Here is a 57,671-nt window from a genome sequence, read left to right on the forward strand (position 1 = left end):
GACCCCGACGCCGCCGTGCTACCCGAGAACGTGATACCGCGCGTGCAAAACTTGCTCGACTCGATGGGCGAAGCCGGCGCCTGGTCGCCGATCTGGATCACGATCTACAAGGCCAATGCGCTGACGCTCGAACGCTATCGGCATGGCAGCGTGCTATTCGCGGGCGACGCCGCGCATCTGGTGCCGATCTTCGGCGTGCGCGGCGCGAACTCCGGCATCGACGACGCCGACAATCTCGGCTGGAAGCTCGGCTGCGTGATCAATGGGAGCGCGTCGCCAGCGCTGCTCGATAGCTATAGCGACGAACGTGTGTACGCGGCGCGCGAGAACCTGAGCTACGGCATGAAAAGTACCGAGTTCATGGCGCCGCCGACCTTCGCGTTCGACTTGCTGCGCACGGCCGTGCTCGGGCTCGCCGAGCGGCATGCGGCGGTGCGGCCGCTGATCAATCCGCGCCAGACGCATGCAATCGCGTATCGGCAATCGCCGCTGAACTTCGCAGGCGACGGAGCCGATGCGTTCGATCGCGGCCCCGCGCCGGGTACCGTGCTGCCCGAGGGCAGGCTGCTCAAACAATCGCAAGATGGCGCACGGCTCGGCACTCATCTAACCGATCTGCTCGGACCGTGCTTCACGGCGCTGCGCTTCGACGCAGACTTCGCGAACGATGGTGACGCGTGGCGGCAACTGCAAAGCACGCTAGCCAACCAAGGCGTTCCGTTCAACTTGATCGATATCGTCACGGCCGAAGCGCAATCGGCAAACAGCCCTCGAGCGATCGACCCAACCGGCCGCCTGCACGACATGCTCGACGCACAGCCCGGCACCGTCTATCTGATCCGCCCCGACGGCCACGTGCTCGCGCGCTGGCGCAACGGCAGCGCGGCGGCCGTTCTGCGCGCGCTCGATGCCACGCTGACACAGCAGAACTAACGCGCAAGGACCTTCGACATCATGACCGATTCCGATCTCGACCTCGTCTATACGACGCTGTGCAACACGCTGACCCACGAAGGCGAGGCGCAGGCGTCGCTGTATCTCGCGCGCCTCGCGCTCTTGTGCCTGACCGAACTCGACGACTCGCGGCGCGCGTTGTCGTTGATCGAAGCGGCGAAGCTGCCGGCTGCCGCCACGGCCTGGCGGGGGTAAAAGAAACCGCCTACCTGGAGGCGGTTCGCTAGAGGCGGTAACGGCAATACCGCAGCAGTGCGAGGGAATTACAGCCATCACAACAGAACGGGCGCTGGCAGACCGACCTCACTGCCACGGATACAAGCCCAACGTACTCGCATGCAGCCGCGCGAGTCCGAGCAACGCATCCGTATACGGCGTCGGCACGCGCGTCAGTTGCCCCAGTTCGCGCACCGCGCCGACCAGCGCATCGAGTTCGACCGCCTTGCCGGCCTGCACGTCCTGCAACATCGATGTCTTCATCGCGCCGAGTTTCAGCGTGACCGCGTGACGGTCGTCGGGCGCCTGGTCGATCGGGATGCCGAAGCGCGCGCCGATTTCCTTCGCCTCCATCATGATGTGCGTGACGAAACCGCGCACGAGTTCGTCGCCGAGGATCCGGTCGGTCGTTGCGCCGGTGATCGCGCTGACCGGGTTCATCGTCATGTTGCCCCACAGCTTGAACCACACGTCGCGCTGGATCTGCGCCGAAGCCGTTGCATGGAAGCCCGCCGCCTGCAACAGCGCGGCGAGCAGCTCGACACGCTCGCTCGGCTTGCCCGACGCCTCGCCGACGATCAGCCCGTTGCCCTGGTGATGCCGGATCACGCCGGGCGCGTCGATCAGGCAACTGGCATGCACGACGCAGCCGACCGTCTGCGCGGCCGGGATCGCGGCGCTGATCGCGCCGTCGGGATCGATCGTCTTCAGGCGCTGGCCGGCGAGTTCGCCGCCCAGGCCGTCGCAGAACCACCACGGCACGCCGTTCATCGCCGTCAGCACGATCGTCTCGGGGCCGAGCAGCGGTTTGATATGCGCGGCCACGGTCGCCATCGCCGGGCCCTTCACCGCGATCACGACGAGTTCCTGCACGCCGAGATCGGCCGGCTTGTCGCTCGCCTTCACCTGCTCGGCGTAGATCACGCCGCCTTCGATCAGCCGCAGACCATGCTGGCGCACCGCGTCGAGCGTCGCGCCGCGCGCGACCACACTGACCCGATGGCCCGCCTGCGCGAGCTTCACTCCCATCCAGCCGCCGATCGAGCCGGCGCCGTAGATCGCTACTTTCATCGCCTGAATCCTTGCCTGTTGCTGTGATTATTGCAGCGTCGATTGTCGCGCTCTTTTACGCGTGGCTTCAATCATTGCCGGAAACTCGCATCGATCCGGTCGACCCGCCGCACCAGCGCATCGAACACGTCCTGTCCGGCGCCGTGGCGCGGATCGAACTGCAGCGCGTCGCGCGAGCAGCGAATCGCGACCTCCTCCGGCACCGGCCGAGCGCGGCCCATCGAGAACGTCGCCACCTGGACTTCGCACGCGCGATTCAGCGTCCACAGAATCGCGAAGGTCTGCGGCAACGTCCGGCCCCACGATAGCAGACCGTGGTTGCGCAGGATCACCGCCTGCCTGTCGCCGATATGCGCGAGCAGCCGCGGCCCCTCTTCCGCATGAATCGTGATGCCTTCAAAGTCGTGATACGCGATCCGGTCGTGCAACTGCGCGCTATAGAAGTTGGTCTGCTGCAGGCCCTCTTCGAGGCAGGCGACCGCGACGCCCGCCGTCGTATGCGTATGCATCACACAGTGCGCGTCGGGCAAGCCCTCGTGAAGCGCCGCATGCACCACGAAGCCAGCCGGATTCACCGGATACGGCGAGCCATCGAGCACGCGCCCCTGCGCATCGATCTTCACCAGATTGCTCGCGGTCACTTCGCTGTAGTGCAGCCCGAACGGATTGATCAGGAACTGGCGCTCCGGGCCGCTGACGCTTTCGGGCACGCGCAGCGTGATGTGGTTGTAGATCATCTCGGTCCAACCGAGCAGATCGAAAATCCGGTAGCACGCGGCAAGTTGCACGCGCGCCTGCCATTCGTCCGGATGGATCGCGGCCGATCTGGGCGGGCTCGCCGGTTGCGCTTCGAGGGTCGTGGCCATCGTCGGTGTCTCCAAAATTGTCGTTGTGACGGCGCGCCCGTGCGCGCCGCCCATCATATTCACGCGTGCCGCAACAGCGGCCCGAGCGCCGGAGCGCTTCAGGCGCCCGACACCACCGCCGCGATCGACGACGCGACATAGTCCGCGTTGCGCGCGTTCAGCCCGGCGACGCACATGCGGCCCGAGCGCAGCACGTACACCGCGTATTCGTTGCGTAGACGCTCGACCTGGCTTTCGGACAGGCCCGTATACGTGAACATGCCGCGCTGCGCGATATAGCGCGCGCGCATCACTTCATCGACGCGTCCGTCGAGCCCGGCGTGAATCACCTTGCGCATCGCCAGAATGCGCTCGCGCATCGCGCCGAGCTCGGCTTCCCATGACGCGCGCAGCGTCGCATCGGCGAGCACGTTGGCGACGAGGCGCGCGCCGTGCGTCGGCGGATTGCTGTAGTTCGCGCGCACCGCCGACATCAGTTGGCCCGCCACGCGCGCCGCTTCGTCGGCGCTCTTGCAGACCACGCTCAACGCGCCGACGCGCTCGCCGTAAAGCGAGAAATTCTTCGAGAACGAGTTCGCGACGATCAGCGGCACGTTCGCGTCGGCGAGCAGGCGCACCGGCGCGGCGTCTTCTTCGAGGCCCGCGCCGAAACCCTGGTAGGCCATGTCGACGAACGCGATCAGCTTGCGGCGCTGCAAAACCGGCACCAGTTCCGCCCATTGCGGCGGACTCAGATCGACGCCTGTCGGGTTATGGCAGCACGCGTGCAGCAGCACGATGCTCTTTTCCGGCAGCGCGTCGATTGCGGCGAGCATGTCGGCAAAGCGCAGGCCGCCCGTTTGCGCGTCGTAGTACGGATAGGTGTTGACCGTGAGGCCCGCGCCTTCGAACACCACGCGATGGTTTTCCCAGCTCGGATCGCTGATCCACATTTGCGAGCCGGGGAAATAGCGCTTCAGGAAATCGGCGCCGACCTTCAGCGCGCCCGAGCCGCCGAGCGTTTGCAGCGTCGCGATCCGGCCTTCGGCGCGCGCCGCGCTGTGGGCGCCGAACACGAGCGCCTGCGCGGTGTCGCGATAGAGCGGCAGACCCGCCATCGGCAGATACGAGCGCGGGCCGATCGCGTCGAGCAGCGCGGTTTCGGCGCGGCGCACCGCGTCGATCACCGGCAGCTTGCCGGCGTCGTCGAAATAGATGCCGATGCTGAGGTTGACCTTGTTCGGCCGGGGGTCCAGCTGAAAGTCTTCGTTCAGGCTCAGAATCGGGTCGCCCGGATAGGCGGGAATATGGTCGAACATGACGGGTCCTTGAAGACGGCCTCTGCAGGCCTGTTGTAGCGGTCGTCCGCGCGCCGCGGGACGACAGGGCAAACCTTGAGTCTAAGCGGGTTTGCCGGGCCAAGTCGACCCGCACGAGTGTCGGTCGTCGACGCGCCGCGCACAATCATATCCGCAACCGCGCGGCCGGCATCGTGCGGGTCGGCGCGCCCGCTCGTCATCGCGTCGACGGCGCTGCCCGCGGCGATCGCCGAATACGCGCGCGACAAGCCGAAGGTGGTCGTGCGCGTCTGCGATAGCTCGTGATGAGGCGCATCGTCGATCCTGAAACGATTCGCGAGGTGTGCGTGGATCGGTCGACCGAGCGTGCGCTGTCGCCGTCGGCCGACGGCTTCGCGGATTTCGTGAAGCCGTGGTTGAAACGCTGGGATCGGGAGACGCAGGACGAGGCGCGGGGTAAGCGGGGTTGAAGCGAACTCGAAGCGCGATGCGACGCGCGCTGCGGCGCGAGTTTCGACAGATGTGCAGCTAGGGCTGCATACACAGCGCGAACAGTTGCCGCTGATTTGAAATCCCGAGCCGCGCGTACGCGCGCTTCTGGTACGTGACGACGCTCGCCCGCTTCACGCCCATCTGCCCGGCGATCTCGGCCGCGCTCGCGCCATCGAGCGTGCCACGCAACACGTCGAGCTCGCGCGGCGTCAGCGTCGGACATAAGCGCCGCACGCGCGCGAGCATCGCCGCACCGGTGCCCTGCTGATGTTGCCCGTTCAGCGCGTATTGGCCCTTCGCCGCATGCGCGAACAGCGGCGCGACGCTTTCGATCCGCTCCAGTTCGCCCGGCGCGAACACGCCGTACGCGCGGTCGCGATACAGGTTGATCGACAGCCACACGCTATCCGCCGGCTGCACGAGCAACGACAGCCGGTCGGATACGTTCGGCTGCGCGTAGCAGGCCGCGCGGTACGCTTCGTTTTCGATTTCGTCGCCGCGCTGCTGATGCAGCACCAGCGCATCGCGCGAAGCGGTGCGCCGGCGGTGGCTCGATTGACCGATGATCGCGCGATTGCCGTCGAGCGCATAGAAATGCGCGGCGTAGCGTTCGGCGACGTCGCGCAGAAAATGCCCGCCGCGATGGTCGGCCGCCGACACCGTACGGGGCCGCGCGTCGAACTCATACGCGAAGATCGTGCACTGCGAGACGGGCAGCGACAACGATTCGCCAACCGTCAGCAGAATGCTCGCGGCGAGCGCGTCGGCATCCGGGTGGGAGATCGCCATGACGAGGTCGGTGGCGCGCGCGGTGCTGATCTGACCGCTGCGCTGCGGTGATGCGAGGCGCCAGGAACGCATGATGGGGATTCGTGCTTGCGCTGCGTGAATTGGGTTGCGGCAAGCGTAGCACAGCGGGCACGCGGTGGCCCACCGGCGTGATCGCCGGCCTGGCGATGCTTTATCGCCGGGTAAACGACCCCCGCTGCAACGCCACCGTCCTCGGCAATTCGATCGTAAAGGTCGTGCCGGACTCGTCCGTGGATACGACGCTGACGTCGCCGCCATGCATGCGCGCGATCTGCTGCACGATATGCAAACCGAGCCCGAGGCCTTCGCGCGAGCGCGCGCCGTTGCCGTTCGACACGAACGCCTTGAACAGATGCGGAAACACCTCCGCCGGAATCGTGCCGCGATTGGACACCTTCAGGCGCACGCAATCCTCGGCGTCGCCATCGACCTCCACGCCGATATCGCCCTCCGGCGCCCCATGATGCAGCGCGTTGCTGACGAGATTCGACACCGCCTGCCACACGAGATCGGTATCCCACGCGCCGGCCGTATTGCCGGTGCAGGTGAACACGATCTGCTTGCCGCTCTTCTGCGATGCGAATTCGTCGATGACAGAGCGGCACAGCGTCGCGAGCTCGATCGAGCGCGGCTGCAACGGCAGACGTCCGCCTTGCAGGCGCGCGAGGTTCAGCAACTGATCGACCATCCGCGCCATGCGCAGGGCGCTGTTCTTCACGCGCGCGGCGACGGTTGCGGCCTGCTCGTCGGCGGCCGTGCGCATCAGGTATTCCGCCGACGCCAGCACCGCGCCGAGCGGCGTGCGCAGATCATGGCTGAGCACCGCCATCAGCATTTCGTTCGCTTCGAGCATCTGGCGCGTCGTCACCAGTTGCGCGGCGAGCTCGCGCTTCTGCTGCTCCAGCTGCACGAACACGTCGACCTTCGACTGCAGGATGCGCGGATCGAACGGCTTGTACAGGAAGTCGACCGCGCCTGCCTCATAGCCACGGAACGTGCGCGACGCGTCCTGCGCGGTCGCGCTCAGGAAGATGATCGGCACCTGCGACGTGCGCGGGCTGCCGCGCATCAGCGCGGCCAGCTCGAAGCCGTTCATGCCGGGCATATTGACGTCGAGAATCGCCAGCGCGACTTCGTGCTTGAGCAGCAGATCGAGCGCGGCGGTGCCGCAGTCGGCGACCAGCACCGCGACGTCGGGCCGCGCGAGCAACGCTTGCAGCGCGGTGATGTTGTGGACGATGTCGTCGACGATCAGGATGTTCACAGGTGAGTTCGTCATGGCACCGGATCAGAGGGAAGTCGGCAGCGCGGCAAGGCGCTTCGCCAGGGTTGCGGGATTGTAGATCGCGTCGGCCGCGCCGCGCTCGATCGCCGCGCGCGGCATCTCCGGTGCACCGGCGCTGCCGGGATCCTGCACCCACGCGGTGCCGCCGAGCGCGCGCACGCGTTCGAGCCCGTGCGCGCCGTCGTCGTTGGCGCCGGACAGCAGGATCGCAAGCAGCCGATCGCCGTACACCGCGGCGGCCGATTCGAACAGCACGTCGATCGACGGCCGCGAGAAGCGCACCGCCGCGGCGGTCGACAGCGCGACCGTGCGGTCCACTTCGACGAGCATGTGATAACCGGCCGGCGCGACGTACACGCGGCCCGGCAGAATCAGCTCCCCCGCATCGGGTTCGAGCACCGGCAGCGCGCAGCGATGCGCGATCGCCGGCACCAGATAGCTCGGCGAATCGGGCGGCAGATGCGCGACGATCATCACGGCTGCCGCGAAGCGCGCGGGCAGCGCGGCGAGCAGCACCTTGAGCACCTCGATGCCGCCCGCCGACCCGCCGATCACGACCAGTTGATAGCCGCGGCGCGCGTGCGTCCGCGCGGCGCTGGCGTCGGCGGCCTGGGTGGGCGGGGGTTCACTGGTCGAGCGTGGCATCGCGACCTCGCTAACGCTTCTGATAAATGCGTTCGGCCGCGCGAAACTCGTCGAACGCCGGGTAGTGACGTGAAAACCGCAGGGTTTCCTTGCTGCCCAGGCCGAGAAAGCCGCGCCGCACCAGTGCGTTCTCGAACAGCCCCAACGCACGATCCTGCAAGCCGCGATCGAAATAGATCAGCACGTTGCGGCACGACACCAGATGCGCTTCGAGGAACACTTCGTCGGTGGACAGGCTGTGATCGGCGAACACCACGCGCTCTTTGAGCGAGCCGGCAAAGCGCGCGCCGCCATATGCTGCATGATAGTAGTCCGACAGCGAACGCGTGCCGCCCGCCGCCAGATAGTTCTGCGTGAAGCCCTGGATGCGTTCGAGCGCGTAGATGCCCGCCTCCGCGCGCGCGAGCGCGTCGGGGTTGATGTCGGTCGCGTAGAACAGCGTGCGCTCGGTGAGACCCTCCTCGTCGAACAGGATCTTCAGCGACCACAGCTCTTCGCCGGTGCTGCATCCGGCGACCCACACCTTGATCGACGGGTAGGTGCGCAAACGCGGCAGCACGTGCTCGCGCAGCGCGAGGAAATACGACGGATCGCGAAACATGTCGCTGACCTGCACGGTCAGGTAGCGGAACAGCCGCGAAAACTCGTAGCCGTCGCGCATGATGCGGTCCTGCAATTGCGACAGCGTCTCCACGTTGAATTCATCGAGCGCCTGCGTGAGGCGGCGGCGCAGCGACGACATCGCGTAGTGGCGAAAGTCGTGCTGATACTTCAGATAGATCGCCTCGAGCAGCAGCCGCAGCTCGATGTCGAAATCGCTGATGCGGTGCGGTACCTCAGATGCGGACGGTTTCATCGCGTTGCTCGCTTGCGTGCCAACGCTCGCGCCGTCAGCGCTGCCGCAGCCACACGCGGCACAGCGCGACGAGCTTGTCGACGTCGATCGGTTTCGACACGTAGTCGTCGGCACCCGCTTCGAGGCAGCGCGCGCGATCGTTCGCCATCGCCTTCGCGGTCAGCGCGATGATCGGCAGATGCGCGAAGCGCGGATTGCGGCGAATCTCGCCCATCGCGGTCAGGCCGTCCATCTCGGGCATCATGATGTCCATCAGCACCAGATGCACTTCCGGCCCGTTCTCCAGTTGGTCGAGCGCCTCGCGGCCGTTGCGCGCGATCAGCAGTTTCGCGCCGAGCGGCTCCAGCACGTGCGACAGCGCGAAGATGTTGCGCACGTCGTCTTCGGCGAGCAGGATCGTGCGGCCCTCGAACGCATTGTCGCGTTGCCGCACGGTGCGCAGCATGCGCTGCTGCTCCGGCGCGAGCGACGACTCCACGCTATGCAGAAACAGCGTGACTTCATCGAGCAGACGCTCCGGCGATTTCGCGCCCTTGATGATGATCGACTTCGAGTAGCGGCGCAGCCGGTGCTCCTCTTCGTCGGACAGCATGCGGCCCGTGTAGACGATCACCGGCAGCGATGCATGCGCGCTGTTCGCGGCGAGGCGTTCGAGCAGATCGTAGCCGATGCCGTCCGGCAGCGCGAGATCGGTGACGACGCAGTCGAACGTCAGCGCCGACAGTTGCTCGAACGCCTCGGCGAGCGTCGCGACCGCGACGATCTCGGTGTTCTCGCTTTGCAGCAGCGCGCGGATGCTTTCGCGCATCGGCGCGTCGTCCTCGATCACCAGCACGCGCTTCAGGCGCTGTTGCAGCCGCGCTTCGAGGCGGCGGATCGCGGCCTCCATCGTCGAGCGCGCGGTCGGCTTCAGCGTGTAGCCGATCGCGCCGAGATGCAGCGCCTTGTCGGCGTGATCGGTGGCCGACACGATATGGATCGGAATGTGGCGAGTCAGCGGATCGTTCTTCAGCCATTCGAGCACCGTGAGGCCCGAGCGGTCCGGCAGACCGACGTCGAGCAGCACCGCGGCCGGCCGCATGTCGCGCACCAGCGCGAGGCCGCTCGCGGCATCGCTCGCGTGCACGAAGTCGAAGTCGAGTTCGTGCACGAGATCGCGCAGAATCGCGGCGAACGGCGGATCGTCTTCGACCGCGACGATCAGACGGCCCGCGCGGGTGCGATGGTCGCGATCGTCGGCTATCGACGCGGCGGCGGGCTCGGCGGCGCCGGGCAGCAAGGCTTCGCGCGACGCGGTGGGCGGTGCCCGGCTTGCCAGACCATTCGCTGGCGGGATCACCGCGGCGGGTGCGGTGTCGAGCGGCAGCCACAGCGAAAACACGCTGCCCTTGCCGACTTCGCTCGCCACCGTGATGCGCCCGCCCAGCAGCCGCGAGAACTCGCGCGAAATCGATAGCCCGAGGCCGCTGCCCCCATATTGACGGCTCGTCGAGCCATCGGCCTGCTGGAACGCCTCGAAGATCAGGTCGAGCTTGTCGGCCGGAATACCGATGCCCGAATCGCGCACGTCGAAGCGCAGCACGTTGTCCTCGACCCTGGCGACCTCGAGCGTGACCTCGCCGCGCTCGGTGAACTTCACCGCGTTCGACAGCAGGTTGCGCAGGATCTGCGTGAGCCGCTGGCCATCGGTGACGAACGTATCGGGCGCGCCCGGCAACTTGTCGAAGGCGAGACGCAAGTGCTTGGTCGCCGCGATCGGACGAACCATTTCTTCGAGCGATTGCAGCGTCGCCTCGATCGACACCGTTTCGTGCTCGACCGTCAATTGACCCGCCTCGACCTTCGACAGGTCGAGAATGTCGTTGATCAGCACGAGCAGATCGCTGTTCGACGCGTGGATCGTCTCCGCGTAGCGCACCTGCTCGTCGGTCAGATTGCCACTGCGATTCTGCTGCAGCAGCTTCGCGAGAATCAGCGAGCTGTTCAGCGGCGTGCGCAATTCGTGCGACATGTTCGCGAGGAACTGGGACTTGTAGCGGCTCGACTGTTCGAGGCGCTCCGCATTGGCCGCCAGATCGTTCTGCACGCGTAGCAGATCCGATTTTTGCCGCTCCAGCCGCAGCGCGTATTCCTCGAGCCGCACGTTGGTCTGTTCGAGCTCGGCCTGCTGCGCTTCGAGGCGCCGTTGCGATTCCAACAGCGCGCGGCCGCGTTCCTCGAGCCCTTCGTTGGAGACCCGCAACTCCTCCTGCTGGACCTGCAACTCCTCGTTCAGTTGCTGCGTCTCGGCGAGCGCATCCTGCAGGCGTTCGCGATACAGCGCCGCCTCGAGAAAATTGCCCATGCTGTGGCGGATCAGCTCCATGAACTCTTCGTCGCGCGGCGTCACCTCGCGCAGGAAGCCCATTTCGACGACGCCGTTGACCTGGCCGTCGTTGTCGATCGGCAGGATCAGCAGATTGCGCGGCGCGCCGCTGCCCGTCGCCGACACGACCCGCACGTAATCGGCCGGCACGTCGCGCAGCACCAGCGTGCGGCGCGAGCGCGCGGCCTGGCCGACCAGCGTTTCACCCTCCTCGATACTCAGAGCGGCCGTCTGCTCGCTGTCACGGCTATAGCCGTACGCGGCGATGCGGCGCAGCGTGCCGCTCTGCCTGTCGCGCACGTACAGCGCGGCGACGAGCGCATCGAGATATTGGGCGAGAAACTCGAGCATCGCGCGGCCGACGAGCGGCGCGCTCGTCTGGCCGACGACCTTGTCCGCGAGCAGGCGCTGGCCCGAGCGCAACCAGACCTGCTGCTCGAGCAGCGCGGTCTGTTCGCCCTGGCGGCGCAGCACGTCGTCGTAGGTCTCGGACAGGTCCAGCAGTTCGCGACGGCCTCGCCATGCGAGCAGGCCGCTGACGACGAGGCTGAACAGCAGGAACACGCCGACCAGCGTCGCCGTCACGTTGCGCGTCGCTTCGACGCGCTGCTGGCGCAAGCGCAATTCGACGTCGAGAAAATCGCCGAATTCGCGGCGCATTTCGTCGAATTCGAGCTTGCCGCGCCCCGCTGCGATCGTGCTCTCATAGTCCTGGTTGCGGCGGCGCGCGTCGATGATCTGTTCGGCGAAGCGGCTCCAACGCTCCTGCAAGACCTCGATCTGCTTGAGCCGCTCGATTTGCGGCGGGTTGTCGGCGACCTGCTTTTTCAACGCTTCGAGCTGTGCCTTGAATTTCGGGCCGCCGTTTTCATACGGCGCGAGGAAACTCTCGTTACCGGTGATCAGAAAGCCGCGCATCGACGATTCGCGATCCACCGCGAGCCGCAGCAATTCGTTGGCGTCGCCGATCACGCGCCCGGAGTGCTCGGCCCAGTTCATCGTCGACACGAGATACGCGATCAAGCCGACGAACAGCACCATCGTGACGAGGCCGACGCCCAAAGGCAGCGCGATATTGCGGCGAAGGATGCGGCGGAAACGGAGTTGATCGACGGCCTGCGATGCGGTCATTTTTTCTGTAAGTGGCATGGCGAATCGGGTCGATGCGGAATATCTTTCGTGTCTGCGCACGGTGTCCAGTGCCGCGACGCGACCGCTGTCATCATACAAGGACGACCCGCACGCGCGCGACGCGGAATGCCCAAAAGAACCTGGCCGGCTAACACCGGCCAGGCTCCTGCATCGACGCGCCGCGTTTCAGCTACGCTCAGCACCGTTCAGCGGCTAACGCGGCAGCGCATCAGCGCAACCGGCTCGGCCCGCTCAGGCCGGCACCGATTCCGCCTGCGCCGCGCGCGACCACACGCGATGCTGTCCGGCGGCCTTGATGAACGCCTTCAACACGTCGGCGGACTGCGAGTCCTCGCCGGTCGCCACGCCGTCCGGCTGCGCGGGCAACTGCGCGGCCGCGAGCAGGTCGCGCCCCGCGCCGAGCGCCGCGATCGCCTTCAGATGCTTGAACGCTTCGAGCACGAAGTGCCGCGCATCGCCCGATTGCGACAGTGCCTTCGCCCCCTTCTCGCCGCCGACCACGATCACCGCGTCGAACATCACCGATGGCAGCCCGGCGATCGTCGCGTCGGGCGCGAGGCCATCGATCTCGGCGAGCGTCGGCGCGATCAGCATCGGCGTTGCGCCTTCATCCGTGAGCGCCTGCTGCAACTGTTTGATCGCCGCGCCATCGGAGCCGGGTGCGGCGAGCAGCGCGATCTTGCGGGTCTTGATGCCGGGCTTCACGCGATTGAGCAGACTCAACGCCGGCGAAGTCTTCGGCCCGACGAGTTTCGCCGTGCCCTTTTTCGGCGCCGGCAAGCCGAGTCCTTCGGCGACCTTCGCGGCGAGATCGGCGTCGAAGTTCGCCAGAATCTCGTTGACCTGACGCGCGCGAATCTCGGGCTTCGTCACCTTGCCGAGCTCGAACTGATAGGCCGCCGCGATATGGTCTTTTTCCGGCTGCGACATGCTGTTGTAGAACAACGCGGCCTGCGAGAAATGATCGGCGAACGAGTCGCTGCGCACGCGAATCTTCGTGCCCTCGACGTGTTCGTGATGGCTGTCGAAGCCGCCATCTTCAGCGGCCGGATCGGTTTCCTTCGGCCAGCCGTCGTTCAGCGAGTTCGGCTCGTACGACGCCTGGCCGACATGGATCGCCTGCCGATGCATCGCATCGCGCTGATTGTTGACGGATGGACAGACCGGCCGGTTGATCGGAATCTCGTGAAAGTTCGGGCCACCGAGGCGGCTGATCTGAGTGTCCGTATACGAGAACAAACGCCCCTGCAGCAACGGATCGTTGGTGAAATCGATGCCCGGCACGATATGCCCCGGATGGAACGCGGCCTGTTCGGTCTCGGCGAAGAAGTTGTCCGGATTGCGATTGAGCGTCATCTTGCCGATGATTTTCACCGGCACCAGCTCTTCCGGAATCAGCTTGGTCGGATCGAGCAGGTCGAAATCGAACTTGTGCTCGTCGGCTTCCTCGACGATCTGCACGCCCAGTTCGTACTCCGGATAATCGCCGCGCTCGATCGCTTCCCATAGGTCGCGGCGGTGAAAGTCCGGGTCCTTGCCCGCGAGCTTCTGCGCTTCGTCCCACAGCAGCGAATACGAGCCGAGCACGGGACGCCAGTGGAACTTGACGAAACGAGCTTTGCCCTGCGCATTGACGAAGCGGAACGTGTGAACGCCGAAGCCTTCCATCGTCCGAAAGCTGCGCGGAATCGCGCGGTCCGACATCGTCCACAGCACCATGTGCGCCGATTCGGGCACGAGCGAGACGAAGTCCCAGAACGTGTCGTGCGCGGACCCGCCGGTCGGCATTTCGTTCGGTGCTTCCGGTTTCACCGCGTGCACGAAGTCAGGAAACTTGATCGCGTCCTGGATGAAGAACACCGGCATGTTGTTGCCCACCAGATCGAAATTGCCTTCCTGCGTGTAGAACTTCGTCGCGAAGCCGCGCACGTCGCGCACGGTGTCGGCAGAGCCGCGCGGACCTTGCACGGTCGAGAAACGCACATAGACCGGCGTTTCGGCGGCCGGGTCCTGCAAAAACGCGGCCTTGGTGTACTCGCGCATCGATTCGTAGACCTTGAAGACACCATGCGCGGCCGAGCCACGCGCGTGCACGATCCGTTCGGGAATACGCTCGTGGTCGAAGTGCGTGATCTTTTCACGCATGATGAAATCTTCCAGCAGCGATGGACCGCGCGGTCCCGCACGCAACGTGTTCTGGTTGTCGGCGATCTTGACGCCCTGATTGGTCCTCAGGGCCTCGCCTTGCGGCTTCACGCGATTGCGTTCGAGATCGTTCGATTTCGCGTCGTTCGACTGCGCGGCCCCGTTTGCCTGGGCCGCGGCCTTCTGGGTATTCGCTTTACCTGCCATGGGGATCGACTCCTTGTGTTCGGGCGCGCGGCGCCGGAGGCGTCGCGGCGCGCGATCACAGAGTCAGCAAGGGCTATACCCACCAAGTCACGGCGCATTGGCTGCGCGGCGGCGGTGCGTCAGAACCGGTAGTTGATCGACACGTCGGCGACGCCGGTCGCGCGGCTGCGCGTGATCGGACTGTTGCCCGCGCTGCCGACGAGCTGCTCGAACGCGCCGTCGGCGGTCGCGAACCAGTGCTTGCTGAACAGCCAGATCGCGCTGACGCCGAAACCCACCGACTTGAAGCCCGCGCTCGCGTGGTACTGCGGATACTGCGAGTGCGCGGCCTGCTCCTGATTGACGCCGAACCAGCTGTTCATGTAATTGGAGTCCGCGAGCACCACGTTCGGGCCGGCGAACCAGAAGAACTGCCTGGTGCTGCCGGGCATCGGCATATAGGCGCCGAGATCGCCGATCCAGCCGTTCGATCCGCCGAAATAGCGGCGGATATCGGCGCGCAGGACGAGCGGAAAATCCTTCGACACGACGTACTCGCCCGAAAGCTTCAGACCGGGCGCCGGGTTGATGTTGCCGAGCCCGTTGAGTTCCTGCGGATCGTTCTGGCCGCGTCGCCCGAGGTCGTAGACCGCGGCGAGACTCATGCGCCAGTTCTCGCCCTGCGCGAAATTCACGCCGAAACCTTCGCCGCTCGACAGAAAGAACAGATCCTTGTAGCGCACGTCGATGCTCGGGCCGGCCACCAGGTGATAGCGGTCCGATCCTACGAAGCGCGGCTGGAACGATGTGGCCACGCCGAAGCGCAGTTGCCAGTCGGGAATGTTCGGCTGCCACATCTTCTGCAGCGGAACGCCCACCGAATATTGCCATTCGCCGAGCGGCGACGGCGTCTGCGCGAAGACCACACCCGGCACGCAGGCCATCGCGCCCAAGGTCGCGGCGACGAGCGAGCTCGCCGCGATGCCGGTTTGTTTATGGCGAGGCATGGCGCCCCGCTTCTTTCTACGGCTGTTGACCACCGGAAGCCTCCAATTTCGCTCGTCGCGATGAGGTTAGGTTTTCGCCCGGGGTCCAGCGCGGACCCAAAAACGCGGACGACCGCCGCGCTGTTACTTACGGCGTGTAATTTTTCCAATCGATGAAGCGGGCAGCGCGATGTGCACGAGGCGCGGCGAGCCCGCATGACCCACGCGCTAGCGTGGTGGCCACTGCGCATAGTCCTTGCGCGCCGCGGTGACGCGGACAATGGCCAACGGAACATTGCTGCGCAAGATATGCGCCAACTCTGTGGAAGATTGATGACGAGCGCGACCCAAGGCGTAAGCCGAAGACGGTCCGGCGCTGCGGCGGCGCCGCTGGCGCCGCCGTTCGGAGGGGTTATTGCCCTGCTTCGACGAGCACCGGCTTGTCGCGATACAGGTTGGGGAACAGGCGTTTCAGGTTGGCGATTTTCGGCATGTCATTGAACACGATGTAGGCCGAATCGGGATGCAAGGTCAGATAGTTCTGGTGATACGACTCGGCCGGATAGAAGCCCTTGTAGGGCTCCGTCTTCGTGACGATCGGCGCGGGGAACACGTGCGACTTGTCGAGCTGCGCAATGTAGCTTTGCGCGACACGCCGTTGCGCGTCGTTCAGCGGAAAGATCGCGGAGCGGTATTGCGTGCCGCTGTCGGGCCCCTGACGATTCAGCTCGGTCGGGTCCTGAACCACCGAGAAATACACCTGCAGCAACTGGCCGTAGGTGACCTTGCCAGGATCGAACGTGACCTGCACCGATTCGGCGTGCCCCGTCTCGCCGCCGCTGACGGTCTCGTACTGCGCGGTGTCGCGTGAGCCGCCCGAGTAGCCGGACACCGCGCGTGTGACACCGCGCACATGCTGGAACACCCCCTGGACGCCCCAGAAGCAGCCACCCGCGAACACCGCGGTTTCCTCGTGCGCGGTGCTGGCCGGGATCGGTTCGTCGAGCGCGGGCGGCGCGATCACGACGGCGCTCTCCGCCGCGAACGCGACGCGCTGCGCGAGCGGCAACGCGAGCGCGGCCGCGCCTAGCAGCAACGACAACACGGCCGCGCGTGTGCGTTTCGAGCTGCCGCCGAACGATGTAAGGAATTGCGGTCTGTTGCGAGTCATGATGGTCGCTCCGGAAAAGTGCCGGCGCCCGCCCGCGTTGGCACGGTGCTGCCACGGCCGCATGCGGGTGCGCCGAAGCTTGGTCGCGCGGGCGCGGCGTTTATGACAGCATGCGCGCTTTCGCGGCCGGCGGCGCGGCCGCGCGGCTCACAGCGGAAATTTCGTGGTCGACAGGATTTCCTTCAGCACCATGAATGAGCGGATCTGCCGTACGCCCGGCAGGTACAGCAACTGCTCGGCGTGGAGTCGATTGAAGCTGTCGCTGTCGCGCGTGCGGATCACCATGAAATAGTCGAACTCGCCGGTCACCACGTGGCACTCCATGCAGCCGGCCACTTTCTGCGCGGCCTTCTCGAACTCGGCGAACGACTCGGGCGTCGAGCGATCCAGTACCACGCCGATGATCACGAGCATGCCCGCGCCGGCCGCCTTTGGATCGAGCAGCGCGACCACGCCGCGAATCAGCCCCGATTCCTTCAAGCGTTCGACGCGCCGCAAACACGCCGGCGCGCTCAGCTTCACTTTCGCGGCGAGCGCCACGTTCGAAATAGACGCGTCGGTTTGCAACTGCCGCAGGATCGCGCGATCGATGCGATCGAGCGGATGGTGAATCGCGCCGATGCCCGAAGGTGGCGCTCCAGCACGAACTTTCGTTGCGCTCATTACCATATGTACGAAGTTTTATTAGGAGGTGGACATTCTTTGATTTCGAAAAATACGTCTAAGCGATTTTTTTCGCAAGCTCATTTCTGGCGCTTTTTCCTAACATGTACTCACGGAAATCACCCCACCACGGAGCCGCGATGAACCTGCAACGATTCCCCCGCTACCCGCTCACCTTCGGACCGACGCCAATTCAACCGCTCAAGCGTCTGAGCGAGCATCTCGGCGGCAAGGTCGAGCTTTATGCGAAGCGCGAGGACTGCAATAGCGGCCTCGCGTTCGGCGGCAACAAGACCCGCAAGCTCGAATATCTGATCCCCGACGCGCTCGCGCAGGGCTGCGACACGCTTGTGTCGATCGGCGGCATCCAGTCCAACCAGACGCGCCAGGTCGCGGCGGTTGCCGCGCATCTGGGCCTGAAGTGCGTGCTCGTGCAGGAGAACTGGGTCAACTACTCGGATGCGGTGTACGACCGCGTCGGCAACATCCAGATGTCGCGCATGATGGGTGCCGACGTGCGGCTCGTGCCGGACGGCTTCGACATCGGCTTTCGCAAGAGCTGGGAAGACGCGCTCGACAGCGTGCGCGCGGCCGGCGGCAAGCCGTACGCGATTCCGGCCGGCTGCTCGGACCATCCGCTCGGCGGCCTCGGCTTCGTCGGCTTTGCCGAAGAGGTGCGTCAGCAGGAAGCCGAACTGGGCTTCAAGTTCGACTACGTCGTCGTGTGCTCGGTGACGGGCAGCACGCAGGCTGGCATGGTCGTCGGTTTCGCCGCCGACGGCCGCGCCGATCGGGTTATCGGCATCGACGCATCGGCGAAACCGGCGCAGACACGCGAGCAGATCACACGCATCGCGAAGCGGACCGCCGAGAGCGTCGAACTGGGCCGCGACATCACCGCGAAGGACATCGTGCTCGACGAGCGCTACGGCGGCCCAGAATACGGTCTGCCGAACGACGGCACGCTCGAGGCGATCCGTCTGTGCGCGCGGCTCGAAGGCATGCTGACCGATCCGGTGTACGAGGGAAAGTCGATGCACGGCATGATCGACAAGGTGCGTAACGGCGAATTTCCGGCCGGCTCGCGCGTACTTTATGCGCACCTGGGCGGCGTGCCGGCGTTGAGCGCGTATAGCTTTATCTTCCGCAACGGGTGAGGGTTTAGGGGATTAGCCGACGGGCGTCCGCGGTTCGGTCGCGAGCTTCTTCCTCAGATGCCTGCGCAGAAACTCGACGAATGCCCGGATCGTGACCGAGCTTTGCCGATGCTGCGGATACACGGCATAGACGCCCGTCGCCGACGGCAGGAACGCTTCGAGCACGGGCACGAGTTGTCCGCTTGCGAGCGCATCGGCGACGATGAAATCCGGCAGCCGAACGATTCCAAGTCCCGCGACGGCCGCATCGCGAATCAGATCGCCGTTATTGGCGCGTAACGGCCCGCGCACCTCGACGCTCTTCACCACGCCCTCGACGCTGAAGTCCCAGCTCACCGCGCCGCCGTGGCCGTACAGCAGACATTCGTGGTTCGCGAGATCGCCAGGCACGGCCGGGCTGCCACGCCGGCGCAGATAACCGGGGCTGCAGCACGCCACCATCTTCACATCGATCAGCTTTTGCGCGATCAGCGACGAATCCGCCAGCGTGCCGATACGGATCGCCATGTCGAAGCCTTCGCCGACCACATCGACGGCGCGGTCGCTCAGTTCCATGTCGAAGCGCACGTCGCGATGCTCGCGCAGAAACGCCGCGACGAGCGGCGACAGATGCATCATGCCGAACGACATCGGCGCGCTCACGCGTAGCAGCCCGCGCGGCCCGGCGCGGCGCAGCGACATGGCCTGCTCGGCGTCCTCGACCTCGCCGAGGATGCGCTTCGCGCGCTCGTAGAACTCCTGACCCAGATCGGTCACCGCCAGCTTGCGCGTGTTGCGGATCAGCAGTTGCACACCGAGTGCTTCCTCGAGCGCCATCACACGGCGGCTCACGAACTGTTTCGACAGCGACAGCCGGTTGGCCGCGGCGGTGAAATTGTGGGCGTCGACGGTCGCGACGAAGATGCGCATGTCATCGAGTTGCATCGTATTGTCCACTCCAATGCGACAGTGTTTCCGGTTTGATCATGATTATAGCCATCCGGATTGACCTACACTGTCGTTCATGGATCGCAGCCAAACATCTGGCCCGGATCGCACGACAAAACTCAAGGAGAAAGAGCATGCTCGAAATCAGACACGCCAACCAACGTGGCCGCGCGGAACACGGCTGGCTCAGCTCGCGTCATACGTTTTCGTTCGCGAACTATCACGATCCGAAGCAGAACGGCTTCTCCGACCTGCTCGTGATCAACGACGACCGTGTGGCGCCGGCGCAGGGCTTCGGCAAGCATCCGCATCGCGACATGGAGATCTTTTCGTACGTGCTCGAAGGCGCGCTCGAACACAAGGACACGATGGGCACGGGCTCGGTGATCGTGCCGGGCGACGTCCAGTTGATGAGCGCGGGCACCGGTGTGGCGCACAGCGAATACAACCATTCGAAGAGCGAGCCGGTGCACTTTCTGCAGATCTGGATCGCGCCGGCCCAGCAAGGCACGAAGCCGCGCTATCAGCAACAGCACTTCGACGCGGCCGACAAGCGCGGTGTGCTGCGGCTCGTGCTGTCGCCGCACGGTGCGCACGGTTCACTGCAGTTGCAACAGGATGCGCGCGTGTATGCCGGTCTGTTCGACGGCGAGGAAACCGCGCGGCTCGAACTCGCGAAGGACCGCTATGCATATGTTCAGGTGGCGCGCGGCAGCGTCACGGTGAATGGCGTCGAGCTTGGCGAGGGTGACGGCGCGCGGGTGCGGGGTGAAGAAGCGCTGACGTTCACGCAGGGCCGCGATGCGGAAGTGCTCGTGTTCGACCTGCGTAATATCGAAACCTCGGCGTTGTGGGCATAAGCGCTCCGCTTGCGCCGCTATTGACTCAAACCTGAACGCGGCTCGCTGGACGACGATTTCCAGCGAGCTTCATCGCTCGACCCTATCGGGAAAAATCATGCGCTACACACTGTTTGAAAACCAGAAAGACTTCGTCGTTCTCGTCGCTCGAATCCTGCTGATGGTGCTGTTCGTGATGTTCGGCTGGTCGAAGCTGACCGGCTTTGCCGGCACCGTCGCTTATATGACGTCGATCGGCGCGCCCGTGCCGGCGTTGTCGGCTGTTATCGCGGTGGTGATGGAGCTTGTGGTGGGCGTCGCGCTGTTAGTGGGATTTTTCACGCGACCGCTGGCGCTGCTGCTTGCGGTGTATACGCTCGGCACCGCGATCATCGGCCATCACTACTGGAACATGACCGGCGCGATGCAGTACGACAATATGATTCATTTCTACAAGAACATCGGCATCATCGGCGGGTTGCTGCTGTTGTGCGTGACCGGCCCCGGCAAGTATTCGTTCGACCGGCGGTGATACCGATTCCCGTGCTTTAACGAAAAAGGCCCGCACGAATGCGGGCCTTTGCATGCGCAAACTGAAACGGCGGCCCGCGGGCCGCCGTTTGCCTCTCTGAGCTACCGAATCAAACCGCTGCTTCGGCTTCCGCTTCCGCTTCGCTGACCGCCGCGACTTCTTCGCTGTTGCGGATCAGGTGATCGAATGCGGACAGCGATGCCTTCGCGCCCTCGCCCACCGCGATCACGATCTGCTTGAATGGCACCGTGGTCACGTCGCCGGCGGCGAAGACGCCCGGCACCGACGTCGCGCCGCGCGCATCGACGACGATCTCGCCATGCTTCGACAGCTCGACCGTGCCCTTCAGCCATTCGGTGTTCGGCACGAGACCGATCTGCACGAACACGCCTTCGAGTTCGACCGTCTTCACTTCGCCCGAAGCGAGGTCCTTGTAGACCAGACCGTTGACCTTCTTGCCGTCGCCGGTGATTTCCGTGGTCTGCGCTTGCGTGAGGACCGTCACGTTCGGCAGGCTGCGCAGCTTGCGTTGCAGCACCTCGTCGGCACGCAGCGTCGCACCGAATTCGAGCAGCGTCACTTCGCGCACGAGACCCGCGAGGTCGATCGCCGCCTCGACGCCCGAGTTGCCGCCGCCGATCACCGCGACGCGCTTGCCCTTGAACAGCGGGCCATCGCAGTGCGGGCAGTACGCGACGCCATGATTGCGATACTCGCGCTCGCCCGGCACGTTGATTTCGCGCCAGCGCGCACCGGTCGCGAGGATGATCGTCTTCGCCTTCAGCACCGCGCCGTTGGCCAGACGTACTTCGATGATGCGCCCAGGAATCAGCGCTTCGGCGCGCTGCACGTCCATGATGTCGACGTCATAGGTCTTCACGTGCTGTTCGAGCGCGGTCGCGAACTTCGGTCCTTCGGTTTCGGTCACGGAGACGAAGTTCTCGATCGACAGCGTGTCGAGCACCTGGCCACCAAACCGCTCGGCCACGACACCGGTCGCAATGCCCTTGCGCGCCGAGTAGATCGCCGCCGCCGCGCCCGCCGGGCCGCCGCCGACGATCAGCGTGTCGAACACCGGCTTGTTCTCCAGTTGCTTCGCGGCGCGCGCACCGGCGTTGGTGTCGAGCTTCGCGAGGATTTCCTTCACGCCGCTGCGGCCCTGGCCGAAGGTTTCGCCGTTCAGGAACATCGTCGGTACCGCCATGATCTGGCGCGCGTCGACTTCGTTCTGGAACAGCGCGCCGTCGATCGCGACGTGACGGATGCGCGGATTGATCAACGCCATCACGTTCAGCGCCTGCACGACTTCCGGGCAGTTCTGGCACGACAGCGAGAAATACGTTTCGAATTGATAGTCGCCGTCGAGGCTGCGGATCTGTTCGATCACCGCATCGTCGAGTTTGACCGGATGGCCGCCGACCTGCAGCAGTGCGAGGACGAGCGACGTGAATTCATGCCCCATCGGAATGCCGGCGAAACGGATGCCGGTTTCCTTGCCCGCTTCGCCAATCGAGAACGACGGCTTGCGTTCGTCGTCGCCGCGACGCTCGATCACCGTGACGCGCTCCGACAAGGTCGCGATGTCGTTCAGCAGGGCCAGCAGCTCCTGGGACTTCGCGCTGTCATCGATCGACGCGACGAGCTCGATAGGCCTGCTAACTTTTTCGAGGTACGACTTCAGTTGAGTCTTGAGATTGACGTCGAGCATGGCGTTGCGATTCCGTGACGAGGGGTGTGGGTGTCCCGGCGCCGCACGCATCCGGATAGGACGTGTTGGGCCCGGGGACGCGCGAAGCGCCGTATCAGGCGATTCGCGCGGTGAAGCGCCGGGAAGATCCCGGCAGATGCAGACTGCGGGTGCAGCGTGAGCTGCGCGGACCTTAGATCTTGCCGATCAGGTCGAGCGACGGGGTCAGCGTTTGCGCGCCCGGCGTCCACTTGGCGGGGCACACTTCGCCCGGGTGCTTGGCGATGTACTGAGCAGCCTGAACCTTGCGCAGCAGTTCGCCAGCGTCACGGCCGATGCCGTTGTCGTGGATTTCGCACAGCTTGATCTCGCCTTCCGGGTTGATCACGAACGTGCCACGCAGCGCGAGGCCTTCTTCTTCGATCAGCACGTCGAAGTTGCGCGAGATAGCGAGCGTCGGGTCAGCCAGCATCGGGTACTTGATCTTGCGGATCGTATCCGACGTGTCGTGCCAGGCCTTGTGCGTGAAGTGCGTATCGGTCGACACGCTGTAGATTTCCACGCCCAGCTTCTTGAAATCTTCATAACGATCGGCCAGGTCACCGAGTTCGGTCGGGCACACGAACGTGAAGTCGGCCGGGTAGAACACGAAAACCGACCACTTGCCCTTCAGGCTTTCTTCAGTGACGGTCTGGAAATCGCCGTTGTGAAAAGCCTGTGCTTTGAACGGTTTGACTTGACTGTTGATGATCGGCATTTGCTAAATCCTCTCTTTGAGGGGGTTGGAAAGTGGAGCCAGTATGTCAGAGTGCGCTTAATAGGTAAAGCAGATTGTATTAATGGGTTCGATAGTTTCGCACTATTCGTTTCGTCAGTCGAAACTATCGGACGATTTGCCGGGCGTTTCAGCCCTTCAGAAGCCGCCACAGCGTGGTTCTGCCGATGCCGAGCGCTCGGCTCGCGGCGGCGCGATTGCCGCCCGATTGTTCGAGAGCGCGCAGCGCAGCCTCACGGCTGGGGGTAGCGCGGGGCGCCGTACTGCCGGGCGCAGGGCCCGGAGGCGCCTGGGTGATCTGCTCGACCTCGACCGCGCTGATCCGGAAGAACTCGGGAAACACGGCCTGCCGGTCTGGCAAGGCGTCGGCAGTCAAGTTCCCGGACATCTCGTTGGTTGGCTCACCGATATAAATCGCCGCACGGGCCAGGAGATTTTCCAGTTCACGGACGTTACCGGGCCACGCGTAATCCGCAAAAAGCGGGGCGAGAAACACGAGCACCCGCTCGAGCCCGGCCGCCGACAAGCCGTACTGCAGCGCGCTGCGCTGCAGCAGGTGCCGCGCCAGCGGCGCGATGTCGGCACGGCGTTCGCGCAGCGGCGGCAATTTTATCTGAAGCAGATTTAATCTGAAATACAGGTCCGCGCGAAACGCGCCCTCCTCGACGAGCGCGTGCAGATCACGGTGCGTCGCAGCGATCACCCTCACGTCGACCGGCGTCGCGCGGCCCGCGCCGAGCTTCATCACCTCGCGCTCCTGCAGCACGCGCAATAGCCGGCTTTGCAGCGCGGCCGGCATTTCGCCGATCTCATCGAGAAAAATAGTGCCGGTGTGCGCGATTTCAAACAACCCCGGCTTGCCGCCGCGCCGCGCACCCGTGAACGCCCCTTCCTCGTGTCCGAACAGTTCGCTTTCGATCAGCCCCTCGGGCACCGCCGCGCAGTTGAACGCGACGAACGGATTGCCGCGCCGCCGGCTCGCGTTGTGGATGCCCTGTGCGACCAGTTCCTTGCCGGTGCCGCTTTCGCCACTCAGGAGCACGGTCGCGTCGTGCGCGGCGCCGGCGCGCGCGAGCCGGCGCACGCGCTCGAGCGCCGCCGAAGCGCCGATCAGATCGTCGAGCCGGTGCCGCGCGACCAGATGCCTCGGCCGCTGGCTGGTGCGCAGGGAACGGTCGATCCGCTGCGCAACGAGCGCGTCCTGCGCCGTCACGACGAAACCGGCGCGCGCGCCCTGCTCGACGATCGGCACACAGCCGACGATCAGTGCGCGGCCGCCGATCTGTTCGATGCGTTCGTCGACCGGCTGGTCGGCGGCGCGCGTCTCGCGCAGCAGCGGCGCGAGCGCGCGCGCGACTCGTGTGGGGGTGTCCTCGTCGTCGTTTGGGACCGCCTGCGCGGCGCCTAGACCGAGCAGTTCGAGCATTGCCGGGTTGACGGCTTCGAGCTGGGCGGCTTCGTCGAACGCGGCGACGCCGTCGCGCAGATGCGCGACGATCGTGTTCAGGCGCACCCGCTTCGATTCCTTCTGGCGGCTCACCCGCGCCAGTTCGACCGAGCGCTCGAACGCTTCCTCGACCGCGGCAAGCGAATACAGGAACACGCTTTCCATGCCGGCCTGCTGCGCCAGATCGCAGGCCATGCCAGCGCCGACCACCACGCGGCAGCCCTGCGCGGCGAGTTCATCGACTGCGAGCCGCACTTCGTCGATCGACCGATACGCGCGCTGCCGCAGATCGACGTTCAAGAGCGGGCTCAGGTCGGCCAGCTCCTGCGCGATTGCTTCGTGCAGCACGAGCCCGATGCGCGCCTGCGGCCATGTGGCGGTCGCGCGCGTGATCGCGCTCAGCACGTCGAAGCCATTCACCTTGACCATTACCACCGGCACGCTGAGGTTCTCGCGCAGGTACGCGCCGTTCGAGCCGGCGGACAGTACGACGTCGACCGAACCTGCGTCCACGTAAGCCTGCAACGCGGCGACGGCCGCGCCGTAGCCCTCCCGCACCGTGAAGAACTTCGCCCGGCCCGCGTAGCGCGGCGCCACCGTCTCGCAAAGCGACTGCAGTCGGCTGATACTGACGAGTGCGACACCGGGCCGCCCGGCATCGACGGCGGGGCCAGGATTGGCGACAAATGGGGTGAACGTGGACACGCGGCTCTCCTTGATTGAAACGTTTCTCGAAACGTTTCATGAAACGTTCCACCGATTGTGCCATGAACGTCCAGGCAGGAGTTCATATCGCGCAAAGCCTTGTTCCAGCGGCACGACCGGCGAACTGCCGTTCAATGGCACGCTTCCTGCAGAATGTCGGTCGCGTTCCCTTACCGATTTCCCTTCTGGAGACCTGCATCATGACCACCACTTCCGCCACCCGCCGCGCCGCGTTCCGCGCCAAAGTCAATCAGCGTCAGGGCCTGCTCGTGCCCGGCGCGTTCAACGCGATGAGCGCGCGCGTGATCGAGGACGCCGGTTTCGAGGCGGTCTACATCACCGGCGCGGGCGTCACCAACATGTCGCTCGGGCTACCCGACCTGGGCTTCATCGGCCTTGCCGAAGTCGCAGAGCACACCGCGCGCATCCGCGACGCGGTCGCGCTGCCGCTGATCGTCGATGCCGACACCGGCTTCGGCAACGCGCTGAACGTGCGCCAGACCGTGCGCGTGCTCGAGCGCAGCGGCGCCGACGTGATCCAGTTCGAAGATCAGGTGATGCCCAAAAAATGCGGCCACTTCTCGGGCAAGGAAGTCGTCGCGGCGAGCGAGATGGTCGGCAAGATCCGCGCGGCTGTCGACGCGCGCGAAGACGCGAACCTGCAGATCATGGCGCGCACCGACGCGGCCGCGGTCCACGGCATCGAGGACGCGATCGAGCGCGGTCATCGCTTCATCGAGGCGGGCGCCGACATCCTGTTCATCGAGGCGACCGAATCGCTCGCCGACATCGAGCGTCTGCCGGGGCTGTTCAATGTGCCGCAGCTGATCAACATCGTGATCGGCGGCAAGACGCCGGTGCAGTCGCGCGACGCGCTCGCGAAGCTCGGCTACGGCATCGTGCTGTACGCGAATGCGGCGCTGCAGGGCGCGGTGCTCGGCATGCAGCGCGCGCTCGGCACGCTGCAAAGCAACGGCCGCCTCGACGAGGACGCGACGATCGTCGCGCCGTTCAGCGAGCGCCAGCGGCTCGTCAACAAGCCGCTGTATGACCGGCTGGACAAGGAGTACGCGGGGAAGGACTGACGCTCGGGCGGCGGCGCGGCGGTGCGACGCGCTGCATGCCTGCGCGATGTGGAACCCTTTATTGCGTTAGGATTCAGGGCTGGCAATCGGGCACGCTGATGTTCGCGGCGCCGGCCTCGTCCGCGGGACCGCTCTCCCGGCTGCCGGCAGAAGCACAAAAACGCAAACGAAAGGTAGTCGCAAGCACCATGAAGTCAAACTCTTCACGCGCCCCGCGCGGGCTCGTCAATTGTCTTTCAGCGCGCACGCGCGCAGCACGGGAGCTCGCCCGATGAGCGGCACCCGCACCGCGCACGTCGGCTGGCTGCCGTACATCGTCGCGGCTACCTTCTTCATGGAGTACCTCGACACCACGGTGATCGCCACCGCGCTGCCGCAGATGGCGCGTTCGTTCGGCGTCGGCCCGAACAGCCTGAGTCTCGGCATGACCGCCTACATGCTCGCGCTCGCGATCTTCATCCCGGCGAGCGGCTGGGTCGCCGACCGCTGCGGCGCGCGCACCGTGTTCGTCAGCGCGATCGGCGTGTTCACGGTCGCGTCGGTGCTGTGCGGACTGTCGCAGAACGTGCCCGAGTTCACGGCCGCGCGACTGCTGCAAGGCATCGGCGGCGCGATGATGGTGCCGGTCGGCCGTCTCATCGTGGTCCGCAGCACCGAGAAAGCTCGCATGATGCAGGCGATCTCGACGATCACATGGCCGGCCATCGCGGCGCCGGTGGTCGGCCCGCCGATCGGCGGCTTCATCACCACCTACGCATCGTGGCGCTGGATCTTCCTGCTGAACGTGCCGTTCGGCCTCGCGGCGATTGCCGTCGCGCTCGCCATCGTGCCGAACCTGCGCGGCACCGAACGCAAGCCGCTCGACGTCGTCGGCCTGCTGCTGAGCGGCGTCGCGCTGACCGCGATTCTGTACGGCGCAGAACTCGCGAGCCAGGCGGCCACCAATCCGTGGCTCGCGGTCTCGATCGTGGCGGGCGGTCTGCTGGTCGGCGCGCTCGCGTTCCAGCATGCGAAGCGTCATCCGTATCCGCTCGTCGACGTATCGACGCTGAAGGTGCCGACGTTTTCCGTGACGGTCATCACCGGTTCGTTCACGCGCATTGGCATTGGCGCGGTGCCCTATCTGATGCCGCTGCTGTTCCAGGTCGGTTTCGGGCTGTCGGCGTTCCGCTCGGGGCTGCTGCTGCTCGCGAGCGCGCTCGGCAATCTCGGCATGAAGGCGCTGACCACGCGCATCCTGCAGCGCTACGGCTTCCGGATGGTGTCGATCGTCGATGTGGCGGTGGCCGGCATTTTCATCATCGCGTGCGGACTGCTGACGCCGGACGTGCCGCTCGTGTTCGTGCTGATCGTCGTGTTCGTGTACGGCGTCGCGCGCTCGATGCAGTTCTCGACGCTCGCGACGCTCGCCTACGCCGACATCCCGCAGCCGCAGATGAGCGCGGCGAGTACGCTGTGGAGCGCGGCCGCGCAGATGACGATCGGTCTCGGCATCGCGTTCGGCGCGGTGTCGCTGCGCGTCGCGGCGCTGTTCAACGGCGAGACGACCGGCCACGTGTTCACGCTCGACGATTTCCGCCTCGCGTTCCTGTTCGCGGGCGTGCTGACGCTGCTGTCCGTGCTTGGATATATGGGGCTCGCCCGCAATGCCGGGCAGAGTATCGGTGGGGGTTCGCGCGGCGGTGAAACTCCGGCGAAGAGCTAGCGGACGCAGCAAGCGCTGCGCGATCAAAAGGAGACGTGCCGTGCAAGCAGGCGAACTGACGATTTCCAGCCGCATCGACGATCTCGACCTCGAGCTCGTCTACACATTCCTGTCGCAGGAAACGCCGTGGGCGCGAGGCATGCCACGCGCGACCTTCAAGCGCGCCGTCGCCGGGTCGCTCTGCTTCGGCGGGTTTGTCGACGGCAAGCAGATGGCGTTCGCGCGCCTCGTCACCGACGAGGCGACCTTCGCCTACCTATGCGACGTGTTCGTGCTGCCCGCGTATCGCGGCCAGGGCTATGCGTCGGCGTTGATGAAACATATCTTTGCGAGCCCTTCGCTCGTCACGCTGCGCAGAATCATGTTGGTCACGACCGACGCGCATCACGTCTATGCGCCGCATGGGTTCACGTCGCTCGAGAACCCCGAGCGGTATATGGAGCTGCATCGACCGGATGTTTACAAAGCGGCCGAATAGGCCCCGCCTCGGCACGCCTCCCACTGATGTGACCCAGCCTCAGCCGCACGCGCGCTCGCGCATCCATTTCGTCATGATCCACTTATCGCCGGCAAGCACCGGCGCGCCGCCGTGCAGAGTCGACGGATCGAGCTGGCGCTGGCCGTTCATGCAGCGGAAATACACCGCGCCGCCCGCGCGCACCTAGTCGCGCGTCAACTGCCCGCGATAGTGCAGCAGCCCTCGGCGCGCCTGCTGCCTGAGCATCCGCTGCACGAACGGCGACCAGCCGAACAGCGTGCCGCGCACGCCCATCGCCTGGCGCATCCACAGCCACAGATCGAAGCGGTCGCGATGCTCGACGATGAGCCCATCGCGGAACACGAAACGCGCCTCGATCCGGTTCACGACGTCGCGCCCCGTCTGGACGAAACGGTAGCGCGCCACCCACTGCGCGCGGCCGGTATGGTCGTCCGCCTCGATGTCGCTGAAGCTCAGCGTGAAGTCTTGCGCATGCTTGACGAGCATGCGCCACATGTCGCGCGCTTCGTCGCCGACCAGCTCGCCGAAAGCGGGGTCGCTGAAGACGACGTCGTCGGCATAACAGGCGACCATGGTCTCGGCGTCGCGTTGCCGGAAGGCGGTGTAGAAACGTTCGATCAGCTCGGTGTTGGGGTGGCTCATTGATGTCGTATGGTGTATTGCGGGAGCGCGTCATGCACGCGCAGCGTCGCGCCGCGCTCCGGAAAAACAGCCCGCGCGCGGTAGGCGGCGGGGATGGCGCACACGATATCGGAAAACGGCGCGAAAGGGGGCCGGCGCGAGCCGACGACGGCTTTTACCCTTCCGATACCGCTCCCTTGAAGCGCACCACCTCCGCCCGCCCGGCGCGCTTCCACACCACCGCCACCACCGACGCCGCGACGCGCGCCGCTACCCCCAGCGCCGCCGCAAAACCCGCGGCGAAGCTGCATTTCGCGCGTGCCGCGCAGCGCGCGTTGCTCGCCGGACGCGGCGAGGTGGGACGCATCGAGATCGGCTATGTGGCGTCGGCCGCGTACGCGGGCGTGTTGCAGAAGGTGGTCGGCGGCTTTCGTGGCACGCATGCGGGCGTCGAGGTATCGATCCGCGAAGTGCCGATGGACGCGGTCGCCGCGATGCTCGGCGACGGACTGCTCGACGCGGCCTACGTGCGTCCGCCGATGCCGCTCGCAACCGGCATTCAGGCCACGACCGTGCATCGCGACCGCTTCGTGCTCGCGCTGCCAGCCGATTCGCCACTCGCGGACTCGGCCAGCGTGCGGCCCTCGCAACTGTCGGCACGAGCGAGCGCCCGCCGTCAAGGCGTTCCTGCGCTTCGCGCGCGATGGTAAAGATTCACGCTGACGGCAGCGTCGCTACGTTGATCGGGGTCGGCGTCCTGTCGGATATTGCGGTAGGTCTGCCCTTCATGCAGCACTGGGCGCTGATGACCCACCCGCTCGTGACCATGCCGATGCGTCAGAAAGCTGGATCAACCTTCGTCCGCATAGGCGCGGCCTCGAATCGCGGCCAGCGACGTATCGACCAGCAAGCGGCCCGCATCGAACACCGTCTCGAGCGCTTCGTCCCACTCGCCCTCCACCGTGCTCCCGTCCCACGCGATCGGCAACGTGACCGTCCGGTACTCGCCGGTGCGGCGATGGCGCAGCAAGGTGAGCCGGCCTTTCATCGAGCGCTTGGCGTGATCCGTGACTGGATCCTTCGACACATCGTGCCACGTGTCGCCTAGCCGGATCGCCGAGCACTTCATCGCGAAGCGCTGCGTATCGCGGTTGATCTGCTGCAACAGCGCACCGCCCATGCCGAACACGATGTTGTCGGTGGCGAAGCCGGCCTCGTCCATCGCGGCGAGGATCGCGACGATCGAATCCGGGTTCACGCCGTCACCCTGAATCACGCGCACATGGTCGAGCACGCGCCGCCCCTTGCTGTTGGTCTGCGACCCGAACGAAGCCTCCAGCGAGCGCAGCGTGTGCAGGACGATCGTGCACGGATCGCCGGAGTCCGGGCGAATCACGAGCATGCCGCCGGAATCGAGCACGGCCTGCTTCAGCTCGCCGCCCCATGCGTTCAGCGCGGCGAACAGGTCGTAAGAGTCGGACACCACCGAAACGACCGCGCCCGGCTTGCCGAAGCGGGCGATCATGTTGCGATACGCGTCGACTTCGCGCTCGCGGCCCCACGACGTGATCGTGCTGTGCTCGGCCGCCGGCACCGAGAACGCGGCCATGCGGTCGCGGTAGTAGTGATTCGCCGCAACCACGCCGAGCACCGTATCCGAGCCCATGAAGCTGACGAGATGTGCCGCGCCGCCGATCGCCGCCGACTCCGCGCTCGACACGCCGCGCGCGCCGAAATCATGCAGCTTGAACGGTAGCTGCGAGAGATCGTCGCTGCTTTTCAGCAGATACGCGCGGATCGTCTGGCGCAGATGCCAGCTTTGCGTCGCGACCGTGATCGGATACCACACGCGCATCAGCATCGTCTCCAGATACGACGTGAGCCAGAACACCTGCGGATCGTCGCATTCGACGGTGACGAGCACGTTGTGCGTGGGCACGACCGAGCCTTCGGGCGCCGCGCGAATCCGCACCGGCAGATGGCCGCCGTATCGCTGCACGACGTAGCGCCAGCCCGCCTCGTTGAACGGCTCGCCGTGCGCGCTGAAGAAGGTCCGCGCCTGGTCGATCATCGCGCCGGTAACCGGCCGGCACAGGTACTCCTTCAGCAGCATCTGCAAGCCGAAGAACAGCGTGCGGCCGTAACGTCCGCCGCGCGATTCGATGTACGAGAACATCGCCGTCGCGTCGGGCGGATATTGCAGATAGTGCGATGCCTTGTACGAATCCGTATTCAGAATCGGATTGGACAGGATCGACGCGAGGTCGCTGAAACCCTGCGCGTTTTGCATGGACGGTGCTGCGCTCACGTGATTTTCTCGCTGGAGTGACCGGACGGCGCGAGCCTGCCCGACGCTTTCGGAACTCTGAGGCCGCGGCTCTACGCCTACAGACTATGCCGGGGATGACCCTGTATCTCACCTTACTACGGTATGCGCGATAGCGCTCGTCGTCGGACTGTAGCTTCTCTTCGCGCAGGATGAGTCTGGCCCGCAGCGCCAACTGCAGCCGCAGACAATCATCCTCCGGATCTCGAGGTTCACCAGCAGAAGACCGGGCTCGAGCAGCGAGTAGACGTCGCCCTAGCCCCCCGGCTTCAATTGCGGCGGCAGATTCGGCCACGTCGCGAGCAACCTGCCGAGCATGCTCCTGCGGCGCTCCGCACTCGCGGGCCACAGCATGTTCGCGAGCAGCACGATGCCTTGCGCGAGCCCGCTGTCGCGCGCGCACGCGACGAGCGGCACGCCGCGGCTGAGCGCATCGTTGACGTGCTGATCGTCGCGCGGCAGTTGATGCGCGACCTTCGCGCCGAGCGTGCGTTCGAGCATCGGCAGATTGATCTGCGCGTCCTTGTCGTACTGGTTGACGACGACCCGCACCTTGCTGGACGGATGCCCCAGTTCGCGAAAGATATCGAGCATGCGGCGCGCGCCATGCAGGTACAGCGGGTTCTGCCGCACCACCATGCAGATGGCGTCGCTATGCGCGAGCGCGCGGATCGTCGACGGATTCAGGCTCGGGCCGACGTCGATCAGCACCGCGTCGTAGCGCTCGCGCACCAGCGTCAGAATCCGGTCCATCTGACCGGGCAGCAGTTCGGCGGCCTTCAACGGATCGCCGGCGCCGGCGAGCAGATCCAGGTTCGGGCACACGTGCATTGCGCACGCGTCGAACAGCGCCGGGTCGAGTTGCTCGTTGCGCGAGCATAGATCGACGAGCGTCATGGGCGGGGGGCGATTCGCCATCAGCAGGCTCGCGTCGGCGAATTGCTGGCTCAGGTCGATCAGCAGCACGCGCCGCTCACGCCGCGCGGCGAGCGCGCACGCGAGGTTGACCGCGATCAGCGTGGTGCCGCTACCGCCCTTGCTCGACGCCAGGGTGACCACGCGCGCGTGGCGCCGCCCGGGCTCGCGGCGCCGCGCTTCGATCTGCGCAAGCGCATCGACGACGGCCTGACGATCGAGCGGCCACGACAGCACCTGGCGCACGCCGACGCGCAGCGCCGCGCCGATCAGCGCGGTGGACGGTGCCGGCGTCACCAGCATGCAATGGAGCGTCGGCGCGCAGGCGAGCGTCTCCTCGATGCCGTCTAGTCCGCGGACGTTCAGATTGGCGTCGTCGACGATCAGCAGGTCGGCGCCGCGGACCACGCGCGCGTGCATCGGCAGTTGCCGGGCCGGGCCGAACGCGGTATGCAGCCGGTAACGCACGCCGCTCTCTTCGAGCCGCACGACGATTCGCTGCGCGTTTTCGATGCTCGCGGCAATCAGGAAGATGTCGATCATGGCAGCTCTGCGGCGCTTGGCGCGTCATGCGCGGGCTTTTATTCCAGTCGTCTGTTCACGATTGACGACGCAGGCTTCGGCGCGAGTTCCTTACCGCGACGCTCCTCCGTGAAAACCATGGGCCGGCAAACGGTGTTATCGAATTCCTGCGCGGTCGCTGCGAGCCGACGAGCGGCAAGCGTCAGAAGTCGGTTTCATCGTCGTCGCGCCGCTGCGCCGCGCTGCGTTCAGCGCGCACCGGCATGGCGTACAGCGCGTCGCGCAGCAGGTCGCGGCGGATCTCGGCTTGCGCTCGGCGCTCGAGCGCCTCGGCGACGACGAGCGTCAGCAGATCGATCGACGAGCCCGCCGCCTGCGCGAAAAAGCGCGCTCGCGATGCCGCGACATACCGCCGGTAAGTGCTTCTGGTTCCTCCCGAAGCGGCCGGCCTGCGAATCACTTGTGGTTTCATGTCAGTCCCCGATGTCGAGCAGATTTGCGCCAGGTCACGCCGTCTGGTCTCAGCGCCCCGGCCGTTGGGCCAGGTCGCCGTGCCCGTGCCAACCCACGGACACGGCCCCTGGTTCACCTCGTACATTCGTCTCTCTGTGGAGACTAGCGTCTCTCCCCGCTTCGTCGCGCCGGCCGGTCCTGATCCGGCGCTGCCCCTTCCCTTTGCGGCGCGTCGCTCGCGAACGTTGCCAGCGCGTTGCCTGTCGTTATCGCCACCCTTTTCGCGTCGTGAGGACAAAAAGTCGAAAAGGAAAAACGGCGAAGTCGTTGCCCTTTTTTCGTCCGGTTTTGAATGGCCGCCAAACCGGTCCGCCACTCACCCGTTTGCTAACGTATTCAAGAAGGCCCCGCCGCGCTCCCGCAAACACCCGATGGCTTCCCCGACCATGTCTGCGAGTGACTTTTTTACCGCCGGTCTTTTTTAATCCGGTTTTCCCCGTACCGTCGACCTGGCGGCAAAACATTTTTCTGTGCAGACCTTATTGCAACGGTTATGCCAACACGCGTTCGAATTTGTAAGGCGCCCGCCAAAGCTTCACTCTGCCGAGAAATCGGTTTGCTTTTGACGCAGTGCGAACCGGCCCGATTTTTGGCGTGGCGCGCATTGATTCGTTTCTGACACGCCAAAATCGCCGCGCGCTGGCCGCAAAGCGCGCCTCCCGCTCCGTCTCGCCAGCCTGCTGACAGGCCGCGGGGCCGGCCGCACGTGGCTTCGCCGCTCCTTCCGGTTGGCAAAGCGCCCCACCCGGCGCGGCAAAGCGCATTCGACTCGCGCTGTCCAATCTGTCGCAACTGTGAAACATGACTGCTCGCGCCCCGTCCGTTTTAGTCACGCCTTAATACCAGGGCAATTGCCACGCAATGTGCGATTGCGCGCATAACCGGCCTTGACCGCTTATTCATTAGTGATCCGTGTTAATCCGAAAATCCAATCCGCATTCTTCATCCATGTTTCTTTGTCTGGCGCTTTCAGGCGCTTTCGCTTATCGTTAGGCCATGCGCCAATCAGAGCGCTTCTATCAGGTCAACGAGGCAAGCCACGGTTCAAGTGGTTTTCACGGTTCGGGGGAAAAATCGCCGGGCAGTTTCAGCAATGAACGACAAGGTCGCCGCCATTGCATGAATCGGTCCGCCATGCAGCGCGTTCCGGTTCGCGCCGCGCTTGAAGCGTGTCCCTTGTTCGTGATTGCTGCTGTCGTGAATGCGTCGCAGCCGGAGTGCAGCAACTGGCCGCCTGAATCTCACAACGTCGCACGGCAGTCCTGAGGATCGAACAGGGGGAACCATGACTACGACTTGCACGCCGGCCGATATGGAACGCACGGTTCTGTACGTGGCGAACACGCCCGACCAGAAACTCGTCGAGTTTCTGGCCGCGTCGGGATGGCAAGCCGTGCACGCAAAAAGCACGGCCGTGGCGGAACGCATGATCGAACGCGGCAACATCAAGGTCGGTCTCGTTCAGTTGCCCGAAGATTGCACGTCACAGCAGCTGTCCGCGCTCGCGCTGTGCATGCGCCGCGTCGAAACCAACTGGGTCGCGCAGATCGTGCCGGGCCAGGCCGACAACGAGCTGGTCAGCCGTTTCATCCTCGATTACTGCTTCGACTTCGTCACGCAGCCGTGGCTCAACGAGCGGCTCATGTTTGCGCTCGGCCACGCGCATGGGCTGTCGAGCCTGCGTCAGCCGCGCGTCGTGCCGGAGCCGTCGCTCGGCCGCCACGGCATGGTCGGGCAATGCGAGCCAATGCAGCAGCTCTACCGGCGCATCGACAAATGCGGCGTGACCGATGCGCCGGTGTTCATCGCGGGCGAATCGGGCACCGGCAAGGAGCTGACCGCTCGTGCTATTCACGACCGCTCGCCGCGCGCAGGCCGCACGTTCGTCGCGATCAATTGCGCGGCGATTCCGCCGAGCCTGTTGCAGGCCGAACTGTTCGGCCACGAGCGCGGCGCTTTTACCGGCGCGGTGCAACGCAAGCTCGGCCGGATCGAGAGCGCGCATGAAGGCACGCTGTTTCTCGACGAAATCGGCGACATGCCGCACGAATGCCAGGCGGTGCTGCTGCGCTTCCTGCAGGAAGGCACGATCGAGCGGCTTGGCGGCAACGGTCCGATCAGCGTCGACGTGCGCGTGATCTCGGCCACCCACGTCGATCTGGAGCGCGCCGTCGAAGACGGGCGTTTCCGTTCCGACCTCTATCACCGGCTGTGTGTGCTGCGCCTCGTCGAGCCGCCATTGCGCGAGCGCGGCGGCGACATCAAGCTACTCGCCAATTACGCGCTCAGCATGTACAAGCAGGACGGCGCACGCAAGCTGCGCGGCCTGTCGAGCGACGCGATCGTCGCGATGTCGAACTATCCGTGGCCCGGCAACGTGCGCGAGCTGATCAACTGCGTGCGCCGCGCGGTCGTGATGAGCGAGGGCCGCTTCATCACCGCGAGCGACCTCGGTCTACCCGAAGCTGACAATGGCCCGGCGGTCACGCTGGCGGAAATCCGCAGCAAGGCCGAAAAGGATGCGATCGAGAACGCGCTGCTGCGGCATGGCTACAAGCTGTCCGATGCGGCGGCCGAACTGGGCATTTCGCGCGCGACGCTGTACCGGCTGATGCACGCGAACCGGCTGCATCAGGAGCCGGCCGGACGCGGCGCGAGCAGCGGCCCCCATGCCGATGACGAAGCAGAGCGGCAGACCTCTTCAGTGGCATAAGCGCGGATTTAAGCGTTTTTTGTAGTGAACGCTTAGCAGCGCACGGTCACGGCGATTGAGCATTCCCGACTTTCCGCGCTCTGCCCGCACGTAGCGTGGTCGTCGAGAACATCCTCGCGCCGCCGCCAGCATGGCCACCCGGCAAGCGGCCTCCTACCTCCTGCGCCGCCCCGCCCACGGGGCTTTCCGGGCAAGCTTTCTGCTGCCTTCGACAGGCCTGCCGGCCATCATCGGCTATCCTGTCGGGTCAACGCCCCGCCCGAAGGGCGCCGTTCTCGCGGCGTTTTCGCCCGTCCGGCGGGCCTCCGCCGCAGGAACTTCAGCGCCCCGCCCCGTGTCGGTCCCGGGTCACCCCGCTGAAACAGCCCATGTTCCGGCACAATCGTCCGCACTGGCTTCATCCCGCTTTACACCCTATGCAAAAATTTCTGCGTGTCTGTTTTTTCATTTTTCTGCTCACAGGCGCGGCGCCCGTCTTCGCCGCCGCGCCTGAGTCTGCCCATCCCACGCCCGCGACACCCGCTTCCGCCGCCGTCACGCTGACACCTCAGCAGGCTCGCGACGCGCTCGCTGTCCTGAACGACCCCAAACGCCGCGCGCAAGTCGCCGATACGCTGCAAGCGATCGCCGCGGCCGGCGCGTTGAGCGCGCCGGCCGCATCCGCGCCGGCGGCGGCGTCGGCGCCCGCCGCCGCAAGCGGCGCAGCCGCGCTCGTGCCGGACGCGTTCAAATCCAATGGCCTCGCCTCGCAACTCGCGCGCGAGGGCGCGCATTACGCCGGCCATCTCGCGACCTCGCTGCGCGGCTCGATCGCCGCGCTGCTCGACGTCGCGTCGGTGCGCGCATGGTGGAACTGGCAGTTCGCCAATCCGCACGCGCGCGCGGTGCTGTTCGGGGTGCTGTGGTCGCTGCTGGCCGCGCTGATCCCCGCTCTGGTGCTCGAATGGCTGGCGCGGCGGCTGCTGCGGCGCGTCTATCGGGCGATCGCCGCGCGCCGCGAAGCCGCGCTGCAGAATGACAACGACAACTCACCGCCGCCCGCGCACGCCGCCGGCGCCGCGCCGGCAGGTCATCCGCCCACCAGCACGCCGCCGCTGCCCCCGCTGTCATCGGCGCCGTCAGTGCTCGAAGCGGAGGCGCAAGCCGTCGCGACTGGCCCGGCCGCGCCGTACGCGACGCCATCCGCCAAAGGCCGCGCCATCGAAGCCGAAGGCAAGCGCAACGCGACGCACCACTGGACGCTGCTGCAACGTCTGCCGCGCGCGTTGCTGATCACGCTGGCGCGGCTCGTGCCGATCGCGGTGTTCCTCGGCGCGGCGAGCGCGCTGATGTCGATCTTCGCCGGCAACGGCACGCCGCAGGATCGCGCGCTCGATTCGCTGATCGACGTCTATGTGGTGTGCCGCTGCGTCGTGATCGTCGGCGCGTTCTTCCTGCAGCCGAGCGCACCGCGTCTGCGGCTGCTGCGCATGGGCGATGCGTGGGCCGCGTTCGTGCTCGGCTGGATCGTGCGAATCGTCAGCGTGGTCGGCGCCGGCGTCGCGCTAGCCGAAGTCGCGCAGGCGCTTGGCATGAACGACGCCGCGCATCTCGCGCTGCTGAAAGTGGTCGCACTCGCCGGTCACGTGATGATCTCGATCCTCGTGCTGCGCTGCGCGAAACCGGTCGCCAACCGGATCCGCAATCGCTTCGCCGCTCACGAGTCGTTGGAGATGTTCGGCAACGCGTTCGCGGACGCGTGGGCCGTGGTGACCGTGGTCATCGTGATGGGCCTGTGGTTCGTGTGGGCTTTCGACGTACGGAACGGCTATCACGCGCTCGTGAATATCGGCGGCATGACGCTCGCGATACTGATCGGCGCGCGGCTCGTGTCGATCGTGATCTTCGGCGCGCTCGCGCGCATCTTCCATGTGCAGGACGAGGCGTCACACTCGCTCGTGCATCAGCACGCCTACCGATACTATCCGGCGCTGCGGCGCGTGATCGGCTGGATCATCGGCAGCGTCACCGCGCTGGTGCTGTTGCAGGCGTGGGGCGTCGACGTCGTCGATCTGTTCCGCAGCGGCACGATCGGCCACCGGCTCGCCTCGGCGCTCGCGACGATCGCCGTCGCCGCGATCATCGCGCTGGTGGTGTGGGAGATCGTCAACGTGTCGGCCGAACGTCGCCTCGATAACTGGACGAGCAGCGGCGATCTGGTGCGCGCCGCGCGTCTGCGCACCTTGATGCCGATGCTGCGCACCGCGCTGTTCTGCGTGATCGCGCTCGTCGTCGTGCTGACCGGCCTGAGCCAACTCGGCGTGAACATCGGCCCGCTGCTCGCGGGCGCGAGCATCTTCGGCGTCGCGCTCGGCTTCGGCTCGCAGAAGCTCGTGCAGGACTTCATCACCGGCATCTTTCTGCTGATGGAAAACGCAATGCAGGTCGGCGACTGGGTCACGCTCGCGGGCGTGTCGGGCACCGTCGAATATCTGTCGATTCGCACGGTGCGGCTGCGCGGCGGCGACGGCTCGCTGTTTACGGTGCCGTTCAGCTCGGTGTCGACCGTGAACAACACGAATCGCGGCATCGGCAACGCGGCGGTGCGCGTGAATATCGTGTTCGGCCAGGACGTCGAGCGCGCGATCGAGACGCTGAAGGAAATCGGCGCATCGCTGCGCACGGACGACAACTTCAAGGACGGCATCCTGGCGGACTTCTCGTTCTGGGGCGTCGATGCGGTCGACGGTTCGGCGATCACGCTGGCCGGCCAGATGCAATGCCGCGATACGTCGCGCTGGGGCGTGCAACGCGAATTCAACCGACGCATCCTCGAACGCTTCAGCGAACTCGGCATCGAGATCGCGAATCCGCAGCGTCATCTGCTCACGTGGGACCCGGCGAGCAAGGCCAGGTTCGATACGGCCCCGCCGCGCGAACGCCATGGCAACCGGCCGGACGGCGACGCCGCGGGGGACGGTCACGCTCCGCACAAGGGCGACGCGCCGCTCGACGACCAGATCCCGGTTGATCCGAGCCCGGCCGGCGGCCCTGGTACGCCCGGCAATCCGGGCTCGACCTCGCCGCACGCGTGACGCGTCGCGCGCGTAAAGGTTCGCTAGCGCGGCGCTAGCGAACCTGCCACCAGCGCGGCAACAGGCGCCGCACTTCCGGCCTGCGAAAGCGGTCGTCGATCAGATGCACGACGCCGCGGTCCTCTTCGGTGCGGATCACGCGCCCTGCCGCCTGCACGACTTTCTGCAAACCCGGATACAGGTACATGTAGTCGTAGCCATTGCCGAAGCGCGCATCGAGCGCGCGGCGCATCTGCTCGTTGACGTCGTTGATCTGCGGCAGACCGAGCGTCGCGACGAACGCGCCGATCAGTTGCTGCCCGGTCAGATCGACACCCTCCGAAAACGCGCCGCCGAGCACCGCGAAGCCGATGCCCTGATTCATCGTCCTGAAGCGCGCGAGAAACGCATCGCGCGCGGCTTCGTCCATGCCGGGTTCCTGCGCCCACACCGGCAAGCCGGGGTGCCGCTCGCGCAGCAGCGCGACCACGCGTTGCAGATAGTCGAAACTGCTCAGGAACCCGAGATAATTGCCCGGCTGGGAGTCATACTGCTTCGCGATCAGCTCCACGATCGGCGCGAGCGAGCGGTCGCGGTCACGCCAGCGCGTCGACACATGAGCGGCCACGTGCACCTGCAACTGCTCCGCGCGAAACGGTCCCTCGACGTCGAGCCATTGCGTGTCCTCGGCTAGCCCAAGCGTGTCGCGATAGAAATGCTGCGGATTCAGCGTGCCGGAGAACATCACCGTGGTACGCGCGGCCGCATACCGCGGCGCGAGGAACGGCGCGGGGATCACGTTGCGCACGCAGAGCGTCGCATTGGTTTTGTCGCGCGGCGCGTAGCGGTCGGCGCTCAATGTCACGTCGAACATCGAGTGCTCGCCGAACTGCTCGGCGAGCGCGACGAAGTGCATCGCGTCGAAGAAAACGCGCAGCGCATGTTCGTCGATCGACAACGGCGCGTCGGCGAGCTGATCCGTTACCGCGCCGATCAGATTCTGCGCGGCGCACAGCAATTTGCCGGGCACCTCCGCATACACCTGATAGCTGGACGTCTGCGTGCGCTTCACCGCATTCCACTCGCGCTGCAAGCGTTCGAGCGGCTTCTTCAGCGCCGCCGGCGCGCTCTTGCGCGCGAGCCGGAACGCGCTTTGATCTAGCGACGCGGTATACATGCGCCGCGCGCGTTCGAGCAGGTTGTGCGCTTCGTCGACCAGCACGCCGACGCGCCACTGGTTGATCTGCGTGAGCGCATGCAGCATCGCGCTCCCGTCGTAGTAGTAGTTGTAATCGCCGACGGTCACGTCGGCCCAGCGCGCGAGCTCCTGCGACAGATAGTACGGACAGATATTGTGCGTGAGCGCAGCCTCGCGCACCGCCGCGCGATCGAGCCGTGGCGTCGCCAACGCGGCGGCGCGCGCCGCATCGAGACGGTCGTAAAAGCCGCGCGCGAGCGGACAGGACTCGCCGTTGCAGGCTTTGTCCGGATGCTCGCAGGCTTTGTCGCGCGCGACGAGTTCGAGCGTTCTGAGCGGCAACGGCGCGCTCTGGTGCAGCGAGTCGATCGCATCGAACGCGAGCGCGCGGCCCGGCGTCTTCGCGGTCAAAAAGAACACGCGATCGAGCCGGTCTTCGCCGCAGGCTTTCAGCAACGGAAAAATCGTCGCCAGCGTCTTACCGATACCGGTCGGCGCCTGCGCCATCAACGGCTTGCCGTCGCGTGCCGCGCGATACACGGCCACCGCGAGCTCGCGCTGCCCGCGCCGAAACCGCCCATACGGAAACTGCAATGCGACGAGCGCCGCGTTGCGCGCGACGCGATGCGCGTCTTCCTGCACGGCCCAATCGAGAAATCGTTCGCACTGTTCAACGAAGAAGATTTCGAGTTCGCGCGCGCTGTGCTGCTGCGTCAGCACGGTTTCCTTCTGACTGCCGATATCGAAGTACACGAGCGCGATCGTCAGCTCGCCGAGCCCGCGCGCCCGGCACAGCAGATGCCCATACACGAGTGCCTGCGCCCAATGCAGCGCGCGATGATTCGCGGGCATACGCGCGAGATCGCCGCGATACGTCTTCACTTCTTCGAGCCGGTTCGCGATTCCGTCGTAGCCGTCCGCGCGGCCACGCACGGTCAGACTGCGATGCGTGCCCGTCAGCGTGAGTTCGGTTTCGTAGCCGCTCGCGCGACGGCCGGCGACCATCTGATGACCCGCGATGCCTTCGAGCGAAGTCGGCGCGGGCGTGAAGCGCAGATCGAGATCGCCGCGCCGAGCGGTGAATTCGCACATCGCGCGGACGGCCACCACGTAGCTCATACGACGCGCTCCGCTGCGGCTTGCGTCGCGGCGTCCGCTTCGCTCTGCGCCTCTTGCCCGGCCCAGCGCACGTCGACGACGCGCACTGGCATGCCGTGCTGCGCGCAGTACGCGAGCCAGCGGATCTGGTTGTCCTGCAGACGATCGCCGGGGCCTTTCACCTCGATCAGTTCATAGCGACGCTCGGCCGGCCAGAACCGGATCAGGTCGGGCAAGCCCGAACGATTGCCGCGAATGTCGCGCAGCAAGCGCTCGAAGCACAGCTTCAGATGCGCGGCGGGCAGACAGTCGAGCGCGAGCGCGATGAGCTCGGGCGTCAGCAGTCCCCAGAATACGAACGGCGACTGCATGCCGGCCTTGTCGTGCAGATGCCGCAGAATCGTGTCGCGATAGACGCCGTTATCGAGCTGCGCGAAGCACGCGGCGAACTGTGTGGCGCGACGCGCGTGAAAGTCCGGCGCGTGCAGATCGGCCGGTCCGCGTTGGAACGGATGAAAAAACGCGCCGGGCAACGCCGTGAACACCGGCTCCCAGCACAGCAGGCCGAACAGCGAATTGATCAGCGCGTTCTCGACGTAGTGCACCGGCGCGGCGTCGCTGCTCAAATGATCGCGCACCAGGTACTCGACGGCCACCGGCGTATCAGGCTTCGGCAACACCAGCGTGCCTCGCTCCACAGGCCTCGCCGCTGCTGCGCGCGGCACCGGCTCGCCGCACTTGCGCCGCAAGCGCGGCAACATCCGGGCGACGCGCTGCGCCTCTTCTTCGCTCTCAGGCGCGACATCGGCCTGCGAGGCCAGCGCCAGCGCTTCGCCGTGACGCTCGCTGCGCTCGAGCACGCGCATGCGTCGAAGACGCGCGCCGGGCCAAGCGCACGCGTCGTACACCGCGAGCGCGGTGTCCCACTGCCCGCGCCGCTCGCAATCCTGGCCGATCCGGAACAGTAGTTTCGCGCGACGCATTTCGAGCCACGGATTCGCGGTGCCGATCGAGCGGACGGTCGCGATCAGTTCGTGAAGGGTGGGGGTGCCGGTGCCGACCGGTAGCCATTCGAGCGCTTCGCGGCACGCGTGCAGCGCGAGATAAACGTCGACGTCCGCGCGTTGCTGGAACGCGCGCGACAAACGGCCGAACGCGACCTTCTCGTACTGGAACACGCCAAGATCGGCGAGCACGAACTCCGACCAGTCCTGATGCAGATTGCCGAAGAACATCAGGCGCAAGCGATCGCACAACGGCGCGATCGCGACGTGCAGCACGCGGTCCGTAGAAGCGTCGTGCCAGGCGGCGAGCGGACGTGATGTGCACGCTTGCGCGTCGCCGCTTGCGGTTTCGTAAGACTCGCGCAGCGTTTCGAGCAGATCCGGTTTGCGCAAAGCCTTTGCTCCGGGAATCCGCGCGATCGCGTCCGAGAAAATGTCCAGCAATTGCGCCCGCGTGCTGAGCGCAAACAGGTTGTCGAGAGACAGGGCCGGCTCGGTGTCGATCCAGCGATGCACCGTCATCGGCATCGCCGCCTGCAACGGACAGCCGATTTCGTCGTAAGCCAGGCGGCTCGCGCGGAATAGCATGCCTTTGCGCATCAGCATGCGCACCAGCAGCGCACGCGATGCCTGCGGCAACGTAGCAAAAGTTTCCAGAAAAGCGTGCTCTTCGTCGTCGAGCAGATCGTCGTAACGCGCGGCGAGCCACGCAAGCGCGCGCTCGAAATTCAGCAGGTAGTAAGGGGCTTCAGAGCGGATCTCTGAGCGAGCATCGGTTGCCACGGACTTTGTGCGGGACCTGTATGTTTATACAGTGATGATAGCAAAGTCCGGCGCTGCAACCGCCGCGCATCAGCCCGCGAGCCACACGACCGTCAGCGAGCGCACGCCCTGCGCGCCGCGAATCAGTACGCCCTCGATATCGGCGGTGGCCGAAGGGCCGGTAACGAGCGCCGCGTAGCGCGCCCTGCGGAAATCGTCGCGACGATAGACGTCTTGCAGTCCATCGAGCAATTGCGCCGGATCGAGCAGCACGACCAGATGCTGAACGATATAGCCCAATGCATTGACCACATATTCGCGCTCGCTAAACCACACCGAGCCGGTTTCGGCGACGCCAAAGCGCGCACGGACCAACCCGACGTCGACGTCCTGCAGCGATGCGGGGTCCGTATCCGCGCCGATCCCGCGCGTGCCCGGCACTTCGGCGCTCGCCGATGCGATCGATGCCGCCGCGCCAAAACGCTCGCGGATCAGATCGCTGACGTCGCTGGCGCTGGCCGCTTCGACGCAAGTGCCGCCCATCGTTTGCAACGCCGCCGTGAAGCGCGCCCGCAGATCGCCGCCAACCGCTTCGAACAGCGGCACGTCGGGACGCGGCCGCGCGGCCGGTTGCGCGGCGCGCACCTTGGCGAGAAAAGCCTCACGCGTTGTCATCGCCGCCTCCGCGATTCTTTTTGTACCAGGCATGAAAAGTCATCTTCGGCGCCTCCGGCAATTCGCGCTGCCGGCCCCAGATATTCAGAGGGTTGTACAGCACGAAATTCGGCAGCCGCCGCAACGCGCTGCCCATCGACGACACCGTCGCGCGATACAAGGTCGGACTCGATAGCAGACGCCCCGCCATCTTCAGGACCTCCTGCTTCACGAACGGCACTTCGTGCTGCTCGGCGATCACCGCGCGCCACTTATAGATCTGCTCGTGAATGTTGATCTTCACCGGACACACATTCGTGCAACTGCCATTGAGTGTCGATGCGAACGGCAACGCGCTATAGCGTTTCAGATCGAACGTCGGATTGATGATCGCGCCGATCGGCCCCGAATAGGTGCCGCCATACGACAGGCCGCCGCTGCGTCGATAGACCGGACACGTATTCATGCACGCGCCGCAGCGGATGCATTTGAGCGAGTACCAGAAGTCCTCCATCGCGAGCCGTTCGGAGCGGCCATGATCGACGAGGATGAAATGCATCTCGGTGCCCGGCCGCGGCGCACGAAAATGCGACGTGTACTGCGTGATCGGCGAACCCAATGCGCTGCGCGACAGCATGCGCACGAACACGCCGAGATCCGACACCTTCGGTATCAGCTTCTCGATTCCGATCGATGCGATATGCAGCGGCGGCACGTTCGCCGAAAGATCGGCATTGCCTTCGTTCGTGCAGACGACGACCGTGCCCGTTTCCGCCACCGCGAAATTGCAGCCGGTCATGCCAGCCGTTTTCTCGCGCACGAAATACGGCCGCGTGTTCATGCGCTGGCTTTCGGCCAGATAGTGGATATCGCTATTCTTCGGATCGGTGCCGATGGTCCGGCCGAACAGCTCGGCCACGTCCGCGCGCAGCTTGTGCACGGCCGGCACGACCATATGACTCGGCTCCTGATGATCGAGCTGCTGGATGCGCTCGCCGAGGTCCGTTTCCATCACGGTAATGCCGCGCGGTTCGAGATACTCGCGCATCCGGCATTCGTCGGTCAGCATCGACTTGCTCTTCACGAGCGTCGTCATGCCGCGCTCGGACATCAGCTTGTGGACGATCGCGTTGTGCTCTTCCGCGCTCGCTGCCCAATGCACGACCACGCCATTGGCCTCGGCCGCCGCCGCGAACTGCTCCAGGTAGTCGGCCAGATGCGACAGCGTGTGTTCCTTGATGCCCGACGCCAGCGAGCGCAACGTTTCCCATTCGGCAATGCCGTGCGCCTGCGCGTCGCGCTTCTCGCGCAGGTCCCACAGACGCTTGTCGTGAAACGCGACATGCTCGGTCTTGCTGATGAAAGAACCCGCGGCTTTGGCGTGATCGATGCGGTGATGGTCGCCGCTCATGCGCGTGCTCCATTGAGAACCTGCGCGATATGAATGAAGCGCGCGTCGGCTTTCATGCGTTCCGCGCAACCCTGCTGGTGCATCAGGCACGACATGTCGCCCGAAACGATGTACTCGGCGCCCGCATCCAGATGGTCGCGCACCTTGTCCTGCCCCATGCGCACCGACACCGCCTCTTCGGTGACCGAGAACGTGCCGCCAAAACCGCAACATTCGTCGGGCCTCGCCGGCTTGACGAACTCGATGCCCTTCACGCCTTCGAGCAACGCGCGCGGCTTCGAAAACGGCGTGCCGGCGATTTCCGACGCCGACGCCTGCTTCAGATGACGCAGCGCGCTGCAACTGGTGTGTAGACCGACGCGGTGCGGAAACTCGGCCCACGGAAATTCGCGCGCGCCGATCACGTCGTGCAGAAACTCCACCAGTTCGTAAGCGCCTGCGCGTACTTTCTTCACTTCGTCGGTCTGCTCGAGCGCGCTCAGATGTTCGCGCACGTGATGAATGCAACTCGCGGACGGCCCGACGATGTAGTCGTAACCCGCGAAGTTGCGCGCGAATAGTCGCTCCGTGGCGGCGGCGTCCGCATGCGCGCCGCTATTGGCCATCGGCTGGCCGCAGCAAGTCTGCTGCTGCGGATAGTCGACCCCGATGCCGAAACGTTCGAGCAGTTCGAGCGTCGCGATACCGACCTCGGGATAGAACGCGTCGATAAAGCACGGGATAAACAGCGCGACTTTCATAGGCTCTTCAGGAAAAGCGGCGGGAACGATGTCTGTTGACCGGTGTGGTCGGCGATCGCGAGATGAAACGCGGCATCGAGTTCGGCGAGATTCGCTCGATCGCGCGACAGCGACGCGGCCTTCAACGCCTCGAACGCCGCGCGGATTTTCTTCAGATCGGTGGCGGTTGCGCGCTGCGCGACATAGACCGTCGAAATCGCTTCGAGCCCCTGGCGCAACTCCAGAATGTCGGCACTGGTGCGCGGATTCTGCAGCAACAGTTCGGCAAGCGGCTTCGAGATGATGGGCGCGGTCACGTCGACCACCGTGAAACCGCCGCGCCCCGACGTTTCGATGTAACCGTCCGCCTCCAGCCGGATCAGCGCCTCGCGCAGCGATGGTCGCGACACGCCGAGCTGCGCCGCGAGATCGCGCTCGGCCGGCAGACGGTCGCCGGGCATCAGCGTGCCCTCCGAGATCAGTTGCTTGATCTGGTCGGACACCACGTCGGAAATGCGCTTGCGCGCGAAGGACGGAATCGGGGTGAATGGCATAAGCGGCGAACGATGAAGCCGGTTGACAGAGCGCGCGGCTACTCCACGGTGCGGGGAATTATACCTTTCGACACCATGCGACGATTCGCCGATCTCAACGCGGCTGCCCCGTATAAAAGCTCACAAGGTCACGCTTCATCGCGTGCAGCGCGGCATCGTCGAGATACACCATATGGCCGGTCGGATAGTAGGCGATGCGCACGTTCTCGCGCAGCGACCGATCGAGGCCGAGATGCGCGAGCGCATATTCGGTCGCATAGAACGGCGTGGCGAGATCGAAGTAGCCGTTCAGCGATAACACCCGCAACTGCGGATTCTGCCGCATCGCTTCGGCCAGATCGCCGCCCGCGTAGGGCAGCTCGAGCCGTTCGCCCCACCATTCGCGATGTTTCCAGTCCCATTGCTTCAACGCGTCGTCGCTGAACACCACGTAACGGTCGCTTGGCGTGTAGTGCAGGTCGTCCGACAGATGCTGATGAAGCGCCGCATTGAACGCATTCGACACGCTGCTCACCGACGCATCGAAGTCCGGATCCTCCGATGCATCGTCGTAGTTCAGGCCTTCGAAACGTGCATCGTAGCGGCCCACGCTGCGCGACTCGTTGCGCAGCAACTCGTTTCGAAAACGCGACGGATAAAGGCGCAGACGGTTACGCTTCACGAACCCCACGTCCAATCCGGTGAAGTACGCGATGCGCGCGGCGATCGCGGCGCGCTGATCGTCGGGCAGCGCATCGCCCTGTTCGAGCGCCTGCGCATAGGGTCCGCGGGCGAAGGCGCGTGCTTCGTCGAGAAAGGCCGGCAGGCTCGCGGGCTTCGGCGTGACCTTGTCGTGATACCACGCGATCGCCGCGAAACTCGGCAGATAACTCTCGCTCCTGAAATCGTTGCCGGGCGCGAACGCCGCGGAATTGAGCACCGACGACAGCAGGATCACGCCGTTCAGCGCGATATTGTTCTGCCCCAACTGATAAGCGAGCATCGCGGCGCGCGCGGTGCCATACGATTCGCCGAGCAGGTACTTCGGCGAATTCCAGCGCTGATTCACCGTCAGATAACGGTCGATGAATTGCGCAAACGCACGGACGTCCTGATCGACGCCCCAGAAGTCCTTGCCCGTGCCATGCCCGACCGGTCTCGACAGGCCCGCGCCGACCGCGTCGATGAACACCAGGTCGCTGGTGTCGAGGAGGCTGTCGGGGTTGTCGTCGAGCGTGTACGGCGCGGGCGGCGTGCTCGCGGGGCTCGCGGTGCGCACGCGTTTCGGGCCGACCGAGCCCATCATCAGGAATACGCTGCCGGCGCCCGGGCCGCCGTTGAACAGAAAGGTGATCGGACGCGTCGCAGGCGTCCTGCTCGGCACCGTGTACGCGACATAGAACACGCTCGCGTTCGGCGCGCCGGTCTTGTCGTGCAGCAACAGATTGCCCGCGCTCGCCGTGTAGTCGAGCTTGCGGCCGTTCAGGCGAAGCGAATGCGTGGTGACGCTGGTGGTTTCGGGTGGCACGGGAATCGCGGGCGTCGAAGCCCTGTCGTTGCGAGGCGTTGCCGTCGCGTCGGCCGAGTCCGGTGCATTCGATGCAGCCTGCGTGTCGCCACGCGCAGCCGTCCGCCTGCGCGGCTCGCCGTTCGGGCGCGCCGTCATCGCGTGCGGCTCGCTCGATTCGCCGACCGGCGACGCGTTCGCCTGCGGCCCCTGGCGTGGCGCGATCGGCGCGAATGCGGCGGCGTCCGTGCTTCCCCCCGTTGCCGTGCTTTCCGAGGTGCTCGACGCATCGGCCTGTTCGGCTGCCATGCACCGTTCGCCGAACGGCACCACACCAGCGACAGAAAGCGTCACCATCAGCGCGGCGGCCGCTAATCCGGCTGTCAGCAAGCGGCGCAATGAAGAACAGAAGCGATGGATCATGAAGTTTTCCGCGACGAGTCGAAACGCGCTGGAATCGGGCTAGCCGACTTCGGGAGCACACCCGGCGCTCGATTCTTGACGCAAGTTTGCGCGGCGTCAACCGTCGGCGTCACAGCACGCCGAACATTACAAAGCGCTTTTTCCTCGACGTGGCGCAGACCTGCGCAGTCATGGCAGAATCGACAGCGCCTTCGTCGCCTTGTCGAGAATACCCAATGGACCAACTGGTACTGGATGCATTCGACGCTGCCGCGCTGATCCCCGGCTTTCGCGCGCCGCAACTGCCGCACGAGCAGCCCGACCCCTCGACCCTCGACGCCGCCGACCACGCGATGCGGCACTGGACTAGCACCGTCAACGGACCGCTGGCGCCCGGCTCCGACGTGCACCGGCAGGAAATGTGCCGCATGTTTCGCGAGACCTTCAATCCGTATCGCCCGGCCGTGCTTGCATGGCCGCAGCTCGAAGCCGCGACGCTCAAGCGCATCGTCGATCTGCCGATCTGGGACATCGCCGTACAAACCGAAGGCAGGGCGCGCCTGCGCATGGCCGCCTACGCGGCCACGCTCGACACCCCGGAGCTGCGCGACGCACTTGCGCTGAACGCGTGGGAAGAGAACCGCCATAAGGAAGTGCTGTCGCGCATGGTGCATGCGTATGGCATCGCGCTCGCGACCGAGCCGTCGTACGTCTATCCGAAAGACACGGAACGGGCTTACCTCGTGACCGGCTATAGCGAATGTATCGACAGCTTCTTCGCGTTCGGTCTGTTCGAGGTGGCGCGGCGCTCGGGCCTGTTCCCGCCGGCACTGACCGAGACATTCGAGCCGGTGATGCAGGAAGAGTGTCGCCATATTCTGCTGTTCGCGAACTGGGTCGCGTGGCATCGCGCGCAGCTTTCATGGTGGCAGCGCATCCGCTTCGAGCTCAAGGTGGCGGGCGTGTGGGCGTTTCTGGTGTGGGAGCGCATTGGGCTCGCACGTGCGATGGATGCTGACGGCAACGTCCATGAGCACGATAACAACTTCACGGTAAACGGCGCGCAGTCGGTAACGGATGTCGATATTAGCGTGCCCGAATTGATGCAACTGTGTCTTCAGGAAAACGAACGTCGATTCGCTGGGTATGACCCACGGCTGTTGCGGCCAGAAACGATGCCTCGGCTGGTGCGCTTCGGCTTGAAATTCGTGCGCAGGAAAAAGTAAGCCGCGTCGAACGCACTGCCCAGCCACCTTCGGCTGGCCGTGGTGCCCACCGACCGGATCGTCGCAATCTACAACCCACCGCCCTCTCGGCCCCGCCCCCTTTCCACGAAACGCGCGATCCTCTCGCACGCCTCGATCAATCGATCCTCGCCCACCACCAGCCCCAACCTCACGAAGCCGTTCGCCGTCTCCCCGAACGCACTCGCGTCGAGCACGGCCACGCCTTGTGCGCGAAACAGCTGCCATGTGAACTCGGTCGTATCGAGCCCGGTCCCGCTGACGTCGACCATCATGAACATGCCCGCTTCGGGCAACAGGCACCGCAAGCCCGGCACACGATGCAAGCGCTCGAACACGACGTCGCGCCGCCGCCGGTAGATCTCGCGAATATCGGCGACGATCTCCGCCCTGTTCTCCAAAGCCGTCAACGCGGCCTGCTGGATGAAACCCGGCAGGCCGTACAGCATCGCGAGCGCGAGCCGCGCCATGTGCTCGATCAGCGTCGCGGGCCCGATTGTCCAGCCGACACGCCACCCCGCCATCGCATGCGACTTCGACAGGCTGCCGAGCGTGACCGTGCGCTCCGCCATGCCGGACAGCGACGCAATGCTCACGTGATCGCGTTCGAACGTGAGTTCCGCATAGACCTCGTCGGACAGCACCCACAGGTCGTGCTCGCATGCGAGCCGCGCGATGCGCTCGAGATCGGCGCGCTGCATCACCACGCCGGTCGGGTTGCACGGCGTCGCGAAGAAAATCGCCCTCGTGCGCGGCGTGATCGCCGCTTCGAGCGCGTCGCAGTCGACGTGAAACGCGCGCGCCGGATCGACCGGCACCGCGACGAGCGTCGCACCCGCCGCGCGCACGCAGGCCTCGTAGGTCAGATACATCGGCTCGGGAACGATCACTTCGTCGCCCGCTTCGAGCAGGCACAGCGACACCGCGAACACGCCGTTTTGCGCGCCGGCGGTCAGCACCACGTTGGCGGCGCTCACGTCGCATCCCGTCGTGCGCGCGTGCTCGGCGGCGATCGCGGCGCGCAGCGGCTCGCGACCGGCCATCGCCGTATAGTGCGTATCGCCGGCCCGCAACGCATCGATGGCGCGCTCGACGATCGGCACGGGCGTCGAGAACTCGGGATCGCCAACGCTCAGCACGATCACGTCTTCGCCCCTGGCAGCCGCCTGCTGCGCGACCCGATGAATTTCCCACGCCGACGTGCGCCGCCCTTGCAGTCGCTCGACCAGATTCGAATACTTCATTGCGCTCACCCGTTGTTGTGCGGTCCGATCCGCCGATCTCTTTCCAATTGACCCGCCAATGTAAAGGCACGCCGGCGAAACGTCCAGATACGAAAAAGGGTCATGCGAGCGGATAACCTCGCATGACCCTGTGCGCAATGTACTGCTGTTTGAATGACTGCTTTGCTTCAAACCCCCGCCAGGTTTATTTCAACCCCCGTTAAAACTTCGGCGCTTCAAAGCTGCCGGCGCAGTTCAGCCGGCGGCACCTTCATCAGATGCCGGTATTTCGCCACCGTGCGTCGCGCGACCAGCACGCCCTGATCCGCGAGCATCTTCGCGAGCGTCACGTCCGACAGTGGATCACGCGTATTTTCCGCGGCGATCATCTCCTTGAGCAGCGCGCGCACCGCGGCGGCCGAGCAGGTTCCGCCGCTTTCGGTGCCGAGCTCGCGCGGGAAGAAATGCTTGAACTCGAAGATGCCGCGCGGCGTCGCCATATATTTGTTGCCCGTCGCGCGCGAGATCGTGGATTCGTGCAGGCCCAGCTCGTCAGCCACGTCACGCAGCACCATCGGCTTCAGCGCGATCTCGCCGTACAGGAAGAATGCCTTCTGATGCGCGACGATGCATTCGGCAACCCGCTGGATCGTATCGAAGCGCTGTTGCGCGTTGCGGATCAGCCAGCGCGCCTCCTGCAGCTGCTGCGCGAGCGGCGAACGGCTCGCGCCGGCCGACTGCGCGAACAGCTGCGCATACATGCGATGGATTCGCGCCCGCGGCTGCACCGCCGGATTGATCGACACGACCCACTTGTTGCGCACCTGACGCACGATCACGTCGGGCACGACATAGTTATCCTCGGTGCGGCCGTAGCAATTGCCGGGCTTCGGATCGAGCTTGCGCACCAACGCGCAAGCCACACGCAATTCCTCCGCGCTGCAGCCGATCTGTTTTTGCAACTCGGCCTGCTCGCGGCGCGCGAGCCTTTCCAGATGATGCTCGGCGATCTGCCGCGCGACGTCGCGTCCCGGCGTATTGGCGGGTAGCGCATTGATCTGCAGCGCGAGGCATTCCGATAGCGAACGCGCGCCGAGCCCCGGACGATCGAGCGCCTGCACGAGGCGCAACGCCACCAGCAGTTCTTCCTCGGTCAGCGTGGGTTCCAGATCGACGCTATCGGCCAGGTCGGCCAGCGACTGCCGCAGATAGCCGTCGTCGTCGAGCGCCTCGATGATGAAACGGGCCACCGCGCGATCGCGGTCGTCTAGCCGGTACAGGCGCAACGCGTCGTGCAACTGTTCGCGCAGCGTGGGTTGCGAGCGAGCCCAATCGGCCGGATCGCTGCCGTCCGCGTCGCCGTTCTGGCGCATCGAGTTGCGCGAACCGTAGTCGCCGGAAAAATCGGCGGGCATGTCGTCCTGGCCCGCGCTTTCGAGCGTATCGCTACCGGCGCTTTCCGCCGGCAGTCCGTCCGGCTCGGCGGCGGCAAGCGTATCGACAGCGGGCGGCGCGTTGGCGTCTTCACCCTCGCCTGGCGTCGTGCCGGCGAGCGCGACGTCTTCCGCTTCGGATGAGTCGTATTCGAGGAACGGATTGGTATCGAGCGCCGTGCGCAATTCCTGCTGGAACTCGAGCGCCGACAATTGCAAGAGCCGCACCGACTGCTGAAGACGAGGCGTCAGTGCGAGAGACTGCCTTGTACGAAGTTCCATTGAAGGCATTGGAGTGATCCCGTTCGTTAATAGCCTCAGACTCAACGAGCCGAGTTCACTGACCAATGCAACGTCCGTACCAGATCGCGCAAGACGCTGTTTTGATTGCGCTTTGTTTATTCAGGCGGATGAATTGCCCTGACCGGGCGCGCCGGTTTTTACAAACGGCAGGCAACTTCCGGTCCCTTTCTTCACCTCTCCGGCGGCCTCGCGCATGGCCGCATTGCAACGGTATTCGTCAGTCGAAACTCCCCGGTGCACGCGCCTTTCGCGAGCGGCATGGATTGGCTCGCAGCCGGCAGGCACGATGGTTGCGGAGCGACGGTGTGTGGACGGACGCCGCCCTTCGCAAACGCCTCGATCGAGCGCGGATGCGAGTACAGCGTCCGGTGTCGAGAAACGGGCCCCTGACGGTACCGTAGCGGCGACGACCCCACGTGTCTCATCAGCGGCTTCGGCCGCGATCGGCCACCGGCCAACAAGACCGCCATTTTCATTACCACCTGATGGAGAGAACCATGAAGACGATCCAGCTTCTAAAGACCGCAGGCAGCATCGCCGTCATCGCGTTCGCGCTGAACGCGAACGCCCAGACCAGCGCTTCGGCCCCGCCAGCGTCGTCGGAAAGCATCGGCCAGCATATCGACGATGGCACCATCACGACCAAGGTCAAGGCTGATCTGCTTGCCGCGAAGAACGTCAAATCGACGCATATCCACGTGAAGACCCGCAAGGGCGTCGTGTGGCTCACGGGTTCGGTGCCTTCGGCGGACGACAAGTCCGCCGCCGAAGATGTCGTGCAAAGCGTGAAGGGCGTGACCAGCGTGAAGAACCATCTGAAGGTCGCGGCTGACTGATATCCGCGCGATTGGTTCGCACCGATTCGACTGAACAGAACGTAATAGAGCCGGCTGACAGAGCCGGCTCTTCCTTATTGCACTGACGCGTCGGTCAATGCTTCATTGCCGCATACTGGTCGCGCAGATCGCGCACGCGGTCATGCGTTTGCAGCACGCCCTGGTACTGCCGCTCGACGATTGCCCGCACGTCCGCCGGCAAATCCTTCTCCAGCGCGTCGTGATAGCGTTTCTTCGCGACGTCCTCGCCTTTTTCGCACTCGGCAAGAATCGCATGGTCGCTGCGATTCGCTACCGCCGATTTCACGTCGACCCAGCCGCGATGCAGCGCACCGCTCATGCTGCCGCCGGTTTCGGGCTTGCCGCCCAGTGTCTGAACGGCATCCTGCAACTCACGCGCGCCGCGCGAGCAGTCCTCGGCACTCGAACGGAACAGCATCTTCAGCTGGTCGTCGTGCGCATCCTCGGCTGCCTTCATAAAGCCCTTTTCGCCATCCTTCGACGTTTCGACCAGTTCATTCAATACGGAAACAACGTTGGTAGCCATTCAATACCTCCAAGGGTTTCGTTCATCGCGGAACCCGCCGCGCGGGGCTTTTTATGTGCCTCGCGATGAATCGGTTCGACGCGCGGCGGGCTGCATTTGATAGCACGCATCACGCGTGCCCGGCACCTCGTGCGAGCCGATGTATAGCGAAAGGCAGCTCGAACGAGCGCAGCCGCCGCGCGATGCGCGGCAACCGCGGGTGTCGCGCGACGTCGAAACAGCGCGGTAAACGGAAAACGGCCCGATGATCGTCATCGGGCCGTTTTTTGTTGGTATGCCGCGTCGCCCATATCACGCGCGCTTCTCCGCGAATTCCTTGATCGGCTCGGGCGTCTTCAGCGGATCGAAATCGGCCCAGCGTCCCTGCTGCCAGCGGCCGGTCGCCTTCTCGATCGACACGCCGCCCGCTTCACGCAGCACGCGCGCGGCGTCCAGTTGATTGTCGGGCGACACGTGCACGGCGACGAGCACGCCCGAATCGCGCGACTCCTCGTGATACGGCACGCGATGGTCCGATTTGCCGCGCTCCGTGGTGCGCGACATCGCGCCGACCAGCGAGCCGACATACGCGCCGACGCCGGCCGCGAGCAGCGACACCAGCAGCGGCGCGGAAAACACCGCGAAGATCGCCACGCCAATCACCGCGCCAATCACCGCGCCGATCGTCACGCCCATGCCCGCGCCTTTAGGCGCTCCTCGCGCGCCGGGGTCGGTATCGGTGTCGCCGCCGATCGGGAAACGCGCATGCTGGCCGCGTGGATTGACGAAAAACAGCGTGACGTCCTCTTCCACGAAACCCGCATCGAACAGTTTTTGCGCCGCGCTTTCCGCAGCGGGAAAAGTCGTGAAGCGTGCCGCGACGATGAGTGACATACGGCCTCCTTATCGTTAATTGCCGTTCGTGGACCATCCTGTCGCCGCTGACGCGAGTCGGAAGCAGCGCGCCCAGTCAATGCGACATGCAGCGGCGCTACGCCGCGGCGCCGCGATCCGGTTCCATGCCTTCCACTCTGAACAGTCCGCTATGCAACACTACGCCTTCTCCGTTGTTCTGGTCGAGCGCTTCCGCGCAGACCGAGCGGATGCGCTGACGGCCTCTGTCGAAAGCGGCCATCAACGCCGCTTCAAGCGCGGACTCCGCGCCGAAATGATCTTCCAGAGCCTCGGCAGTGATCGCGCAAACCACTGGCTCGCCATCGACGCGCGCAAGAAAGCGCACGGTCAGATTGGCGCCGTCGAAGGCCGCTTCGTCATCGGGGAAAGTGATCTGCATCAGAGAGTCCTCATAAGCAGGCCGTGGCAGGATCGCGTTCATGACGAGCCCTTCAATTGGCCGGCCAGTTGCTCCGCCATCTCGAGGTGATGCTTGATGGTTGGCAGCGCTTGCGCGGCCGCGGCCTTCAGTTGCGAGTCGGTGCCGCTCTCGCTTTGCTGCTGAAACAGGTCGACCGCGCGCTGATGCGCTTCCACGCCGACCTGCTCGACATAGGCCCGATCGAACTCGGTGCCCTTCAACGTCTGCAGTTTGCCGACCAGCGCGGAATCCGCGGACGGCGTCGGCTTGAAGCCCTTCTTCGCGACCAGCCCGGCCATTGCGTGCGACAGCTTCGTGTGGTCGGCGATCATCTGTTGAGCGAACTTCTTGACATGCGGATCGTTGGAGTTCTTCAGCGCGACCTTGCCAGCGGCGATTTCAGTGGCGTCCGACTTCGACGCTTCGAGCACGAACTGCTGATCCGCGGGTGACAGCGTCGTGCTGCCGGTCGGCGCTGCGCTCGCGGGCGCATCGCTCGCCTGCGCGCAGGCCGTGTCGATCGATGCCGCGCTCACGCCCAACACGGCCAGCGCGGCAGTCAACACTTGTAGGGAATACCGGAATTTCATGCATTTTCTCCCTGTCGAATCACCGATGCGCAGGCTCCGAAGCCAACGCGCCGCCTGCGATCAAGCCGCCTTGCGCTTCGTCAGTTGCGCGATCAGCGCCTTGTTGAACGCGGGAAGGTCGTCGGGTTTGCGGCTCGAAATAAGATTGCCGTCCTCGACCACTTCCTGATCGACCCACGTGCCGCCCGCGTTGCGAATATCGTCCTGCAGGCTAGGCCAGCTCGTCACCGTGCGCCCCTTGACGATCCCCGCCGATACCGGCAGCCACGTGCCGTGACAGATCACCGCGATCGGCTTGTTCGCGTTGTCGACCGCTTTGACGAACGCCTGCGCCTGCGGCAGCAGTCGCAGCGCGTCGCCGTTCACGACGCCGCCCGGCAATACCAGCGCGTCGTAGTCGTCGGGACTGGCCTTGTCGAAGGTCGCATCGACGTCGACGGAATCGCCCTTGTCGATGTGTTTGAAGCCTTGGATCTTGCCCGGCTTCGCCGAGATCACATGGACCGTCGCGCCCGCCTCGGTGAGCGCGCGTTTCGGCTCCATGAGTTCTGCCTGCTCGAAGCCATCTACGGCGAGTACGGCTACCTTGTAGCCATTCAGTGCATCAGTCATGTGTGCTCTCCTTCATGCGGCGCCGCGCTCATGCACTTGCCCGTGATGCGTGTGCATAAGTCTGCGCCTCGCTAAGCGTGGTTACGCAAAACACGTGCCTGGTTGAGGCAGTGTTCAGCGGGCTGACATTACGTTGGCGATGCACCGACGCTGCGGTTGCGCCGTTCAGCTCGCGCCGCCGCGTGTGCAAAAGCGCCGTGGTCAGACGTCGGTTTCGTCTTCGTCGGAGCGTTCCGCGCCCGGCGGCACTTGCGGATCGACGACGTGGTCGGTGTCGATATCGCGGTCCATCTCCAACGTCGAATCGCCATCGGCCGACGCGCGCTCGCCCGTACCTGAGCGATCGGTATCGCTGCCGAGTGCGGCGTCGCCGGCTTCGAGCGCGTGATTGTCGAGCTCCGTATCGACGTCGAAATCGTGACGCCTCGCGCCCGCCACGTCGCTGCCGCTATCGGACGAGTCGCTGGGACCCAGCGCGCCCGTCGTGCCGGACGTTTGCTTGACGGTCTGCTGCGGCTCTTCATCGGGGTTGAGTGTGCTGCTCATGAAAGCTCCCTTTCCGGTTGGTCACGTCGACTTTTCCGCAAGGACCGTTCCGCCTCAGCGCGCTGGTCACCTACCAGTGGCATCGCCCTTGCTTCCCGCCGATCACACGGCACACATCGCGCCTACTCGGCGAACCGGTTCGAACCGGGTTTGAAACTTCTACCTGCAACAATGGCTACCGCGACTCATTCCACGACCACATCACGCAACCCGACCACCGCGAACGGCAACACCGAACCCCAACCGATGCCGCCGGGACTGCGCCACGCCGACGACACGAGGCCCGGCTACACACGCAAGCGCGAGCGGAACGGCTTCATCTATTTCGACGTCGACGGCAAGCGCATCGTCGATGAGGACGAGATTCAACGCATCAATTCGCTCGCGATTCCACCCGCGTACGAAAACGTGTGGATCTGCCCCGATCCGCGCGGTCATCTGCAGGCGACCGGCCGCGACGCGCGCGGCCGCAAGCAGTACCGCTATCACCCCCGCTGGCGCGAAACGCGCGATGCCGACAAGTACGAACGGATGGCCGAGTTCGGCCGCGCATTGCCCAAAATCCGCGCGCGCGTGGTGCGTGATCTGAAGCTG

At 65.2% G+C, this 57,671-nt stretch carries 49 protein-coding genes and 3 pseudogenes (2 of these 52 cut by a window edge); 16 read left to right on the forward strand and 36 right to left on the reverse strand.

All coding sequences use genetic code 11. The features are described 5' to 3' along the window. Together OKW39_RS30035 and OKW39_RS30040 are read left to right on the forward strand one after the other, a co-directional pair. Nucleotides 1-933 carry the 3' portion of an FAD-dependent oxidoreductase gene (locus tag OKW39_RS30035; RefSeq protein WP_429564317.1) on the forward strand. The gene continues 804 nt to the left of window position 1, outside the view, so the window shows 933 of its 1,737 coding nt (coding positions 805-1,737); its start codon lies beyond the left edge, outside the window; it ends in the stop codon at nt 931-933. Between the two features lie 21 nt (nt 934-954). Beyond that, the gene (locus OKW39_RS30040; protein WP_090809820.1) at nt 955-1,149 is read left to right on the forward strand and encodes a hypothetical protein; all 195 of its coding nucleotides are present in this window, start codon (nt 955-957) and stop codon (nt 1,147-1,149) included. A 108-nt stretch (nt 1,150-1,257) separates the two neighbouring features. Here the strand turns inward: OKW39_RS30040 and OKW39_RS30045 are convergent, their stop codons facing one another. The 3 genes from OKW39_RS30045 to OKW39_RS30055 form a co-directional block, all read right to left on the reverse strand. Beyond that, on the reverse strand, nt 1,258-2,241 hold the full coding sequence (locus OKW39_RS30045) for a 2-dehydropantoate 2-reductase (RefSeq protein ID WP_429564318.1): 984 nt from the start codon (nt 2,239-2,241) through the stop codon (nt 1,258-1,260). 71 nt (nt 2,242-2,312) lie between these two features. Further along, nucleotides 2,313-3,107 carry a class II aldolase/adducin family protein gene (locus tag OKW39_RS30050; RefSeq protein WP_429333827.1) on the reverse strand — a complete coding sequence of 265 codons (795 nt, stop codon included), beginning with the start codon at nt 3,105-3,107 and terminating at the stop codon, nt 2,313-2,315. 98 nt (nt 3,108-3,205) lie between these two features. Next, the gene (locus OKW39_RS30055) at nt 3,206-4,405 is read right to left on the reverse strand and encodes an aromatic amino acid transaminase (RefSeq protein ID WP_429564319.1); all 1,200 of its coding nucleotides are present in this window, start codon (nt 4,403-4,405) and stop codon (nt 3,206-3,208) included. A gap of 65 nt (nt 4,406-4,470) precedes the next feature. On the opposite strand from OKW39_RS30055, the pseudogene OKW39_RS30060 reads away from it, so the two are divergent. Further along, nucleotides 4,471-4,854, forward strand: a pseudogene (locus tag OKW39_RS30060) (hypothetical protein); the annotation flags it as partial. Between the two features lie 58 nt (nt 4,855-4,912). On the opposite strand, the gene OKW39_RS30065 reads toward OKW39_RS30060, so the two are convergent. From OKW39_RS30065 to OKW39_RS30105, 9 genes are all read right to left on the reverse strand, one after another. Next, complete coding sequence (locus OKW39_RS30065) at nt 4,913-5,737, reverse strand: helix-turn-helix transcriptional regulator (protein ID WP_429564320.1); 825 nt, start codon at nt 5,735-5,737, stop codon at nt 4,913-4,915. Between the two features lie 100 nt (nt 5,738-5,837). Continuing rightward, a complete protein-coding gene (locus OKW39_RS30070) occupies nt 5,838-6,965 on the reverse strand; it encodes a hybrid sensor histidine kinase/response regulator (RefSeq protein ID WP_429564321.1) in 1,128 nt (375 codons plus the stop codon). Between the two features lie 9 nt (nt 6,966-6,974). Next, entirely contained in the window at nt 6,975-7,616 is a 642-nt protein-coding gene (locus tag OKW39_RS30075) for a chemotaxis protein CheB (RefSeq protein ID WP_429333823.1), read from the reverse strand. A gap of 10 nt (nt 7,617-7,626) precedes the next feature. After that, nucleotides 7,627-8,472 carry a CheR family methyltransferase gene (locus OKW39_RS30080; protein WP_090809805.1) on the reverse strand — a complete coding sequence of 282 codons (846 nt, stop codon included), beginning with the start codon at nt 8,470-8,472 and terminating at the stop codon, nt 7,627-7,629. A 34-nt stretch (nt 8,473-8,506) separates the two neighbouring features. After that, nucleotides 8,507-11,968 carry a response regulator gene (locus tag OKW39_RS30085; protein WP_429565461.1) on the reverse strand — a complete coding sequence of 1,154 codons (3,462 nt, stop codon included), beginning with the start codon at nt 11,966-11,968 and terminating at the stop codon, nt 8,507-8,509. A gap of 252 nt (nt 11,969-12,220) precedes the next feature. After that, on the reverse strand, nt 12,221-14,341 hold the full coding sequence (gene katE / locus OKW39_RS30090) for a catalase HPII (protein WP_429564322.1): 2,121 nt from the start codon (nt 14,339-14,341) through the stop codon (nt 12,221-12,223). Between the two features lie 119 nt (nt 14,342-14,460). Continuing rightward, entirely contained in the window at nt 14,461-15,360 is a 900-nt protein-coding gene (locus tag OKW39_RS30095; protein WP_090809799.1) for a MipA/OmpV family protein, read from the reverse strand. 358 nt (nt 15,361-15,718) lie between these two features. After that, complete coding sequence (msrA, locus tag OKW39_RS30100; protein ID WP_090810517.1) at nt 15,719-16,477, reverse strand: peptide-methionine (S)-S-oxide reductase MsrA; 759 nt, start codon at nt 16,475-16,477, stop codon at nt 15,719-15,721. Between the two features lie 147 nt (nt 16,478-16,624). Then, entirely contained in the window at nt 16,625-17,140 is a 516-nt protein-coding gene (locus tag OKW39_RS30105; protein ID WP_026226668.1) for an Lrp/AsnC family transcriptional regulator, read from the reverse strand. Between the two features lie 140 nt (nt 17,141-17,280). Between OKW39_RS30105 and OKW39_RS30110 the strand changes: the two genes are divergently transcribed. Further along, nucleotides 17,281-18,297: a 1-aminocyclopropane-1-carboxylate deaminase gene (locus OKW39_RS30110; protein WP_184062409.1), complete on the forward strand. Its 1,017-nt coding sequence runs from the start codon at nt 17,281-17,283 to the stop codon at nt 18,295-18,297. Between the two features lie 12 nt (nt 18,298-18,309). On the opposite strand, the gene OKW39_RS30115 is transcribed toward OKW39_RS30110, so the two are convergent. Continuing rightward, nucleotides 18,310-19,221, reverse strand: coding sequence for a LysR family transcriptional regulator (locus tag OKW39_RS30115; RefSeq protein ID WP_184060001.1), 912 nt, complete (start codon nt 19,219-19,221; stop codon nt 18,310-18,312). A gap of 137 nt (nt 19,222-19,358) precedes the next feature. Between OKW39_RS30115 and OKW39_RS30120 the strand changes: the two genes are divergently transcribed. After that, nucleotides 19,359-20,084: a pirin family protein gene (locus OKW39_RS30120; RefSeq protein WP_429564323.1), complete on the forward strand. Its 726-nt coding sequence runs from the start codon at nt 19,359-19,361 to the stop codon at nt 20,082-20,084. Between the two features lie 97 nt (nt 20,085-20,181). Next, on the forward strand, nt 20,182-20,595 hold the full coding sequence (locus OKW39_RS30125) for a DoxX family protein (protein ID WP_429564324.1): 414 nt from the start codon (nt 20,182-20,184) through the stop codon (nt 20,593-20,595). 109 nt (nt 20,596-20,704) lie between these two features. On the opposite strand, the gene ahpF is transcribed toward OKW39_RS30125, so the two are convergent. From ahpF to prpR, 3 genes are all read right to left on the reverse strand, one after another. Further along, entirely contained in the window at nt 20,705-22,303 is a 1,599-nt protein-coding gene (gene ahpF / locus OKW39_RS30130) for an alkyl hydroperoxide reductase subunit F (RefSeq protein ID WP_090809791.1), read from the reverse strand. A gap of 172 nt (nt 22,304-22,475) precedes the next feature. Then, nucleotides 22,476-23,039 (reverse strand): alkyl hydroperoxide reductase subunit C, encoded by a 564-nt coding sequence (gene ahpC, locus OKW39_RS30135; protein ID WP_090809789.1) that lies wholly within the window; start codon nt 23,037-23,039, stop codon nt 22,476-22,478. A 148-nt stretch (nt 23,040-23,187) separates the two neighbouring features. Beyond that, a complete protein-coding gene (gene prpR, locus OKW39_RS30140; protein ID WP_429333817.1) occupies nt 23,188-25,209 on the reverse strand; it encodes a propionate catabolism operon regulatory protein PrpR in 2,022 nt (673 codons plus the stop codon). A gap of 200 nt (nt 25,210-25,409) precedes the next feature. Here prpR and OKW39_RS30145 point away from each other — a divergent pair, with 200 nt between their 5' ends. From OKW39_RS30145 to OKW39_RS30155, 3 genes are all read left to right on the forward strand, one after another. Further along, nucleotides 25,410-26,294, forward strand: coding sequence for an isocitrate lyase/PEP mutase family protein (locus OKW39_RS30145; RefSeq protein WP_090810512.1), 885 nt, complete (start codon nt 25,410-25,412; stop codon nt 26,292-26,294). A 271-nt stretch (nt 26,295-26,565) separates the two neighbouring features. Continuing rightward, entirely contained in the window at nt 26,566-27,999 is a 1,434-nt protein-coding gene (locus tag OKW39_RS30150) for an MFS transporter (RefSeq protein ID WP_429365517.1), read from the forward strand. A 40-nt stretch (nt 28,000-28,039) separates the two neighbouring features. Then, nucleotides 28,040-28,477 (forward strand): GNAT family N-acetyltransferase, encoded by a 438-nt coding sequence (locus OKW39_RS30155; protein WP_429564325.1) that lies wholly within the window; start codon nt 28,040-28,042, stop codon nt 28,475-28,477. 39 nt (nt 28,478-28,516) lie between these two features. Here OKW39_RS30155 and OKW39_RS30160 read toward each other — a convergent pair. Beyond that, nucleotides 28,517-28,657 (reverse strand): annotated as a pseudogene (locus OKW39_RS30160) (2-oxoglutarate-dependent dioxygenase); the annotation flags it as partial. A gap of 3 nt (nt 28,658-28,660) precedes the next feature. Next, the gene (locus OKW39_RS30165) at nt 28,661-29,140 is read right to left on the reverse strand and encodes a nuclear transport factor 2 family protein (RefSeq protein WP_429333814.1); all 480 of its coding nucleotides are present in this window, start codon (nt 29,138-29,140) and stop codon (nt 28,661-28,663) included. Between the two features lie 176 nt (nt 29,141-29,316). On the opposite strand from OKW39_RS30165, the gene OKW39_RS30170 reads away from it, so the two are divergent. After that, nucleotides 29,317-29,829, forward strand: coding sequence for a LysR substrate-binding domain-containing protein (locus OKW39_RS30170; RefSeq protein ID WP_429564326.1), 513 nt, complete (start codon nt 29,317-29,319; stop codon nt 29,827-29,829). A 140-nt stretch (nt 29,830-29,969) separates the two neighbouring features. Here OKW39_RS30170 and OKW39_RS30175 read toward each other — a convergent pair whose 3' ends face one another. The 3 genes from OKW39_RS30175 to OKW39_RS30185 form a co-directional block, all read right to left on the reverse strand. Continuing rightward, complete coding sequence (locus OKW39_RS30175; protein WP_429564327.1) at nt 29,970-31,409, reverse strand: nicotinate phosphoribosyltransferase; 1,440 nt, start codon at nt 31,407-31,409, stop codon at nt 29,970-29,972. A 291-nt stretch (nt 31,410-31,700) separates the two neighbouring features. Next, a complete protein-coding gene (locus tag OKW39_RS30180; protein ID WP_429564328.1) occupies nt 31,701-32,903 on the reverse strand; it encodes an AAA family ATPase in 1,203 nt (400 codons plus the stop codon). 181 nt (nt 32,904-33,084) lie between these two features. Then, nucleotides 33,085-33,354 carry a hypothetical protein gene (locus tag OKW39_RS30185; protein ID WP_090809776.1) on the reverse strand — a complete coding sequence of 90 codons (270 nt, stop codon included), beginning with the start codon at nt 33,352-33,354 and terminating at the stop codon, nt 33,085-33,087. Between the two features lie 1,037 nt (nt 33,355-34,391). On the opposite strand from OKW39_RS30185, the gene OKW39_RS30190 reads away from it, so the two are divergent. From OKW39_RS30190 to OKW39_RS30200, 3 genes are all read left to right on the forward strand, one after another. Further along, nucleotides 34,392-34,661, forward strand: coding sequence for a hypothetical protein (locus OKW39_RS30190; protein ID WP_429564329.1), 270 nt, complete (start codon nt 34,392-34,394; stop codon nt 34,659-34,661). 19 nt (nt 34,662-34,680) lie between these two features. Continuing rightward, nucleotides 34,681-36,108: a sigma 54-interacting transcriptional regulator gene (locus OKW39_RS30195; RefSeq protein WP_429333810.1), complete on the forward strand. Its 1,428-nt coding sequence runs from the start codon at nt 34,681-34,683 to the stop codon at nt 36,106-36,108. 416 nt (nt 36,109-36,524) lie between these two features. Next, a complete protein-coding gene (locus OKW39_RS30200) occupies nt 36,525-39,182 on the forward strand; it encodes a mechanosensitive ion channel domain-containing protein (protein WP_429564330.1) in 2,658 nt (885 codons plus the stop codon). A gap of 34 nt (nt 39,183-39,216) precedes the next feature. Here OKW39_RS30200 and OKW39_RS30205 read toward each other — a convergent pair whose 3' ends face one another. The 7 genes and pseudogenes from OKW39_RS30205 to OKW39_RS30235 form a co-directional block, all read right to left on the reverse strand. Then, complete coding sequence (locus OKW39_RS30205) at nt 39,217-41,478, reverse strand: ATP-dependent DNA helicase (RefSeq protein WP_429564331.1); 2,262 nt, start codon at nt 41,476-41,478, stop codon at nt 39,217-39,219. Continuing rightward, complete coding sequence (locus OKW39_RS30210; protein WP_429564332.1) at nt 41,475-43,244, reverse strand: VRR-NUC domain-containing protein; 1,770 nt, start codon at nt 43,242-43,244, stop codon at nt 41,475-41,477. Before OKW39_RS30210 ends, OKW39_RS30205 begins: the two co-directional genes overlap by 4 nt. Nucleotides 43,245-43,313: 69 nt before the next feature. Then, entirely contained in the window at nt 43,314-43,898 is a 585-nt protein-coding gene (locus OKW39_RS30215) for a LutC/YkgG family protein (RefSeq protein ID WP_429564333.1), read from the reverse strand. Next, entirely contained in the window at nt 43,885-45,288 is a 1,404-nt protein-coding gene (locus OKW39_RS30220) for a lactate utilization protein B (RefSeq protein WP_429564334.1), read from the reverse strand. The genes OKW39_RS30215 and OKW39_RS30220 overlap by 14 nt, the downstream gene beginning before the upstream one ends. Beyond that, nucleotides 45,285-46,028, reverse strand: coding sequence for a (Fe-S)-binding protein (locus OKW39_RS30225; RefSeq protein ID WP_429564335.1), 744 nt, complete (start codon nt 46,026-46,028; stop codon nt 45,285-45,287). The genes OKW39_RS30220 and OKW39_RS30225 overlap by 4 nt, the downstream gene beginning before the upstream one ends. A 41-nt stretch (nt 46,029-46,069) precedes the next feature. Further along, nucleotides 46,070-46,561 (reverse strand): annotated as a pseudogene (locus OKW39_RS30230) (FadR/GntR family transcriptional regulator); the annotation flags it as partial. A gap of 94 nt (nt 46,562-46,655) precedes the next feature. After that, complete coding sequence (locus OKW39_RS30235; RefSeq protein WP_429365528.1) at nt 46,656-48,470, reverse strand: S10 family serine carboxypeptidase-like protein; 1,815 nt, start codon at nt 48,468-48,470, stop codon at nt 46,656-46,658. Nucleotides 48,471-48,685: 215 nt separating this feature from the next. Here OKW39_RS30235 and OKW39_RS30240 point away from each other — a divergent pair, with 215 nt between their 5' ends. After that, nucleotides 48,686-49,675, forward strand: a complete 990-nt coding sequence (locus tag OKW39_RS30240; protein WP_429564336.1) for a ferritin-like domain-containing protein — start codon at nt 48,686-48,688, stop codon at nt 49,673-49,675. Between the two features lie 68 nt (nt 49,676-49,743). On the opposite strand, the gene OKW39_RS30245 is transcribed toward OKW39_RS30240, so the two are convergent. Continuing rightward, nucleotides 49,744-50,937, reverse strand: a complete 1,194-nt coding sequence (locus OKW39_RS30245; protein ID WP_429564337.1) for a pyridoxal phosphate-dependent aminotransferase — start codon at nt 50,935-50,937, stop codon at nt 49,744-49,746. Between the two features lie 215 nt (nt 50,938-51,152). Continuing rightward, nucleotides 51,153-52,640, reverse strand: a complete 1,488-nt coding sequence (locus tag OKW39_RS30250; RefSeq protein WP_429365531.1) for an RNA polymerase factor sigma-54 — start codon at nt 52,638-52,640, stop codon at nt 51,153-51,155. 509 nt (nt 52,641-53,149) lie between these two features. Here OKW39_RS30250 and OKW39_RS30255 point away from each other — a divergent pair. Next, nucleotides 53,150-53,488, forward strand: a complete 339-nt coding sequence (locus OKW39_RS30255; RefSeq protein WP_429365532.1) for a BON domain-containing protein — start codon at nt 53,150-53,152, stop codon at nt 53,486-53,488. A gap of 94 nt (nt 53,489-53,582) precedes the next feature. Here OKW39_RS30255 and OKW39_RS30260 read toward each other — a convergent pair whose 3' ends face one another. The 6 genes from OKW39_RS30260 to OKW39_RS30285 all read right to left on the reverse strand — a co-directional run bounded on the left by OKW39_RS30260 (nt 53,583) and on the right by OKW39_RS30285 (nt 57,077). Next, on the reverse strand, nt 53,583-54,035 hold the full coding sequence (locus tag OKW39_RS30260; protein WP_090809752.1) for a PA2169 family four-helix-bundle protein: 453 nt from the start codon (nt 54,033-54,035) through the stop codon (nt 53,583-53,585). A 291-nt stretch (nt 54,036-54,326) separates the two neighbouring features. Further along, complete coding sequence (locus tag OKW39_RS30265; RefSeq protein WP_429333801.1) at nt 54,327-54,908, reverse strand: hypothetical protein; 582 nt, start codon at nt 54,906-54,908, stop codon at nt 54,327-54,329. Nucleotides 54,909-55,005: 97 nt separating this feature from the next. Beyond that, complete coding sequence (locus OKW39_RS30270; protein ID WP_090809747.1) at nt 55,006-55,350, reverse strand: DUF1488 domain-containing protein; 345 nt, start codon at nt 55,348-55,350, stop codon at nt 55,006-55,008. Beyond that, complete coding sequence (locus tag OKW39_RS30275; RefSeq protein WP_429564338.1) at nt 55,347-55,919, reverse strand: DUF4142 domain-containing protein; 573 nt, start codon at nt 55,917-55,919, stop codon at nt 55,347-55,349. Before OKW39_RS30275 ends, OKW39_RS30270 begins: the two co-directional genes overlap by 4 nt. A 60-nt stretch (nt 55,920-55,979) precedes the next feature. Beyond that, complete coding sequence (locus tag OKW39_RS30280) at nt 55,980-56,531, reverse strand: type 1 glutamine amidotransferase domain-containing protein (protein WP_429564339.1); 552 nt, start codon at nt 56,529-56,531, stop codon at nt 55,980-55,982. A 201-nt stretch (nt 56,532-56,732) separates the two neighbouring features. Continuing rightward, complete coding sequence (locus OKW39_RS30285) at nt 56,733-57,077, reverse strand: chemotaxis protein (protein WP_090809741.1); 345 nt, start codon at nt 57,075-57,077, stop codon at nt 56,733-56,735. A 171-nt stretch (nt 57,078-57,248) separates the two neighbouring features. On the opposite strand from OKW39_RS30285, the gene OKW39_RS30290 reads away from it, so the two are divergent. Next, nucleotides 57,249-57,671: the 5' portion of a DNA topoisomerase IB gene (locus tag OKW39_RS30290; protein WP_429564340.1), read on the forward strand. Its footprint extends 885 nt past the window's final position; 423 of the gene's 1,308 nt are visible here — the first part of the coding sequence; it begins with the start codon at nt 57,249-57,251; its stop codon lies beyond the right edge, outside the window.

Origin of the sequence: Paraburkholderia sp. MM6662-R1 (genome assembly GCF_050436245.1) — a bacterium.
GTDB classification, from domain to species: Bacteria; Pseudomonadota; Gammaproteobacteria; order Burkholderiales; family Burkholderiaceae; genus Paraburkholderia; species Paraburkholderia tuberum.

Excerpts from the sequence above, each read along its gene's own strand:
- OKW39_RS30040 (WP_090809820.1), top strand. The coding sequence starts at position 955 with ATGACCGATTCCGATCTCGACCTCGTCTATACGACGCTGTGCAACACG.
- OKW39_RS30045 (WP_429564318.1), bottom strand. The coding sequence starts at position 2,241 with ATGAAAGTAGCGATCTACGGCGCCGGCTCGATCGGCGGCTGGATGGGA.
- OKW39_RS30050 (WP_429333827.1), bottom strand. The coding sequence starts at position 3,107 with ATGGCCACGACCCTCGAAGCGCAACCGGCGAGCCCGCCCAGATCGGCC.
- OKW39_RS30055 (WP_429564319.1), bottom strand. The coding sequence starts at position 4,405 with ATGTTCGACCATATTCCCGCCTATCCGGGCGACCCGATTCTGAGCCTG.
- OKW39_RS30065 (WP_429564320.1), bottom strand. The coding sequence starts at position 5,737 with ATGCGTTCCTGGCGCCTCGCATCACCGCAGCGCAGCGGTCAGATCAGC.
- OKW39_RS30070 (WP_429564321.1), bottom strand. The coding sequence starts at position 6,965 with ATGACGAACTCACCTGTGAACATCCTGATCGTCGACGACATCGTCCAC.
- OKW39_RS30075 (WP_429333823.1), bottom strand. The coding sequence starts at position 7,616 with ATGCCACGCTCGACCAGTGAACCCCCGCCCACCCAGGCCGCCGACGCC.
- OKW39_RS30080 (WP_090809805.1), bottom strand. The coding sequence starts at position 8,472 with ATGAAACCGTCCGCATCTGAGGTACCGCACCGCATCAGCGATTTCGAC.
- OKW39_RS30085 (WP_429565461.1), bottom strand. The coding sequence starts at position 11,968 with ATGACCGCATCGCAGGCCGTCGATCAACTCCGTTTCCGCCGCATCCTT.
- katE (WP_429564322.1), bottom strand. The coding sequence starts at position 14,341 with ATGGCAGGTAAAGCGAATACCCAGAAGGCCGCGGCCCAGGCAAACGGG.
- msrA (WP_090810517.1), bottom strand. The coding sequence starts at position 16,477 with ATGACTCGCAACAGACCGCAATTCCTTACATCGTTCGGCGGCAGCTCG.
- OKW39_RS30105 (WP_026226668.1), bottom strand. The coding sequence starts at position 17,140 with ATGAGCGCAACGAAAGTTCGTGCTGGAGCGCCACCTTCGGGCATCGGC.
- OKW39_RS30110 (WP_184062409.1), top strand. The coding sequence starts at position 17,281 with ATGAACCTGCAACGATTCCCCCGCTACCCGCTCACCTTCGGACCGACG.
- OKW39_RS30115 (WP_184060001.1), bottom strand. The coding sequence starts at position 19,221 with ATGCAACTCGATGACATGCGCATCTTCGTCGCGACCGTCGACGCCCAC.
- OKW39_RS30120 (WP_429564323.1), top strand. The coding sequence starts at position 19,359 with ATGCTCGAAATCAGACACGCCAACCAACGTGGCCGCGCGGAACACGGC.
- OKW39_RS30125 (WP_429564324.1), top strand. The coding sequence starts at position 20,182 with ATGCGCTACACACTGTTTGAAAACCAGAAAGACTTCGTCGTTCTCGTC.
- ahpF (WP_090809791.1), bottom strand. The coding sequence starts at position 22,303 with ATGCTCGACGTCAATCTCAAGACTCAACTGAAGTCGTACCTCGAAAAA.
- ahpC (WP_090809789.1), bottom strand. The coding sequence starts at position 23,039 with ATGCCGATCATCAACAGTCAAGTCAAACCGTTCAAAGCACAGGCTTTT.
- OKW39_RS30145 (WP_090810512.1), top strand. The coding sequence starts at position 25,410 with ATGACCACCACTTCCGCCACCCGCCGCGCCGCGTTCCGCGCCAAAGTC.
- OKW39_RS30150 (WP_429365517.1), top strand. The coding sequence starts at position 26,566 with ATGAGCGGCACCCGCACCGCGCACGTCGGCTGGCTGCCGTACATCGTC.
- OKW39_RS30165 (WP_429333814.1), bottom strand. The coding sequence starts at position 29,140 with ATGAGCCACCCCAACACCGAGCTGATCGAACGTTTCTACACCGCCTTC.
- OKW39_RS30175 (WP_429564327.1), bottom strand. The coding sequence starts at position 31,409 with ATGCAAAACGCGCAGGGTTTCAGCGACCTCGCGTCGATCCTGTCCAAT.
- OKW39_RS30180 (WP_429564328.1), bottom strand. The coding sequence starts at position 32,903 with ATGATCGACATCTTCCTGATTGCCGCGAGCATCGAAAACGCGCAGCGA.
- OKW39_RS30185 (WP_090809776.1), bottom strand. The coding sequence starts at position 33,354 with ATGAAACCACAAGTGATTCGCAGGCCGGCCGCTTCGGGAGGAACCAGA.
- OKW39_RS30190 (WP_429564329.1), top strand. The coding sequence starts at position 34,392 with ATGCGCCAATCAGAGCGCTTCTATCAGGTCAACGAGGCAAGCCACGGT.
- OKW39_RS30195 (WP_429333810.1), top strand. The coding sequence starts at position 34,681 with ATGACTACGACTTGCACGCCGGCCGATATGGAACGCACGGTTCTGTAC.
- OKW39_RS30200 (WP_429564330.1), top strand. The coding sequence starts at position 36,525 with ATGCAAAAATTTCTGCGTGTCTGTTTTTTCATTTTTCTGCTCACAGGC.
- OKW39_RS30205 (WP_429564331.1), bottom strand. The coding sequence starts at position 41,478 with ATGAGCTACGTGGTGGCCGTCCGCGCGATGTGCGAATTCACCGCTCGG.
- OKW39_RS30215 (WP_429564333.1), bottom strand. The coding sequence starts at position 43,898 with ATGACAACGCGTGAGGCTTTTCTCGCCAAGGTGCGCGCCGCGCAACCG.
- OKW39_RS30220 (WP_429564334.1), bottom strand. The coding sequence starts at position 45,288 with ATGAGCGGCGACCATCACCGCATCGATCACGCCAAAGCCGCGGGTTCT.
- OKW39_RS30225 (WP_429564335.1), bottom strand. The coding sequence starts at position 46,028 with ATGAAAGTCGCGCTGTTTATCCCGTGCTTTATCGACGCGTTCTATCCC.
- OKW39_RS30235 (WP_429365528.1), bottom strand. The coding sequence starts at position 48,470 with ATGATCCATCGCTTCTGTTCTTCATTGCGCCGCTTGCTGACAGCCGGA.
- OKW39_RS30240 (WP_429564336.1), top strand. The coding sequence starts at position 48,686 with ATGGACCAACTGGTACTGGATGCATTCGACGCTGCCGCGCTGATCCCC.
- OKW39_RS30245 (WP_429564337.1), bottom strand. The coding sequence starts at position 50,937 with ATGAAGTATTCGAATCTGGTCGAGCGACTGCAAGGGCGGCGCACGTCG.
- OKW39_RS30250 (WP_429365531.1), bottom strand. The coding sequence starts at position 52,640 with ATGCCTTCAATGGAACTTCGTACAAGGCAGTCTCTCGCACTGACGCCT.
- OKW39_RS30255 (WP_429365532.1), top strand. The coding sequence starts at position 53,150 with ATGAAGACGATCCAGCTTCTAAAGACCGCAGGCAGCATCGCCGTCATC.
- OKW39_RS30260 (WP_090809752.1), bottom strand. The coding sequence starts at position 54,035 with ATGGCTACCAACGTTGTTTCCGTATTGAATGAACTGGTCGAAACGTCG.
- OKW39_RS30265 (WP_429333801.1), bottom strand. The coding sequence starts at position 54,908 with ATGTCACTCATCGTCGCGGCACGCTTCACGACTTTTCCCGCTGCGGAA.
- OKW39_RS30270 (WP_090809747.1), bottom strand. The coding sequence starts at position 55,350 with ATGAACGCGATCCTGCCACGGCCTGCTTATGAGGACTCTCTGATGCAG.
- OKW39_RS30275 (WP_429564338.1), bottom strand. The coding sequence starts at position 55,919 with ATGAAATTCCGGTATTCCCTACAAGTGTTGACTGCCGCGCTGGCCGTG.
- OKW39_RS30280 (WP_429564339.1), bottom strand. The coding sequence starts at position 56,531 with ATGACTGATGCACTGAATGGCTACAAGGTAGCCGTACTCGCCGTAGAT.
- OKW39_RS30285 (WP_090809741.1), bottom strand. The coding sequence starts at position 57,077 with ATGAGCAGCACACTCAACCCCGATGAAGAGCCGCAGCAGACCGTCAAG.